Source organism: Treponema primitia (assembly GCF_046533075.1).
Taxonomy (GTDB): domain Bacteria; phylum Spirochaetota; class Spirochaetia; order Treponematales; family Breznakiellaceae; genus Termitinema; species Termitinema primitia_B.
On record NZ_JAJQRB010000087.1, the window covers coordinates 1 to 57671 of the forward strand.

Annotated in this window: 52 protein-coding genes, 4 tRNA genes and 1 riboswitch; of the genes, 34 read left to right on the forward strand and 22 right to left on the reverse strand. The window is 47.3% G+C overall.

Annotated elements, in window-relative coordinates; genetic code table 11:
* The first annotated feature begins 98 nt into the window (after positions 1–98).
* The 15 genes from LQZ19_RS17920 to LQZ19_RS17990 all read left to right on the forward strand — a co-directional run bounded on the left by LQZ19_RS17920 (position 99) and on the right by LQZ19_RS17990 (position 15815).
* Positions 99–401: an FkbM family methyltransferase gene (locus LQZ19_RS17920; RefSeq protein WP_411049062.1), complete on the forward strand. Its 303-nt coding sequence runs from the start codon at positions 99–101 to the stop codon at positions 399–401.
* Complete coding sequence (locus LQZ19_RS17925; protein ID WP_411049063.1) at positions 388–1731, forward strand: glycosyltransferase family 4 protein; 1344 nt, start codon at positions 388–390, stop codon at positions 1729–1731. Before LQZ19_RS17920 ends, LQZ19_RS17925 begins: the two co-directional genes overlap by 14 nt.
* Positions 1704–2618 carry an NAD-dependent epimerase/dehydratase family protein gene (locus tag LQZ19_RS17930; RefSeq protein ID WP_411049064.1) on the forward strand — a complete coding sequence of 305 codons (915 nt, stop codon included), beginning with the start codon at positions 1704–1706 and terminating at the stop codon, positions 2616–2618. The genes LQZ19_RS17925 and LQZ19_RS17930 overlap by 28 nt, the downstream gene beginning before the upstream one ends.
* A complete protein-coding gene (locus LQZ19_RS17935; protein WP_411049065.1) occupies positions 2615–4639 on the forward strand; it encodes a glycosyltransferase in 2025 nt (674 codons plus the stop codon). The genes LQZ19_RS17930 and LQZ19_RS17935 overlap by 4 nt, the downstream gene beginning before the upstream one ends.
* A 4-nt stretch (positions 4640–4643) precedes the next feature.
* Positions 4644–6755 (forward strand): glycosyltransferase, encoded by a 2112-nt coding sequence (locus LQZ19_RS17940; RefSeq protein ID WP_411049066.1) that lies wholly within the window; start codon positions 4644–4646, stop codon positions 6753–6755.
* 2 nt (positions 6756–6757) lie between these two features.
* A complete protein-coding gene (locus LQZ19_RS17945; RefSeq protein WP_411049067.1) occupies positions 6758–8107 on the forward strand; it encodes a glycosyltransferase in 1350 nt (449 codons plus the stop codon).
* Between the two features lie 407 nt (positions 8108–8514).
* Positions 8515–8588 (forward strand) — tRNA-Arg (locus tag LQZ19_RS17950).
* Positions 8589–8704: 116 nt separating this feature from the next.
* Positions 8705–10888, forward strand: coding sequence for a methyl-accepting chemotaxis protein (locus LQZ19_RS17955; protein ID WP_411049068.1), 2184 nt, complete (start codon positions 8705–8707; stop codon positions 10886–10888).
* Between the two features lie 85 nt (positions 10889–10973).
* A riboswitch (TPP riboswitch) is annotated at positions 10974–11101 on the forward strand.
* A gap of 70 nt (positions 11102–11171) precedes the next feature.
* The gene (gene thiD / locus LQZ19_RS17960) at positions 11172–11984 is read left to right on the forward strand and encodes a bifunctional hydroxymethylpyrimidine kinase/phosphomethylpyrimidine kinase (protein ID WP_411049069.1); all 813 of its coding nucleotides are present in this window, start codon (positions 11172–11174) and stop codon (positions 11982–11984) included.
* Between the two features lie 4 nt (positions 11985–11988).
* Complete coding sequence (locus tag LQZ19_RS17965) at positions 11989–13149, forward strand: cytosine permease (RefSeq protein ID WP_411049070.1); 1161 nt, start codon at positions 11989–11991, stop codon at positions 13147–13149.
* Positions 13146–13823, forward strand: a complete 678-nt coding sequence (gene thiE, locus LQZ19_RS17970) for a thiamine phosphate synthase (RefSeq protein WP_411049071.1) — start codon at positions 13146–13148, stop codon at positions 13821–13823. The genes LQZ19_RS17965 and thiE overlap by 4 nt, the downstream gene beginning before the upstream one ends.
* Positions 13820–14476 carry an HAD family hydrolase gene (locus LQZ19_RS17975; RefSeq protein WP_411049072.1) on the forward strand — a complete coding sequence of 219 codons (657 nt, stop codon included), beginning with the start codon at positions 13820–13822 and terminating at the stop codon, positions 14474–14476. The genes thiE and LQZ19_RS17975 overlap by 4 nt, the downstream gene beginning before the upstream one ends.
* A 69-nt stretch (positions 14477–14545) precedes the next feature.
* Positions 14546–14632 (forward strand) — tRNA-Ser (locus LQZ19_RS17980).
* A gap of 176 nt (positions 14633–14808) precedes the next feature.
* Positions 14809–14895, forward strand: a tRNA-Ser gene (locus LQZ19_RS17985).
* A gap of 710 nt (positions 14896–15605) precedes the next feature.
* Positions 15606–15815, forward strand: coding sequence for a hypothetical protein (locus LQZ19_RS17990; protein WP_411049073.1), 210 nt, complete (start codon positions 15606–15608; stop codon positions 15813–15815).
* Positions 15816–15898: 83 nt separating this feature from the next.
* Here LQZ19_RS17990 and LQZ19_RS17995 read toward each other — a convergent pair whose 3' ends face one another.
* Positions 15899–16441 carry an NADH peroxidase gene (locus LQZ19_RS17995; RefSeq protein WP_411049074.1) on the reverse strand — a complete coding sequence of 181 codons (543 nt, stop codon included), beginning with the start codon at positions 16439–16441 and terminating at the stop codon, positions 15899–15901.
* Positions 16442–16476: 35 nt separating this feature from the next.
* Positions 16477–16917, reverse strand: a complete 441-nt coding sequence (locus tag LQZ19_RS18000) for a Fur family transcriptional regulator (RefSeq protein ID WP_411049075.1) — start codon at positions 16915–16917, stop codon at positions 16477–16479.
* A 236-nt stretch (positions 16918–17153) separates the two neighbouring features.
* Between LQZ19_RS18000 and LQZ19_RS18005 the strand changes: the two genes are divergently transcribed.
* From LQZ19_RS18005 to LQZ19_RS18045, 9 genes are all read left to right on the forward strand, one after another.
* Positions 17154–21689, forward strand: a complete 4536-nt coding sequence (locus LQZ19_RS18005) for an acyl-CoA dehydratase activase (protein ID WP_411049076.1) — start codon at positions 17154–17156, stop codon at positions 21687–21689.
* Position 21690: 1 nt separating this feature from the next.
* Complete coding sequence (locus tag LQZ19_RS18010) at positions 21691–22104, forward strand: hypothetical protein (protein WP_411049077.1); 414 nt, start codon at positions 21691–21693, stop codon at positions 22102–22104.
* Positions 22101–23393: a ParA family protein gene (locus tag LQZ19_RS18015; RefSeq protein WP_411049078.1), complete on the forward strand. Its 1293-nt coding sequence runs from the start codon at positions 22101–22103 to the stop codon at positions 23391–23393. Before LQZ19_RS18010 ends, LQZ19_RS18015 begins: the two co-directional genes overlap by 4 nt.
* A complete protein-coding gene (locus LQZ19_RS18020; RefSeq protein ID WP_411049079.1) occupies positions 23386–24813 on the forward strand; it encodes an AAA family ATPase in 1428 nt (475 codons plus the stop codon). The genes LQZ19_RS18015 and LQZ19_RS18020 overlap by 8 nt, the downstream gene beginning before the upstream one ends.
* A 54-nt stretch (positions 24814–24867) precedes the next feature.
* Complete coding sequence (locus LQZ19_RS18025; RefSeq protein ID WP_411049080.1) at positions 24868–25170, forward strand: hypothetical protein; 303 nt, start codon at positions 24868–24870, stop codon at positions 25168–25170.
* A gap of 300 nt (positions 25171–25470) precedes the next feature.
* Positions 25471–25761: a type II toxin-antitoxin system RelB/DinJ family antitoxin gene (locus tag LQZ19_RS18030; RefSeq protein ID WP_411049081.1), complete on the forward strand. Its 291-nt coding sequence runs from the start codon at positions 25471–25473 to the stop codon at positions 25759–25761.
* A complete protein-coding gene (locus LQZ19_RS18035) occupies positions 25754–26020 on the forward strand; it encodes a Txe/YoeB family addiction module toxin (RefSeq protein WP_411049082.1) in 267 nt (88 codons plus the stop codon). The genes LQZ19_RS18030 and LQZ19_RS18035 overlap by 8 nt, the downstream gene beginning before the upstream one ends.
* A gap of 172 nt (positions 26021–26192) precedes the next feature.
* Positions 26193–26375, forward strand: a complete 183-nt coding sequence (locus LQZ19_RS18040) for a hypothetical protein (RefSeq protein WP_411049083.1) — start codon at positions 26193–26195, stop codon at positions 26373–26375.
* Positions 26376–26403: 28 nt separating this feature from the next.
* A complete protein-coding gene (locus LQZ19_RS18045; protein ID WP_411049084.1) occupies positions 26404–27060 on the forward strand; it encodes a DUF4143 domain-containing protein in 657 nt (218 codons plus the stop codon).
* Between the two features lie 27 nt (positions 27061–27087).
* Here the strand turns inward: LQZ19_RS18045 and LQZ19_RS18050 are convergent, their stop codons facing one another.
* Positions 27088–27228, reverse strand: a complete 141-nt coding sequence (locus LQZ19_RS18050) for a hypothetical protein (protein WP_411049085.1) — start codon at positions 27226–27228, stop codon at positions 27088–27090.
* A gap of 157 nt (positions 27229–27385) precedes the next feature.
* On the opposite strand from LQZ19_RS18050, the gene LQZ19_RS18055 reads away from it, so the two are divergent.
* A complete protein-coding gene (locus LQZ19_RS18055; RefSeq protein ID WP_411049086.1) occupies positions 27386–27655 on the forward strand; it encodes a hypothetical protein in 270 nt (89 codons plus the stop codon).
* On the opposite strand, the gene LQZ19_RS18060 is transcribed toward LQZ19_RS18055, so the two are convergent.
* Positions 27621–28493: a TatD family hydrolase gene (locus LQZ19_RS18060; RefSeq protein WP_411049087.1), complete on the reverse strand. Its 873-nt coding sequence runs from the start codon at positions 28491–28493 to the stop codon at positions 27621–27623. The two genes, LQZ19_RS18055 and LQZ19_RS18060, sit on opposite strands and share 35 nt — an antisense overlap.
* Positions 28494–28548: 55 nt before the next feature.
* Here LQZ19_RS18060 and LQZ19_RS18065 point away from each other — a divergent pair.
* A tRNA-Leu gene (locus LQZ19_RS18065) sits at positions 28549–28631 on the forward strand.
* A gap of 31 nt (positions 28632–28662) precedes the next feature.
* Here the strand turns inward: LQZ19_RS18065 and LQZ19_RS18070 are convergent.
* From LQZ19_RS18070 to iolG (LQZ19_RS18115), 10 genes are all read right to left on the reverse strand, one after another.
* Positions 28663–29205, reverse strand: a complete 543-nt coding sequence (locus LQZ19_RS18070; protein ID WP_411049088.1) for a DUF2284 domain-containing protein — start codon at positions 29203–29205, stop codon at positions 28663–28665.
* A gap of 102 nt (positions 29206–29307) precedes the next feature.
* Positions 29308–29940, reverse strand: a complete 633-nt coding sequence (locus LQZ19_RS18075) for a corrinoid protein (protein WP_411049089.1) — start codon at positions 29938–29940, stop codon at positions 29308–29310.
* 46 nt (positions 29941–29986) lie between these two features.
* Positions 29987–30793, reverse strand: coding sequence for a methyltetrahydrofolate cobalamin methyltransferase (locus LQZ19_RS18080; protein ID WP_411049090.1), 807 nt, complete (start codon positions 30791–30793; stop codon positions 29987–29989).
* Between the two features lie 124 nt (positions 30794–30917).
* Positions 30918–32237, reverse strand: coding sequence for a nickel-dependent lactate racemase family protein (locus LQZ19_RS18085; RefSeq protein ID WP_411049091.1), 1320 nt, complete (start codon positions 32235–32237; stop codon positions 30918–30920).
* 55 nt (positions 32238–32292) lie between these two features.
* Positions 32293–33321, reverse strand: coding sequence for a type II glyceraldehyde-3-phosphate dehydrogenase (locus tag LQZ19_RS18090; protein WP_411049092.1), 1029 nt, complete (start codon positions 33319–33321; stop codon positions 32293–32295).
* A gap of 66 nt (positions 33322–33387) precedes the next feature.
* A complete protein-coding gene (locus LQZ19_RS18095) occupies positions 33388–34647 on the reverse strand; it encodes a phosphoglycerate kinase (RefSeq protein ID WP_411049093.1) in 1260 nt (419 codons plus the stop codon).
* Positions 34648–34650: 3 nt separating this feature from the next.
* A complete protein-coding gene (gene iolE, locus LQZ19_RS18100; RefSeq protein WP_411049094.1) occupies positions 34651–35604 on the reverse strand; it encodes a myo-inosose-2 dehydratase in 954 nt (317 codons plus the stop codon).
* A gap of 10 nt (positions 35605–35614) precedes the next feature.
* On the reverse strand, positions 35615–37495 hold the full coding sequence (gene iolD / locus LQZ19_RS18105; RefSeq protein WP_411049095.1) for a 3D-(3,5/4)-trihydroxycyclohexane-1,2-dione acylhydrolase (decyclizing): 1881 nt from the start codon (positions 37493–37495) through the stop codon (positions 35615–35617).
* Between the two features lie 25 nt (positions 37496–37520).
* Positions 37521–38330 (reverse strand): 5-deoxy-glucuronate isomerase, encoded by an 810-nt coding sequence (locus LQZ19_RS18110; protein ID WP_411049096.1) that lies wholly within the window; start codon positions 38328–38330, stop codon positions 37521–37523.
* A 24-nt stretch (positions 38331–38354) separates the two neighbouring features.
* Complete coding sequence (gene iolG / locus LQZ19_RS18115; RefSeq protein ID WP_411049097.1) at positions 38355–39380, reverse strand: inositol 2-dehydrogenase; 1026 nt, start codon at positions 39378–39380, stop codon at positions 38355–38357.
* 380 nt (positions 39381–39760) lie between these two features.
* Between iolG (LQZ19_RS18115) and LQZ19_RS18120 the strand changes: the two genes are divergently transcribed.
* From LQZ19_RS18120 to LQZ19_RS18155, 8 genes are all read left to right on the forward strand, one after another.
* On the forward strand, positions 39761–40711 hold the full coding sequence (locus tag LQZ19_RS18120; RefSeq protein WP_411049098.1) for a substrate-binding domain-containing protein: 951 nt from the start codon (positions 39761–39763) through the stop codon (positions 40709–40711).
* 147 nt (positions 40712–40858) lie between these two features.
* On the forward strand, positions 40859–42400 hold the full coding sequence (locus LQZ19_RS18125; protein WP_411049099.1) for a sugar ABC transporter ATP-binding protein: 1542 nt from the start codon (positions 40859–40861) through the stop codon (positions 42398–42400).
* Entirely contained in the window at positions 42390–43361 is a 972-nt protein-coding gene (locus LQZ19_RS18130; protein ID WP_411049100.1) for an ABC transporter permease, read from the forward strand. Before LQZ19_RS18125 ends, LQZ19_RS18130 begins: the two co-directional genes overlap by 11 nt.
* Positions 43362–43379: 18 nt before the next feature.
* Positions 43380–44246, forward strand: a complete 867-nt coding sequence (locus LQZ19_RS18135; protein WP_411049101.1) for a TIM barrel protein — start codon at positions 43380–43382, stop codon at positions 44244–44246.
* Between the two features lie 22 nt (positions 44247–44268).
* Complete coding sequence (locus tag LQZ19_RS18140; RefSeq protein ID WP_411049102.1) at positions 44269–45264, forward strand: LacI family DNA-binding transcriptional regulator; 996 nt, start codon at positions 44269–44271, stop codon at positions 45262–45264.
* A gap of 233 nt (positions 45265–45497) precedes the next feature.
* Complete coding sequence (iolG, locus tag LQZ19_RS18145) at positions 45498–46511, forward strand: inositol 2-dehydrogenase (RefSeq protein ID WP_411049103.1); 1014 nt, start codon at positions 45498–45500, stop codon at positions 46509–46511.
* Positions 46512–46577: 66 nt separating this feature from the next.
* Entirely contained in the window at positions 46578–47897 is a 1320-nt protein-coding gene (locus LQZ19_RS18150; protein ID WP_411049104.1) for a hypothetical protein, read from the forward strand.
* 69 nt (positions 47898–47966) lie between these two features.
* Entirely contained in the window at positions 47967–48752 is a 786-nt protein-coding gene (locus tag LQZ19_RS18155) for a TIM barrel protein (RefSeq protein ID WP_411049105.1), read from the forward strand.
* A gap of 36 nt (positions 48753–48788) precedes the next feature.
* Here the strand turns inward: LQZ19_RS18155 and LQZ19_RS18160 are convergent, their stop codons facing one another.
* The 8 genes from LQZ19_RS18160 to LQZ19_RS18195 form a co-directional block, all read right to left on the reverse strand.
* A complete protein-coding gene (locus LQZ19_RS18160; RefSeq protein WP_411049106.1) occupies positions 48789–49307 on the reverse strand; it encodes a TSUP family transporter in 519 nt (172 codons plus the stop codon).
* A gap of 281 nt (positions 49308–49588) precedes the next feature.
* Positions 49589–50758, reverse strand: coding sequence for a Gfo/Idh/MocA family protein (locus tag LQZ19_RS18165; RefSeq protein ID WP_411049107.1), 1170 nt, complete (start codon positions 50756–50758; stop codon positions 49589–49591).
* 11 nt (positions 50759–50769) lie between these two features.
* Positions 50770–52035 (reverse strand): uroporphyrinogen decarboxylase family protein, encoded by a 1266-nt coding sequence (locus tag LQZ19_RS18170; RefSeq protein WP_411049108.1) that lies wholly within the window; start codon positions 52033–52035, stop codon positions 50770–50772.
* 61 nt (positions 52036–52096) lie between these two features.
* The gene (locus tag LQZ19_RS18175; protein WP_411049109.1) at positions 52097–52729 is read right to left on the reverse strand and encodes a cobalamin B12-binding domain-containing protein; all 633 of its coding nucleotides are present in this window, start codon (positions 52727–52729) and stop codon (positions 52097–52099) included.
* Between the two features lie 76 nt (positions 52730–52805).
* Complete coding sequence (locus LQZ19_RS18180) at positions 52806–54020, reverse strand: uroporphyrinogen decarboxylase family protein (protein WP_411049110.1); 1215 nt, start codon at positions 54018–54020, stop codon at positions 52806–52808.
* Positions 54021–54090: 70 nt separating this feature from the next.
* On the reverse strand, positions 54091–55053 hold the full coding sequence (locus tag LQZ19_RS18185; RefSeq protein ID WP_411049111.1) for a sugar ABC transporter substrate-binding protein: 963 nt from the start codon (positions 55051–55053) through the stop codon (positions 54091–54093).
* A gap of 58 nt (positions 55054–55111) precedes the next feature.
* Positions 55112–56056 (reverse strand): ABC transporter permease, encoded by a 945-nt coding sequence (locus LQZ19_RS18190; protein WP_411049112.1) that lies wholly within the window; start codon positions 56054–56056, stop codon positions 55112–55114.
* A 30-nt stretch (positions 56057–56086) separates the two neighbouring features.
* Complete coding sequence (locus tag LQZ19_RS18195) at positions 56087–57583, reverse strand: sugar ABC transporter ATP-binding protein (protein WP_411049113.1); 1497 nt, start codon at positions 57581–57583, stop codon at positions 56087–56089.
* Positions 57584–57671 lie beyond the last annotated feature (88 nt).

Here is a 57671-nt window from a genome sequence, read left to right on the forward strand (position 1 = left end):
AATTTGGGGGTTTTTGAAAAAATTTAAAAAAATTCCCCCCAAGGTAATGCTTAAATGGGGCAAAAAAATTTTTCCCCCCCCCCCCCCCCCATACACACATGAAAAAAATATTGCATACTGGCCAAAAGAATGTTGGCTTTATAACTATAGATAGTTTCTTTAAGGACAAACCGGTTACACTATTGAATGCCGATATTGAGGGTATGGAAATGTCTCTATTGATAGGTGCAAAGGAAACCATATTAAGCAACAAGCCGAAATTAGCGTTAAGTATATATCATGGTGCGAATGATATATTTGATTTTATCGAATATATCAGCAATCTTGTTCCTGAGTACAAATTTGCAATACGCAATCACACAATGTTTTTAGGAGATACAGTACTATATGCATTTATCTAAGAAAATATTGCATATAACTCCCCACCTTGGAGGCGGCGTTGGTTCGGTAGTTCTTAACTGGATAGAAAAAGATGTGTTTCAGAATATTCATACCATAATCTCACTGGATAAAAACAAAAATAACGATTGGATAAGAGTAAACGAAAAATGTGAACGTGTTACTATTTATGATGATTGCTATATACGAAGTGATTTTACCAGTTTTTTTGAAAACTGTATTGAACAAAATGATGTTGTTGTTGTTCATTGGTGGAATCATCCGCTGCTTTATACTGTAATGCTAAATTATAAATGGCCGGAGTGTAGGGTAATTGCCTGGAACCATGTAAATAGTTTGATGCCGCCTTACTCTATGCCGGAAAAACTTATTGATTTTGTAGATGCGCTTGTTTTTACTTCACCTGTCTCCTATGAATGTAATGAAGTTAAAAAATGGGATGATGGTAAAAAGGAAAAATTAGATGCTATATGGTCAACGATTGGTGTGGAATCCTTTGAAAATTTAGAAAGGATGCCCCATGATGATTTTATTGTTGGATATACCGGAACAGTGGATTTTGGAAAATTGAATAAAAATTATATAAAAATGTGTGCTGATGTTAATCTTCCAGATGTCAAATTTGTTGTATGTTCCGGTGATTCTCAAGAGCATTTGGTAGAAGAAGCAAAACAATTAGGTGTATTTGAAAGATTTTCATTTGAGGGACGAGTGCCGAGTGTTATACCGTATCTTGCAAGGTATGATGTATTTGGTTATCCGTTGCAACCGCAGCATTTTGCAACCTGTGAACAATCATTGGGTGAGGCAATGATGGCAGGATGCGTTCCGGTGGTGCTGAATAATCCTACTGAAAAATACATTGTTAAGCATAATGAAACCGGTATTATTGTTAATACTCTGAGTGAATATTCCCGTGCGATTGAATACTTGTATTATAACCGTGATGAACTAAAACGTCTTTCTGAGAATGCAAAAAAGTACGCAAAATATCAATATGATATAAAGCGTACCATGCAAAATTGGAACAGCAAGTTTGAACAAGCATTGACTATGAATAAAAGGTACCGTTCGTGGGATAGCGAGAATAAACTATTATCTCCGTCGATGCTATATATTGAATCTCTTGGAGAATACGCACATCCTCTGAAACAGTATCTTTATGCAGTAAGCAAGGATGATAGAGAAGAGGCTGTAAAAGGAATAAAAAAGTTATTTAATACCAATTCTATGTTTTATAGCAATAACAAAGGAAGTGTTCTCCTCTATCTTCAATTTTTTCCTGAAGATACTATATTGCAGGAATGGGCAAATATTTTGAAGGATGGGTAAAAAGTATGCCGAAGACTGTTTTATTAACCGGCGCAACCGGACTCATTGGCAAAGAAGCAATTCAGCCTTTGTTGGAAGCTGATTTTAAAGTATTTGCTATCTCGTCAAAAGATGATATGCCAAAAAATGGAAATGTAACATGGATAAAGGTCGATTTGCTGAATTATGATGATATAAAAAGGGTTTTTAGTTGCATACAGCCGAAGTATCTTTTGCATTTTGCTTGGTTTACTGGAGACGGTTATTTATCTGCAGATATAAATTACCAATTGCTTGACGCAAGTCTTTTTATGCTATCAGAATTTAAAAAGAACTGCGGTAAAAGGGCTGTATTTGCCGGTACTTGTTTTGAATATCAATTCAAGGATACTCCATTAAAAGAGGATGACGAATTAAATCCAACTACTATCTATGCGCGGTGTAAAAATGAGCTTCGAGAAAAAGCCCAAATATTTTCTAACGACCATGATATATCCTTTGGTTGGGGGCGGATATTTTATGTATTTGGGCATAATGAATATAAAAATCGTTTGCTTCCGTCTATTATCAAAGCTTTGAAAAATAATAAATCTATTCTTATTAAGAGTGGGCCTCTGATCCGGGATTATATGTATACAAGGGACATTGCCGAGGCATTTGTAAAGTTTCTTTTAACCGATGTAAGCGGATGTATTAATATATGTAATGGACAAGGGATAAGCATAAAAGAATTTGCGATTAAAGTTGCTGAAAAACTTAAAAAGACAGAATTGCTGGAATTTACTGATAATATTCAGAACCAACCGTCAATTATTATTGGCGATAATAGACGGCTAAATCAAGAGGTTGGTTATAGGCAGTGCTATAACATTGAAAATGCTCTGGAAAATATAATAAAGGAATTATGAGTATGGCGAAAGTATCTTTGATAATACGTTGCAAAAACGAAATTCGTTTTATTGAAAAAACACTAGAATCCGTAATTGATGAAGGCGATGAATTAATAATTTCGGATAGCGAATCAACAGATGGTACCTTAGAAGTGTGTCAAAGATGGGCTGCAAAATACCCTAAAATTAAACTTCTTACATATAAGGGTGATAATGATAATAAAGAACGTATGGATTCCATATTTGCCCAAGTAACCGGGGATTATGTCAGACAATTCGGAGGGCATGATATGGTCTCCAAGGGTAGCACACAAAGTTTGGTTGCATTACTTGAAAAAAATCCTGATGCGGAATATGCATATTCAAAAAATGTTGTAAACTTAAATGCAGATTATTCAGTGCGCGAACATTTTCAAATTAACCTCCCTGATTTAGAAGCAGAATCTCCATTTGTTCGTACAGCCTGCATGATACCTAATTGGGATAATTGTTGGAGTATGTTTTTTGGGTTGTATAGGACAGATGTATTTAAGCTACTATTTGATTACAAGACGTATTCTGTATTTGAATCTTTGCTCATGACAGACGTTGCACAATTTACAGTTATGTCTGCTAGGGGAAGACTACTGGCAGATGAGAAGTCAATAATTTTTATGATGTTTCCGAGACCAATTGAGTCTGTAACGCAGATGAATACGCGCGTATTAGGTATTATTAACCAAAGGCATATTGGATTTACTCATTTACTACTTAACTATAGTATTGAGCAATACGTTTTCGTTTGTGAAATGCAGAAATGGGATAATGCTCCTCAGGCTTTCTCGAAGGATATGATAAATATAATATTTACTAAAATAGCAAATATATATAAGTATACAGGTTTTCCAATTTATATAGAAGAATTACCTTTGATTATCCCAGAAAAACGAAAGCTAACCGAACAGTTCATTGAGCAACTTTCAGAATTCGTTGGAATTAAATATTATGATAAATATACTCCTGATATTTACAAAGATATTGGAGATAATGAATTAGAAAATGCAAGTATTATTCTGCCTATTGTCTTGGATATTTTACCGAATACAAAATCAGTGATTGAGTTTGGGTGCGGAGTAGGAACATGGTTATCAATATTATATAGTATGGGTGTAGATAAAATTAAAGGGGTCGATGGTTCATGGACTAATAACTATCCATTAAAAATATCAAAAGAAAATTTCATTGAAGCTGAAATCGACAAAGGAGTGTTCGTTGATGATAGATATGATATAGCGATATGTTTAGACCTTGCTGAACATTTACCACCCATACCAGGATTACCAAGATTTATATCATCACTCACTCATGCGTCAGATATTATTTTGTTTTCGGCAGCGATTCCCTATCAGAGCGGTGCTAATCATATTAATGAACAGTGGCTGGATTTTTGGGATTGGCATTTTCGCCAACATGGATATATCGCTGTTGACTGTTTGCGGAAAAGACTTTGGCATAATCCTGATGTCTCTTTTTCGCTTAAACAAAACCTTATGCTGTTTGTAAAGATAGATAGGCTTGATATGCTCAGCGTCTCTCCTGAAGATATCTGTCTTAATGTGCCGCCTATGAATTTGGTGCATCCTGAGATTTATCTTAAACGTGTGTCTAAATACAATGGATACTATGGAGCAGTATATTTTGACACTGGAATAGGTTTTAATGAAAAAGAAAAATTTAATATTACATATAGTATTTATCAACACTATGCTTGTCAAGAGATTATATTACCAAAAAATACTCGAGCAGCCAGGTTTGACGCTGTTGAGGGAGTTTACTGTATTATAAGTAATTTAGAAATATCATCAGAAAAAGGATGTTTAAAATATGAGGTTTTAAATGAAAGTTTAATTAATAATGGAGGTATTCTTTTTTTTACAGTCGACCCACAAATATTAATAAATGATGTTCTAGATACTACTCGGATAAAAATAAGCTATAATATTACTGTGTTTGATGATTTTGAACATTTTCAATTGTTAAATAGTTTAAGGAGAATATAAGGGAATGAATATACCGAAAGTATCATTTGTGATTCATTGTTTTAACGAGATTCGTTTTATCGAAAAAACATTGGAGTCAATAATTGACGAAGCAGACGAAATAGTAATATCTGATAATGCATCGACAGATGGTACTTCAGAGGTTTGTAAGAAGTGGGCGGAAAAATATAAAAAAATTAAGTACATATTCTATGAAGGTTATAGCGATACCGAGGAACGTTGGGCATCCATATTCGATCAGGTGAGTGGGGATTATGTTAGATATATCGGCGCACATGATTTAGTGTCGAAAGGTAGTACACAGAGCTTGCTTAATCTTCTTCAAAATGATCCTGATGCTGTAATGGCATACTCAAAAAATGTTGTCCACTTAAATAGTGATTATTTTTGGACTTCTAGTTACAAAATTACTGAATTTGGCAAAGATTTGGAAACAAGCTCCCCATTTGTCCGGGTCCGAAGTATGATTGAGAAAAAACAAAACTGGTGGAGTATGCTATATGGGATATACAGAGCTGAAATATTTAGAGTATTATTTGAATACAATGTACATTCCACATTTAAAAATATAAGGACAGATCATACAATTCTTGCCATTGCTGCTAGTAAAGGTAAAATGTTGGCTGATGACAAATCAATATTTTATTTAATGCACCAGCATCCGCAAGAAACTTATGCGATTACTTTGCAAAGATACGCAAAAATATTTACGCCGACTGAGCTAGCGTGGCCGTTTGCCTATACAAGTGAACAATATAGGCTGGCATGTGATATGCAAAAATGGAAAGATGCGCCACCTGATTTCGCAAAAGATATTATCAATATACTTATGGAAAGGCTATTGTGGATAATAAAAACTACTGGATTTCCGCTAGCCTTGGAGAAATTATCCTCGATTGTTCTGCCGGAAAAAATGGAAATATTTGCTCAGTTTCTCCAGACCTTTTTTGAATATCAAAATAAAGAGGAAAGAAATGAAATATTTAAAACTGAGATTTGTACCGGTCTGAACCCTAAAGAACAGCTTGATTTTAGCAGTGCAAGCATTATTTTACCGTTACTGCTTGAAATAACGTCGGAACTAACATCTGCCATTGATTTCGGCTGCGGGAAAGGTTTATGGCTTTCAGTATTGCGATACCTTGGCGTTGAAAAAGTACATGGTATTGATGACTCATTGGTTAACAAAGACGTCTTAAAAATACCCCAAGACCGCTTTACCGTAGCCAGAATGGACAAGGATGTGTTTGTTGAAGAGAAATACGATCTGGCGCTCTGTCTGAATGTTGCAGAACGTTTGTTGGAGAAGTCTGCAATTATACTGGTAGATTCTTTGGTTAAGGCATCTGATATTGTTTTGTTTTCCGCGGCAGTTCCGTTTCAAATTGACGCTATCGATATCAACCAGAAATGGCTTGATTATTGGAATTTGCTATTCAGGGCAAAAGGGTATGTCGGGGTAGATTGTTTGCGGAAGAAAATCTGGCATAAGCCGGATGTTTCTATGCCATACAAACAAAATATCATGTTGTTTATAAAGAAAGATAAGCTCAATACGCTTAAAGTTCCAAAGGATACTATCTGTGACGAATTCCCCCCAATGAATTTAATACACCCTGATAATTTTCTTGGTTTGTTTAATAGGGGAAATGTCATTGGAACTATATATTTTGATACCGGCAAAGGATTCAACGAAAACGAGGTATTCAGGTTTGGGTTTAATATTAATCAAAAGTATGTTTATCAAGAGGTAGGATTGCCTGCTAAGGTTCAAGCGGTTAGATTCGATCCTGTTGAAGGTTTCCGGTGTATTGTAAGCAATATTGAGATTATGTCCATGCAAGGTCCTGTACAATATGAAGTTCCCAATGGTTTTGTTTATGATAGTAGGGGAAGTATTGTGTTTGACACTACTGATCCGCAAATCCTAATTCGTGATGTTTCGGAAGCTTCCTTGCTTAAAATAAGATACAAAATTGTCGAATTTGACATTTCCAGACATTTTCAATTATCAGACTTCTTAAAAAATAATACTAATAAGGAGATTCGATCCACAGGATATTTGCGGCTAATAAAAAAATTGGCTCGGTCCGTTTTACGGTTAGGGAAACGTTAGCCATGATACAACCGCCACTCTTTTCTGTTTTGATTGCGCAGTATAACAATGGGCAATATCTCCAGGAAAGTATAGATAGCGTGAAGGCGCAGACCTACACCAATTGGGAAATTATTATCGTAGATGATGGATCTTCTGATAATTCAATAGAACTGTATAAACAATACCAAAATGATGACCGTATAAAAATATACTACAACGATAAAAATCATGGCTGCGGATTTACTAAGCGCCGATGCGTAGAGTTTGCGGCGGGAGATGTCTGCGGTTTTCTAGACTCCGATGACGCATTGTTGCCAGATGCACTTGAGGTAATGGTGAAGACGCATAATGAAAACCCCGGAGCAGCTTTGGTGTTCTCCCGTTTTTATGTGTGTGATGATAAATTACAAATACAGGGTGAATTAAGGCGTTTAATTATTGAAAAAGGTAAATCCTATTTTACCAACAGGGATTATGCCCCTGAACATTTTGCTGCTTTTAAAAAAAGTTTTTACGATAAAACGGAAGGTATAAATCCCCAATATTTAATAGGGGTTGATCAGGATTTGTACTTTAAACTGGAAGAAGCTGGATCTGTTTTTGTTTTAGATAAATTAACCTATAAATATAGAACCAATAGAGGTATCTCAGAAAATGTTCGGAGGGCATTATACTGGAATATCATAGTCAGACATGATGTGTGTATGAGGCGAGGATTTAATCCAAAATATTTTTCGCAACAAGATTTTCTTGATTATATTGATGACATAATTGCTGCTTTTCAAAGAGAGGGTGTATTCTATTTCGATACCGGATCAGGTTTTAGTGAAAAAGAAACACAGTTATTTTCCTTTAATTACAATACCAATGGTTTCTTTAAAGAAGTCGTGTTGCCCTTAGGGACAAAAGCCGTCCGATTTGACCCGGTTGAAAACGCCGGCTGTATTATGCGTAATCTGGAGGTATTATCGGTAAACGGACAGGTAAAGTATGAAGCGATAAATGGTTTTGTCTGCGATGATGGGACTATGCTTTTTTCTACAACCGACCCGCAGATACTTATAAGCGATGTTGAAGGATTGCAATGGCTTAAAGTGAGATATGATATAGCCACGTTTACCAGTTTTGAGCATTTCCACTTATTGGATTGCTATAAAGCCACGATTACGGAATTAAACACAGTAACGACGGAATTAAACACAGTAACAACGGAATTAAATAAAGTAACAACGGAATTAAATAAAGTAACGGCGGAACGTGATGCCGCGAAAAAGACTATCCTTGACTTAACAAATTCTACCTCATGGAAGATGACGGAACCGATCCGGGTAACTTTGAACAAGATAAAAAGAATTGTAAGAAGACGATAAGCATCATGAATAATAATCAAATATATCTTTGGCCCCTGCCGATAATTGGGGCAATCGCTACCCTAATACAGCACGGATGTTAAGTATAAGTCAAATTTGACGCGTACAATTTGTCCAAGTTTACCTCATTTAAACCTTCCGTATAAAGCTTAACCCGGTCACGCCGGTCACCCCCTTGTGTCTATTTTCTCTAAAAGTGATAATCCTACATTTATGTAAGAATTCGGCGTGACAATTTTCTATCCCTCCTTTTTGTTATCACTTTAATCACATTATTTCCTATATTTTTTCCTCTTTACACGTTGGGAGCCAATAGGATACAATGCGTTATCCTGCTGATCGGCCAAATTTAGCAGGGGAAGGCGGCTTTTTGGCAGCCTTAGCCATACGATACTGTATGATGAAATGAGGTTGTAGCTCAGCTGGATAGAGCTTCAGATTGCGGATCTGAAGGTCGGAGGTTCGAATCCTCTCAGCCTCAAATGCGAATTTCAAGAAAATAGTTACACACCTTTAAATATTGTTCAAACACAAATAATGGTCTTCTCCTAAAGTTAAAGTGCGGCGCTTATCTGCGCGCGTATGGAGGAGACGTATATGAAAATCAGAATACGCTTAAGCATATTGGTAATAGCGATAATGGTTGCGGTAATTTCTGTTATTTCGATTATCATTCTGAGCCGCGCCTCCGAAATGCAGACCGAAACAGCCATAGAAAGTACAACGAATATGGCTAATATGTATGCCATGGATTTACAGCGGCGTTTTGAAAATTATATGCAAACCGCAATTTTATTGTCCCAGATAATGCAGGGTTACGAATCGGTAGACCTAAGCCAGCGGCGTATCCGCTACAATGGCATCATACGCAGTGTGTTGGCGGAGAACGAAAATTACTTGGGTATTTTTACTATCTGGAAACCCAACGCCCTGGATGGCCGGGACGCAGAATTTGCCAATACTACGGGTACGGATGAGACCGGCCGGTATGTAAGCTGGTACCACCGGGAGTCCGGCGAAGCAATAGTACTAAAGCCCTTTGACACATATAACGAGATTCTGGAAGCCGCAAGCGGGGATATGAGTATCGCCAATCCTGTTTGGCGGGACGCCCGGGGTTCCACCGTCCTGGTGGTGGATGTCATGGCCCCCATAGTATCAACCCGGGGCGAACTGGTGGGGCTCGTGGGAGTGAATATTGATATCAGCGCTATGCAGGACATAGTTTTGGGGATAAAACCTTATGGTACGGGAATAGCAACGGTCTATTCCAATGACGGGACCGTGGCGGCCCACAATATCCCTGCACGGACCGGCCAGCATATGATAGAAACCGATGCTCCTCTTTTCAAAGACTATACCAACCAGGCGCTGGAGTGTATTCGCCAGGGAAAGCCCCTCACCTTCCAGGAACATTCCCCCGCCCTGGATGTTGATCTCCAGATAATCATTGAGCCCTTTACGGTCTCCCAAACCGCCACTCCCTGGTCCGTGATGATAGCCATTCCCATGGATAAGGTACTGGAAGATATACGGGCATTGACCTTTTTTACCATCCTACTATCTCTGACCGCCATGATCGCCACCGGGGTAATAATATTTTTTGTGGTCGGCGGGATAGCAAAACCTATCGTTAATGTGTCCCGTACCCTTAAGGATATCTCCGAAGGAGAAGGAGATTTGACTAAACAGATTGCCATCAAGTCTAAGGATGAGATCGGCGATTTGGCCCGTTACTTTAACATGACCTTGGAAAAAATAAAAGAACTGGTGATCACCATCAAAAAACAGGCGGTGGCCCTCTTCAATATCGGCAACGACCTTTCTGCTAACATGACGGAAACTGCGGCGGCGATTAACCAGATCACCGCTAATATCCAGAGCATCAAAGGCCGGATCATCAACCAATCCGCATCGGTGACTGAAACAAATGCGACCATGGAACAGATCCTCATCAATATTAACAAACTCAACGAACTCATTGAACAACAGTCCGTCAATGTATCCCAGTCGTCTGCCTCCATTGAACAAATGCTCGCCAATATTCAATCAGTTACCCAGACGCTGGTAAAAAACGCCGGCAATGTAAGGGATTTGGCCAACGCTTCGGAGATTGGCCATTCCGGTCTCCAGGAGGTAGCCACGGATATCCAGGAAATCGCCCGGGAATCGGAGGGGCTGCTGGAGATCAACGATGTGATGAAAAATATCGCCAGTCAGACCAACCTTCTTTCCATGAATGCCGCCATTGAGGCCGCCCACGCCGGGGAAGCGGGCATGGGTTTTGCGGTGGTGGCCGATGAAATACGTAAACTTGCCGAATCTTCGGGGGTGCAGTCTAAAACCATTTCCGAGATACTTAAGAAAATAAAGGATGCCATCGACAAGATCACCAAATCCACCGACGGGGTGCTCAATAAGTTTGAAGCCATTGACTCGGGGGTTAAAACCGTCTCGGATCAGGAAGATAATATACGCAGCGCCATGGAAGAACAGAACACCGGGAGCCAGCAGATCCTGGAGGCCATAGGCCAGCTGAATAATATAACCCAGTTGGTCAAAAGCGGTTCCATGGAGATGCTTGAGGGGAGTAAAGAGGTTATTCAGGAGAGCAAAAACCTGGAGATGGTTACCCAGGAGATCACCGATGGGATGAACGAGATGGCTACCGGGGCGGAGGAGATCAATGTGGCGGTAAGCGAGGTGAACAATATCAGCGGCGAAAACAAGGAAAATATAGACATACTGGTCAAGGAGGTTTCCCGGTTTAAGGTTGAATAAAGGAGACACGTTCTCCGATACGTATATTGACATTTTTTTAAATGATACCAATACTAACTTCTATAGTTATACGCAGTTTGTACCGCAAACTGCCGAGGGGTGCTGGATGGGAACCAAGGGTTCCAATTCCGGCTGAGAGGAAGCGGCATAACGCTTTAAACCCTTTAACCTGATCCGGATAATGCCGGCGGAGGGAAGTTTAACGCTTGGGTTTAAACAGACGCCTCCCGGCTTGCCGGCGGGCGTCTTTTTTTTTCCGGTATAGACCGGCGGGGGGGGTATCATGAAAAACGTACTGACCATTGCGGGTTCCGACCCTTCGGGGGGCGCGGGGATACAGGCGGATCTCAAGACCATGTGCGCCCAGGGAGTCTACGGGATGAGCGTCATCACTGCGGTAACCGTGCAAAATACCCAGAGGGTCTACGGGGTACAGGAAATCGATACCTCCATTGTGGCGGGCCAGATTGACGCAATTTTTGATGATATCCGGGTGGATGCCCTCAAGGTTGGGATGGTTTCCAGTGCGGAGATTATCGGGATAATCCGGGAAAAGCTCCTGAACCGGAAAGCTAAAAACATCGTTATAGACCCGGTAATGGTTTCAAAAAGCGGTTATTCCCTGCTGAGGGAAGATGCAGTGGAGGCGGTCCGGGAATTGGCGGCTATTGCCGATGTGGTCACCCCGAATATTCCGGAGGCGGAAATCCTGGCGGGTTTTCCTATCCGTACCGGGGAAGATATGAAGCGGGCGGCGGCGGTCATTGCGGCTGCCGGGGCAAAGCACGTACTTATCAAGGGGGGACACCGCTATGGAACCCGGGCAGAGGATCTGCGCTTTACCGGGGTGGATGGCGCCTGTATCTTCCTCAATGCGGAACGGATCAACACGAAGAACACCCACGGCACCGGCTGTACCCTCTCTTCGGCAATTGCCTGCCGCCTTGCCCTGGGGGATTCGGTGGAAGAGGCGATACGGGCGGCAAAGGACTATATCACCCAGGCTATTGCCGATTCCTATGAGGTGGGGAAAGGACACGGACCCGTGGGCCATCTGGCGGCGTTGTATCGCAGGGCCGGATTGGTAACGGAGTGATGTCATGAAAAAAAGCGCCCTGTTTCTGCTCTGGGTGGGAGCAGCCATCTCCATATCGGAAATTTTCACCGGCGGTCTTTTGGCGCCCCTGGGTCTGGTTAAGGGGCTCGCGGCGATCATTGCAGGCCATCTCATCGGGACAGGGCTGCTTGCTCTGGGGGGCCTGGTTTCCTTTAGCCGCAGGGCTAACGCCATGGAAACCGTGACCTTCTCCCTGGGCCGGGAAGGCGGAAAGCTCGTTGCCCTCTGCAATGTGGTCCAGCTTGCGGGCTGGACTATCATCATGATAGTCCAGGGGGGGAGCGCCATAAAATCCCTTTTCCCGGGTCTGCCCTTTGCCCCCCTCAGCCTTGGTCTGGGGCTCATGGTCCTGCTCTGGGCCCTGGGCTTCGGAAGTCCCGTTCAATGGATAAACAGCATTGTGGTGATCCTGCTCTCGGCGCTCTGTGTGATCCTCCTTTGGGAAACCGCCGGCAAAGCCCAGGGGCCGGTCCTTTCCGCTTCCATGAGTTTTGCCCTGGCCCTGGAACTTTCCATAGCCATGCCCATTTCCTGGCTGCCCCTGGTGGGGGACTACAGCTCCCAAAGCTCCGACAGGGTAGGCGCGGCCCTCATGCCCTTTGCGGGCTACTTCCTGGGGAGCGTCTTCATGTACAGCTTAGGTCTTTTTATCAGGATAAAAACCGGGACGGATTTTTTCGTTATGATTGCCGCAAGCCGCTTTCGGTTTATCGCCTGCGCGGTGATACTCTTCTCAACCCTGACCACCGCCTTTCTGGACCTCTATTCCGCTGCGGTTTCATCACAGCAGTTTGTCAAAACCCGGAATACGCGCTTGCCTATTCTGGCCCTCGGTCTTTTTACCGCCCTGGCCTCTGCGGTATTTCCCGCAGAACGGTATGGCGATTTTCTCACCAATTTTTTAACCCTTATCGGCATGGTCTTTGTCCCGGTCTACGGTATTGTCTTTATCGATTTTTTTGCCAAACGGCGGGAATACCCATCAAAGATTAATTTGCCGGCCCTCATGGCGGCTCTTATCGCCATGGGAGTCTACCGGTTGTGTACTATCCGCAATATCGGTATCCCCAGCCTTGTAAGCCTGGCGGTCCTCTGCGGAATTTATATTCCCATCATACGTATTCAAATAAGGAGAAACCCATGAAAGGAAAAGCGGCGTTACAGGCAGTGGGGGAAAATCGAATGTTAAAACGCGAAGATCTGCTCCTCTACCTCTGCACCGATAGGGGCCTTTCCCTGGGGCGGCCCATCACCGAAACGGTAGAGGCCGCCATTGCGGGAGGAGTAACCATGGTACAGCTCCGGGAAAAGGCCGCCCCCACGGGGGAATTTTATGCGATTGCCCGGGAGGTCCAGGCCGTAACTCGCCGCCGTCATATACCCCTGGTGATCAATGACCGCCTGGATATTGCTCTGGCCATAGGCGCCGAGGGGCTCCACATAGGCCAGTCCGACCTCCCCCTGAGGGAAGCCCGGCGCCTTGCGGGGGATATGTTCATCGGGGTTTCCACTTCCACCCTGGAGGAAGCCCGGCAGGCGCAAGCGGATGGCGCGGATTACCTGGGGGTGGGCGCTGTCTACCCCACGGGCAGCAAGGCCGACGCGGGAGAAGCCATAGGCCTTGCGGGTTTCGCGGAAATCTGCGCCGCGGTACGGATACCTGTGGTCGGCATAGGGGGGATCAATACCGCCAATACCGCTGCGGTCATCCGGGCCGGGGCCGCAGGAATTGCGGTGATCTCCGCCATCCTCTCCCAGCCGGATATAGAGGCCGCGTCCCGGACACTCCGGATGATCATTGACAACGGGGCCAAGTGAAAAAATCACTCTTCGATTATCAAGGGGCGATCTTCGATCTGGACGGTACTCTGACGGATTCCATGCATGTCTGGGATCATCTCTGCAGGGACTGGCTTTTGGCAAAGGGCAAAAAGCCGGAACCGGATTTAGAGGAGCATATTGCTACCATGACCGTGAACCAGAGTGCGGAGTATATGCAGAGCCGATACGGCTTTTCCCTTACCCCTGAAGAAATCATCGCCCAGTGGCAAAGCATGGTCTTAGGTCTCTATGAAACAACGGTTCCCCTTAAAACAGGAACCGCCCAACTGGCCCGGGAACTCAAGGCGGCGGGGCTTAAACTTGCGGTAGCCACCTCCTGTTTCCCCGCAGCCTGCGAGGCCGTTCTCCAACGCCACCGGCTGGAGTCTCTTTTTTCAGCGGTCCTCTACACCGACGATTTTCCCGGGGACAAACACGAGCCCGATATCTGGCGCGCCGCCGCCTATGCTCTTGGCCTTGAAAGCGGCGAATGTGTCGTCTTTGAGGATTCCCTCTACGCCCTACGGGGAATAAAGGCGGCGGGCATGGATTTTGCCGCAGTTTACGACGATACCTGCACTGACTGGGAACATATGAAAACCTGTGCCGACTGGGTTTTTGAAAATCCCGGCAAATTTCACGGCAGGTAAGCGTGAATTCCCGTGCCCAGTACCTCTTGCCAGAATTTATGAGAAAATGCTATACTAATTTTCAATATTGGAGCGGTGTCCGAGTGGCCGAAGGAGATGGTTTCGAAAACCATTGAACCCGCGAGGGTTCCGGGGGTTCGAATCCCCCCTGCTCCGAAGAGGCAGGGGGGATTCGAACCGGAGTCCCCGCCGACCGGAGGGAGGAAAAGGCGGCACGGATGCCGCCGTCAGGGGACGTAGGCGGGGTGTAGGAGCAAACAGGATGTTTGCGACGGAACCCCGAATCCCCCCTGCTCCGGAAGTGCTGCGCGATTGTTACATGTTTCTCGTTTGGAGAGGTGTCCGAGTGGTCGAAGGTGCACGCTTGGAAAGCGTGTGTGCTTGAAAGAGTACCGGGGGTTCAAATCCCCCCCTCTCCGAAATTTTTTTTCCTCCAAACAAAGTGGGGGATTTGAACCGGAGTCCCCGCCGACCGGAGGGAGGAAAAGGCGGCATGGATGCCGCCGTCAGGGGACGTAGGCGGTCGAAAGGAGCGGACAGGAAGTCCGCGACTGGAGACCAAATCCCCCCCTCTCCGAAATTTTTTTTCCTCCAAACAAAGTGGGGGGATTTGAACCGGAGTCCCCGCCGACCGGAGGGAGGAAAAGGGCGCATGGATGCGCCCGACAGGGGACGTAGGGTAGCCGCTGGCGCGGCATCTAGAAGGTCGAAGGGAGCGGACAGGAAGTCCGCGACTGGAGACCAAATCCCCCCCCCCCACAAAGTGGGGGATTTGAACCGAAGTCCCCGCCTCACTAGATGCCGCGCAAGCCCCTTCGAGAGGGCGGAAAAGGGCGCATGGATGCTGCCGCCAGGGGACGTAGGGTAGCCGCTGGCGCGGCATCTAGAAGGTCGAAGGGAGCGGACAGGAAGTCCGCGACCGGAGACCAAATCCCCCCCTCTCCGAAATCTTTTCCCCCCCAAACAAAGTGGAGGTATTCCCTTAAATACTTCTGCGCCTTCGTCTCCTTTGCGGTTAAATTTCTTCAAATTATGGTAGTTTCTCAGCGATTGGAAAGTAACTGCTTTTGCCCGGAGACCAAATCCCCCCAGCATTGAAAAAAATGCTCAAAATAAATTATGATAGGTTATGAGCAAGTACGAGCAGTTATGGAAATATCTTCAAAATGATGGGAGCCTTATATTAAACCTCTCTTTTGCAGAAATCCAAACCATTACCGGATTTGGCATAGACCATTCCTTTTTAACCTATAAAAAAGAAGCCAATCAATTTGGTTATCAGGTTGGTAAAATCTCCATGAAGGAAAAGCATATTACATTTAACAAAGTGGATAAATGATTTTTAAGCTATTAAAGAAAAAACCAGGGCGCGGAACGGGCCTCTCTTCCCACTCCGCGCCCCTATTGTCTCGCCTTAATAGCTTATTTGAAATACCGTTTCAGCAGCCCCACAAAGCCGGCGCCGTGGCGGGCTTCGTCACGGGCCATTTCGTGGACCGTGTCGTGGATGGCGTCGTAGTTCCGTTCCTTGGCGCGTTTGGCAAGGTCGACCTTACCGGCGCAGGCGCCGTGCTCGGCTTCTGCCCGGAGTTCCAGGTTTTTCTTGGTGCTGTCGGTGATGACTTCGCCAAGGAGTTCGGCAAACCGGGAAGCATGATCCGCTTCCTCAAAGGCATAACGTTTGAAGGCTTCCGCAACTTCGGGATAGCCTTCCCGGTCGGCGACCCGGCTCATGGCCAGGTACATGCCCACTTCGGTGCATTCGCCGTTAAAGTTGGCCCTGAGGTCGGTCAGGATGTCCTCTTCGACGCCCTTGGCGACACCAACGGTGTGAACTGCGGCATAGGCGGCGCCTTCTTTCTGCTCGGTGAATTTGGACGCCGGAGCTTTACATTGCGGACAGACATCAGGAGCCTTATCCCCGGTAAAAACGTACCCGCAAACTTGACATACCCATTTCTTCATAACACACTCTCCATTCTCAAAATATATACAACGGCTTAAGCCGTGGTTTTCACTTGCTTATGTGCACACTCGGCGCAAAGGCCGCTGAATACGGTTTTGCGGTAATCAATAACGAACCTATCTTGAGTATGGGACAAATTCTTTAAATTTTCCATAACATCGAAAAATTCAACCGGAAGTTCCGGGGCATCGTAATCTATGACCCGGCCGCAGCATTCACATACAAAATGGGGGTGGGGCGCCACCCTGCCGTCAAACCGTTCCTCTCCGTCAACAACCCCTACGGATATTACCGACCCTTCCCGCAGGAATAGGTTGATGTTCCGGTACACCGTGGCCAGAGAAAGGCCGGGGATATCCGATTTTAGCTGATCGTATACCCACTGGGCGCCGGGATGGGAGGTGGTGGACCGGATGCACTCCAAAATCGCGTCCCTTTTTTTACTATGCTTTCTGTCCGCATTAGCTATTGACATAATCCCTCAATTCAATAATAATTATCATTATCAATATAAATCCTATTTGGAGGAAAAGCAAGTGGTTTTTTATCAATTGCTTCATTTTTTGTAAGGAAGAATGAGGAACGGGCTCTATTGAATCAATTTGATGGGATTGGTAAAATAGATATTCATATTCAAAAACTTCCGGGTATACGAGACTTTGTTTCGTTTCGATTTAATTATACGGCAATTGCCGCACTTAGAGAGGGGTTATGCAGTCATTAGGAATAAATATTGGTTCCACTAGTTTGAAGATGGTGTTGGTAGAGAACGGACAATCCGCCGCTGACGTGCAGGTTGTATGGAGCGCGGCGGTCCCCCATGAGGGTGATTTTGGCGCGGCGGTGCGGCGGCTTTTAAGCGATGGCAAAATACCCCAGGGGATTCCAACCCTGGTTACGGGTAATGAAGGCCGGTTTATGTTTGACGCCGCGGGTACCCTGGAGCCTCTTTGCGTGGAATCGGCGCTTCGGGCTCTCAATTTGACCGCCGACGCCGTGGTCAGTATGGGCGGAGAGGATCTGGTGGTGTATTCCCTCAACAAAGAGGGGAAGATCATCAACAATTTCTCCGGGAATAAGTGCGCCAGCGGTACCGGGGAGTTCCTTAAGCAGCAGCTTGCCCGGATGGACATGAAGCTTGAGGATATCAACAAGGTGTCCGATGAAGCCAAGGTTTACGCCCTGTCGACCCGCTGTTCGGTGTTCATGAAGAGCGACTGTACCCACCGGCTGAATAAGCGGGAGGCGACAAAGGACGATATCGTTCTTTCCCTTTCCGACGTGATGGCGGTTAAGGTTATCGACTTCCTTAAACGGGCGAAGATCCGCTCCGGTCGGGTGGTTCTGGCCGGGGGCATCACCCTGAACCGGCATATCATCCGGTTTATCCGGGAGAAGGCGCCCCATATTGAGTTTATCATCCCCGAGACTGCCTCGGTTTTTGAAGCCCTGGGCGCGGCGGTGCTGGCGCCCAAGTCGGGAAGCCCCCTGCCGGGTATTGAGCAGCTCCTGAAGCCTAACGAGATACGCTTTGGCGCCCTGGGCGCCCTGAAGGATTGGACTAATAAGGTAAAGACCTTCGATAAGCCCGATGGCAAGGTACAGCCGGGCCGGAAGTACATCCTGGGTGTGGATGGCGGTTCTACCACCACCAAGGCCAGCCTGGTGGACGCCGAAACCGACGAGATCGTGGCGAGCCACTACGGGCGGACCCACGGGGACCCGGTTAAGGCCCTGAAGGAATGTCTGGCGATTATCCAGGAGAAGGTTGTCGCGGATACGGGGGATAAGCATGTCGATATTCGGCTGGTGGCTACCACCGGTTCCTCCCGGGAGATCCTGGGGGTATTTCTGGAAACCCCCGGGGTGTACAACGAAATTATCGCCCACGCCGTGGGGACCACCTACTTCGATCCCGAGGTGGAGACCATCTTTGAGATAGGCGGGCAGGACGCCAAGTATGTACTCCTTAAGAACGGAGTGCCCATCGACTACGCAATGAACGAAGCCTGTTCCGCCGGAACCGGCTCCTTCCTGGAGGAATCCGCCTCCGGGGATCTTTCCATACACAGCGCCAAGGATATCGGGCCTATCGCCCTGAACGCCGACGCCCCCCTTAAGTTTGGGGAGCACTGCTCGGCGTTTATCAACTCCGACATACGGAAGGCGGTCCAGCAGGGGGCCACTAAGGAGAATATTACTGCGGGGATCATCGGTTCTATAGTAGCAAACTATCTGAACCGGGTGGTGGGGAACCGTACCATAGGCGGGAAAATTTTCCTCCAGGGCGGGGTGGCCAAAAATGTCGCCGTACCCCTGGCCTTTGCCATGATGCTGGACAAGGAAATCCTGGTACCCCCCTCACCGGAACTGATGGGCTGCTTTGGGGTGGCCCTCCTGGCAAAACGGAAAAACGCCGACGGTCTCCTTGAGGAAAAGCCCGTGATCATCGACGACCTTTTGACCCGGGAAATCGGCTATGAGCGGGTCTTTACCTGTCAGTCCTGTGACAACCGCTGTCCCATACAGGTGCTGTCCGTGGGCGGCGCCGGGGGCCGCAAGTATATGTTCGGCGGCCGCTGTAACAAGTACACCAATATGCGTAAGGCCGTTAAGGACGTGCCGGTCTTTGACTACGTGGAGAAGCGCCAGAAATTGCTCTTTGAAGAATTTGCCGCGCCGGTTTCACCCGCAGCATTGCAGCGCTTAAAGCTTAGTGAAGCGGCGGCCAATAAAGCTGAAGTGTTAAGCGGCGGGTCCGAAGCCCTGAAGACCGCGCAGTTTAGCGCCGCATCCCCGGCGCCGAGCACCGTTACTGCGGCGGACTATAAACGAAACTTTGTGGTAGGGATTCCCCGGGCTTTCAGTGTGCATACCCTGTATCCCCTTTACTCCTGGTTTTTCCACGAGCTGGGTATTCAGACCTTCCTCTCCACCGAGGTGGCCCACGCCGGGGTGGCCCGGGCGGAATCCACCTACTGCTTCCCCGCGGAAATTGCCCACGGGGCGGTACAGGACTGTCTGGACAAGGGAGCGGATTACATACTGCTTCCCCATTTCCGTGACATGCCCAGTTATGAGGAGGGTGTACACGCCAACTTCTGTCCCATCACCCAGAGTCTGCCCTATTATATAGAAAAGGCTTTCCCCGATGTGGATAAAAAGAAGTTCCTCCCCCTGGTGGTGAGTTTTAAGTTTGGGGAGGGCAAGGCCCTGGAACTCTTTAGGGTGATGACGGATTTGCTCGGCATTGACCCGGCGGAAACCAAGGCGGCCTTCGATAAGGCCCTGGAAAAACAGTATGCCTATTTCGCCGCCATGCGGCAGCTTGGAAAAGAAGCGATAGAGGATGCGCGCAAGGCCAATAGGCCGGTGATCGCCATTCTGGGGCGGCCCTACAACGCCTTTACGGCGGAGGCCAATATGGGCATACCACGGAAGTTTACCACCCGGGGCTTTTCCATCGTGCCCTTCGATATTCTACCCTTTGAGGACGAGGATATTTTCCCCAATATGTACTGGTACTACGGTCAGCAGGATGTGAAGTCCGCAGCGTTACTAAAGAAAGAAGACAATATCTATGTTACGTATATCACCAACTTTTCCTGTGCGCCGGATTCCTTTATCCTGCACTACCTTAAATGGTTTATGGGACAGAAACCCTTCCTGGTGCTGGAACTGGATTCCCACTCTGCGGACGCCGGGGTGGATACCCGGGTGGAAGCCTTCCTGGACATCATCGATGGGTACCGGGCTAAAAAGGATGCGGTTGAGGGCGAGCGCTACAGTAACGGCTGGCGCTTTGTGGCGGAGCGGACCACGGGGAAGAACTTCGATCTCCGCATCGACAATGATAAGACCGGGGAGAAGGTGCCCATTGTGGGCAATAAGCGGGTAAAGGTGCTCCTTTCCAGCATGGGGGCTATCTCCACCGAGTACATGAGCGCCGCGGTACGGCATCAGGGGATCAACGCCGTGTCACTGCCGGTGGCTACCAATAAAACTATTCAGTTAGCCCGGGCCCATGCTTCGGGTAAGGAATGTGTGCCCAGCCATCTGGTGTTGGGGGGCGCCCTGCAGTTCTTTTTCAGTGAACAGTACCGCAAGGATGAACTCTACCTCCTCTTTGTGCCCATCACCACCGGCCCCTGCCGGACCGGGCAGTATTACGTTTACTACGAAAATCTCTTCAAGGATCTGCGCCTTGAAAACGTGGTTATCTTCATTCTTTCCGCGGATAATTCCTACGGCGAATTAGGCGGCGCCTTTGTTAAAGAGATGTGGCGGGGCTTTGTCCTGGCGGATTATCTTAAGGACATTCAGACCGCCCTTAAGGCAGTGGCGGTGGAGCCGGAGAAGGCGTTGAAGGAATTTGAAAAATCCTGGCGCAAGGTTATGCACGCGGTGGAATTCAGCCCCGACAATATCTGGAAGGAACTTGAACAGGTTGCCACTGATGTTAAAAAGATACCCCTTAAACGTAAAGTGGTGGATTGCCCCAAAGTCTTAGTGGTGGGCGAAATCTACGTGCGCCGGGACGACTTCGCCGTGGGCGAGCTTACGGACCTGATGAGCGAGCGGGGCATCGTAGTAAAGGTGGCGGGCATTGCCGAGTGGATCCACTACCTGGACTTTGTCCGGGAGTACGCATTAAAGAAACTCATAAAGCTGCGGAAACCCGGGACCCGGCTTTTCTCCAAGCCCTGGCGGGATTTGAAGAAACTGGAAATTGAGGAATGGTGGAAACATTCGATAGAGAAAAAGACCCTTGCCATTCTGGAGCCCACGGGACTCATCCCCAAGACTCCCCACGATATGCACGAGATCATGGAATACACCCAGAAACACTTTGTGAACCTGGAACTCAATTCGGAGATCGCCGTCTCCTCCGGGGCTGCCGCTGCGGCCATGGAACACGGCTACTCGGGGATCGTAAACATCAGCCCCTTCGCCTGTCTTATCGGCCGGGTTATCGAAGGGCTCTTTACCCCCTGGGCCCGTGAACGGAACTACCCCATCCTTTCGGTGGAGGTGGACGGAAACCTCCTGCCCCCGAACATCGTAAACAAGCTCAACATCTTCATGGTTAACGTCCTCCGCTTTAAGGGCAGCAACGACCTTTCCAGCTTAGTGGACAAGGCGGGGAGCCATAACAAACGCTTCGACATCTACAGCGGAACGAACAACGAGCAGGGTACCGGCGGGGTTGGCAAGGCGGAGAAGGAGAAGGAGCTGGTGGGGAAGTAGAATGCAAACAGATTTTTTTAATGCCTTTGAAAGGCATTTTAAAGATGCAGAGTTGCTTTTCAATAATTCCCGATGGGCAAATGCCGGTCAACTTTATGGGTATTCTGCTGAATGTGGTATAAAATGCCTGATGGAAGCTTTTGGGATGAATCTTGATCCAACCGGAGAAAAACCGGAAAATCCCAAGGATCAAGTACATTTACCTCAATTATTAATCCGTTATGAATCCTACAGGAAAGACTATGATGCCGATGAATTCTGCCTTCCCGAACCAAATCCTTTTTCCTCATGGAGTATTACTGATCGGTATGGTAATGAGTCCAATTTTAATGAAATGTATGTTAATCCATACAAAGAAGGGATAGTGGATATTCAAGCCTTGATATATAGGGCTAAGAGAGAAGGACTATTATGATCCTGTTCGGACAGTTGGAAAAAGCAATCGAAAATATTTTGAATCAATATCTACAGTTGATGGGAAGCCTTGATTGGCTGGTAATTAACCGTGATCTTAATGGAAAAATACGGCTAATTACGGATCAGAAAAAAGAAAAGGATTTTGATAATAACCCTGATTTGATTTCTTTGGTAAAAACGATAGCTGATACGATACAGCCTCATGGTTATACTTCTGATAAAATGGTGCTTTTTGAGTCTAAGTTGAAAGATGCGGTTCAAGGCGCTCCCAATTTTAAACTGAAGAATTTTCCAAATGTAACGTTTGTTGATCGTCTTTTATCTGTCAGTGACTGGTCCTTTATTACTCCCGTATCCAAAGGTATCCCGCGCATTGTGTTCTTTTCGATAAAAGGCGGTGTTGGCCGTTCTACCGCATTAGCCGTAACCGCTCGCCATTTGGCGGAAAAAGGCAAAAAAGTAATGGTTATAGATCTGGACCTTGAGTCGCCGGGAATTTCTTCTTCATTGTTGCCACAGGATCAGTGTCCTGAATATGGTATTGCTGATTGGCTTGTAGAAGATTTGGTCGATAATGGAGATGAGATTATTAAAGACATGGTATCCTCAAGCGCCCTGTCACACAATGGTAAAATATGGGTGGCGCCGGCGCACGGCAAGGAGCCGGGAGAATATATCGCTAAACTTGGCCGGGCATGGATGCCAAAGATGCTAAAAGATAAAACCAGGGAGCCGTGGTATAAGCGTTTGAACCGTTTGTTGGATAATCTTGAAAATATCCACAAACCTGATGTTATTCTTATTGATTCCCGTGCGGGTATTGATGAAGTTTCGGGGGCATGTGTAACCTGCCTGGGCGCTAAGAATGTTTTATTATTTGCCATGGATAGTGAGCAGACTTGGGGTGGGTATACGATTCTTTTTGAGCATTGGCGGCGATATGGAGTCGCAGGAGACATTCGCGGACGTTTACAAATGGTAGGCGCTTTAATTCCTGAAACAGGCGCCGATATTTATTTTGATAGCCTTTGTGAGCGGTCCTGGAATTTATTTCTCGAAAGGCTTTATGATATAGTTCCTGCTGGAGAAGCTGAGGACAAGTATTTTACCTATAACAAAGCAGACGACGATGCTCCGCATTTTCCATGTATTATAAGATGGAATCGCGGTTTTTCAACACTTCAGAATTTATATTCACCGGCTCAATTCAATTTTGATGTTGACCAGATAAAGGCTGTATTTGGGTCCCTGCTGTCCACCGTTGAAGGGATGATAACCGATGGTTAATATATCCCAAGTCAGGCAGGCAATTATTACTGCGCTTCCCAAGGAAACATCAAGCTATGGAAACCCTATTAATTCTAAACAATTATATATTCCCCCCGGGCATGAGAATGCGTTACAGCTTAATTGCAATTTAATTGTTGGCGCCAGGGGGGTCGGTAAATCAACGTGGACATCGGCTTTGGCGGAACCGCAGTCAAAATCTATAATAGGCGCAAATATATCAGAACTTGAAAATACTCAAGTCCAAAAAGGATTTGCGGAAACCACTGACAAGGAACTTTATCCTGATATTAAAATATTTAATAATCTTTTGCAAAAACAATTTGAACCTCCTGATATATGGCAGGCTGTTATTGTTCGGTGGTTATCTAAAGTCATTGATTATAAAATCCCCCATAAGGATTGGATTTCAAGTGTTTCCTGGGTTAAAAAAAATGCTGAACAAGTTGTGAATATTATACAGAAGGCAAGCGAACATTTAAGAAGCAATGGAAGAAATGCGCTTATTGTATTTGATGCGCTGGATCGTACCAGTAATAATTGGCAGCAAATGGATGATATTGTCCGTGAACTGCTTAAACAGGTACTGTATTTGAAAACTTTTTCGAATATATCGGCAAAAGTATTTCTGCGGGAAGATCAATTCTCCCGAAATGTAAAGAATTTCCCTGATGCTTCCAAATTATTGGCCAATAGGGCGGAACTCACTTGGCAAATGAACGATCTGCACGGCCTCCTTTGGCAGTATTTTTGCAATGCGCCTGGTGACAGTGGTTTGGTCCTGCGTGGTATTTATAAAGAAGTGGTCGGCGAAGAACCGATTAAACAAGGTGATGTTTGGGTGCTGCATGATGACGTTAAGCGGGAAGGCGCCAGGCAGCGTAAGCTATTTGAAAAACTCGCCGGTGAATGGATGGGAAATAATTCCCGCAGGGGATCAACATATTCCTGGGTTGTAAAGCACCTTGCCGATGGTACAGGGAGCACTTCCCCCCGATCTTTTTTGTTGGCCATTAAGGAAGCTGCAGAAGAGTCCGCGAGAAAGGATTCAATGTATCCACTGCATTATGAAGCAATAAAGCAAGGAGTACAAAAGGCTTCTCTTAACCGTGTTGAAGAAATCGCCGAAGATTATCCATGGATAAGAGAATTATGTGGAAAATTAGAAAATCTTAATGTCCCTATAGAATTTGATAGTATCAAGGCTCGATGGATTGAATACTATCCCAGGGGTCCCGGAAATATAAAGACCGATAGTCTTCCCCCCCAGAACGCCGATGGCGGTTGGATTGGAATAAAGGAAGAACTGGTACGCATTGGTGTGTTTGATACAATGCGGGATGGGCGTATTAATATGCCAGATATATATCGGGTTGGTTTCAGGCTTGGCCGCAAAGGCGGGGTTAAACCGGTAGATTAAGTTGATAGATACGGTTTTTCAAAATGCTGGGACTATAACGTATCCCCGGAGGATATGCTGGCGGTGGTGGAGGGTAAACTTGAAAGCGCCGCCGGATTTGACCAGGATCGTATATTTTTGCGCTGCCTTGGCTGGGCGCCGTGGTACCGGATTATTGCGCTTTGGGGGGTGGATAAAGTCAAAGCGCTTTATACCCCAAAAATTACCCGGGCTCTTTTTCCCCGGGAACTGAGGATTCATTATGATTTTGCCCTCGCAGTTTTACGAAGAGAACCTGTATCCACTTCAGAATGGGGTTCTGAATATCATAAGCAGCTGCAAAACGCATTTTTATCTAACCGGTGGTACCGCCCTTAGCAGAGCCGGAAATTGCCCTGCACGAATCCATCAACTGGCCGGAAATAATCCGCGAAGCCAGGGAAAAGTAAGGGGGCGTTGATACTCCCATAATAGGTGAAATTCTTAGGGGCATACCGCAAAGCGAATTTGACAGCGTTATCTGGACGAAAAAACCTGAATGGGCGGTTTTTTGCACCGATATCGAAAAAATAGTACTGGATATGATGAGTGGGTAGTTGGGCCATATCTTGCATTTGTAAAGAGTTGTGTTGACAATTACGGAATAATTGCGTACAATGTGTTGTAGAAGGTAAGTATATGGCTAATATAAACATACGTGTTGATGACGAGCTGAAAAAGCAGGCCGAAAGTATTTTTTCAGAGTTGGGCTTAAGTATGTCCGCCGCCACAACCGTTTTTTACAAACAGGTGGTTCGCTATGGCGGTATTCCCTTTGAGCTGCGGGTGAATGATCCATTTTACTCCGCCGAAAATCAGGCGCATCTGCAAAAAACTGTTGACAATTATTATTCGGGGAAAAGTAAGCCCATTGTAAAGACCCTGGAAGAATTAGAGGCTATGGCGGCGAACCTTCAGTCCGATGATTAGTCTGTCCTTTTTACCGGAAGCCTGGGAAGATTATATTTTCTGGCAGGGACAGGACAAAAAAACAGTAAATAAAATCAATCGTCTGTTACAGGATATTTCCCGAAACGGTTATTCGGGTATTGGTAAACCGGAGCCGTTAAAAGGAAATATGTCGGGCTGGTGGAGCCGGCGGATAGATGATACGAACCGGCTTGTTTATCGCATTGAGGGTAGTCAGGCGATTATTTCTCAATGCCGGTCTCATTATGGCAAGAAATAAATACATGGCAATACACGAAATTGACCTGCGGGTAAATCCATAGTATACTACAGCAGTTGCAACAGCTTCAAACAAATCTATTCCTGTATTCTTGACAATCCGGAAAATGCACGTTAAAATTCCGGTAAAGTGCACATTGAAAAATGAGGAATTTGCACTTTAAGGAGATTCCGTGGCATTGACCGAAAAAGGGTATAGATCCCGGCTCATTGACCCTAAAATAGCGGATTTACTGGCGGAATTCGGCGCCGTCTCGATTGATGGTCCCAAATGGTGCGGTAAAACCTGGACTGCCCTGAATCATGGCAACAGTGTGTTTTTTCTGAGCGATCCGGCGGGAAATTTCCGGCATTGATGGAATTCGCCGCAACTCATCCAAAGTTATGGCCGTCCTGCGCTCCCTGGCTCGTAATAACGCCACCCTGGTCAGTAATAGAACGCTGCAAAGGGACATTGATACAGATGACTGCGGTTCCCCTTTTGATGACATCAACATTAGTCGTAATACTGTTTCTCTCTATTTGACTTTACTAAAAAACCTTTATGTGCTGGAAGAAATACCCGGATGGGCGCCAGGCCTCCGTTCATCAAAGCGGCTGCGGGTAAGCCCCAAACGTCTTCTGACGGATCCGTCCCTTGCCGCAGCCGCCATTGATGCGACACCGGAGAAACTCAAAAAAGATTTGAACACCCTGGGTTTTCTATTTGAAGGACTATGCCTGAGGGATATTCTGATATATGCGGAATCGGCGGGAGCTTCGGTATACCATTATCGGGATGAGTCAAATCTTGAAGCGGATGTGATTCTGGAACTTGCGGACGGCCAATGGGCTGCTCTGGAAATCAAACTGGGGGCCAATCAAACCGATATGGCCGCAGCAAACCTGTTAAAACTCAATGCCAAAATGATAAAAAACGGTGAACCGACCGCCGCATTTTTAGCGGTTATAAACGGATTGGGCGGATTCTCCTGCCGCAGGGATGATGGGGTTTATGTGGCGCCTATAGATTGCCTTGGGCCGGGTTTTGCCAAGGACTAACAAACCTCCTACCTTATCTGATTCTCTTTACAAAACCTGCCAGGTACAGGAAAACCGGGATAGTTTTTTCCCATCGGTCACTATTTTGATGGTATAGACGTAATTGCCTTGATATTTTGCTTTCCAATTATTGGGTGAAGTTTCCTTTAAATCAATAATATCGCTCATCCGCCGTACTTACCGCCATACGGCTATTCTGCATCGGATTGTAGGAAAGTCAAGACGGTGAATTGCCGAATAAAACTCCATATTCTCATCGAAAAATACAATACGGAATATTTTTTCCCGGTGATACTTAGCTAGCACTAAATAGCGAGGGTAAAAAATGGTAAAGGGATCGTGGATAATTAATGTTGATGCCATGCGGTGTAAAAATTGGATTAACGGTATTGAGGTGGTTTTTCGCCTGGATGAAAAAGGGCGGCCGCTGGGGAAAATCATGCCTCTGCCCAACGGTTTAAGCGAAAGGATTCCCCGGGTACAGGATCGGATGATCTATGTATGCCGTATGTGGCAAAGGGCAACTCTCGTTTTTTACAGGGTTTACTACCGGCAGTTGTTTAGGGAACAGTGGATGGGGGAAAGGCAAGCCTAAAGAGGTTTTCCGCATTTTCTGCGATCCGCTCCCCCAGGGCTTTCTGGCTGATACCCCGCAGTTCCGCTGCCAGGGTATAGTTTTCCGCCACCATCCCGGGGTTCGCCGGTTTGCCGCGATGGGGAACCGGCGCCAGGAAGGGCGAGTCGGTTTCCAGGAGCAGCCGGTCCTGGGGCACGAAGGGCAGGGCTTCCCGCAGATTAGGGGCGTTTTTATAGGTCAGGTTTCCCGCAAAAGAAATATAATACCCCAGGTCCAGAAAGCTCCGGGCTTCATCCTTTCCGTAGGAAAAACAGTGTATCACCCCCCGGACCTCCGGATGCCCGGCCAGGATTGCCGCCGTTTCTCCCGGCGCATCCCGGGAATGGATGATGATGGGCAGCTTTAGCCTGCCTGCCAGATCCAGCAGCATCTCCAGCAGTTCCGCTTCCCCGGCTTTGTCCAACTCCGTTCCCGGCGGCAGTTCCTGGTGATGATCCAGCCCGCATTCACCCACCGCCACTACCAAACCCGGCGGGGCTGCGGCGATATGGGCTTCCAACTGGGACGCCCGTTCCCGGCGGCCGGCGATGTTTTCAGGATCCGGCCAGAGCCCTGCACTGAACCGGACCCGCTCGAACCGGGAAAAGGCGGCGATCCGTCCCGGCAGGTCCTCCGCCTGGGTGCCTATATCGATGATTCCCCCGAAACCAGAGGCAAAAAGCTCGTTTATCCGGGTTTCCGTGCTTGGAAACGTCGGCGGAATTCCCCGTTGGGCGGAAAACCGGGCATCGTATTCATCCAGCATGGAAAGGTGGGCGTGGGTATCAATTAAAATGGGCGTTTCTTGGTTGATCATACTTATTGACCATACCGGATACCCTTGGTACTATGCAATAGTAAGTTGATTTTTTGCCGGGGTGGTGGAATGGTAGACACCGGAGACTTAAAATCTCCTGGGCGCAAGCCCGTACGGGTTCAACTCCCGTTCCCGGCATATTTGTAATTCTTTGTGGACCCATATAAAACTACTCCAGGAGAACACAGCCGGTATAGGTTAAGGTATTGGGTCCGTAATAATAGGGCAGATTATTGTCCTTGCAAACATCGCTGACCACTAAACCAAAGGCTTCCATGGAGGAAACCATCTTTTGGGGGAAACGGCAGGGATTATCCGGCCAAGTACACTTTTCACACCGTTTGCAGCCCCCGGCGCCGAGTATTACACAGCCGGGATAGAGTTTCCGCACTTTATCTGTAAAGTTCTCAAGATGCTTCCTATGTTCCTCGGAGGTTAACTCCATGGACTCATAATCAAAAGAGTCTTCCAAAACACCGGTGGTTTGCAAGAGAACACCCCGTTTAAATTTATGCATGGTCGAATCACATTCGGCAAGGGTCCCGCAGGCGGGTGGACAGGCCCAGTTTGCATCATAGGCCTTGCATTTATTCGCCGCACAGGCATCGCGTACCTCCTCGCGCACCCGTATGACATCCACATCCAGCAAACCGGCATGGGTAAATCCGCAATCCAAAGCTAAGTCTTTAATCCCTTCAATCGTTTCCGCCATACACGCCTCACTCTAAAACGTAAAAAAAGAGCCACGAATTAACACGGATGAGGATTTCATTTTTTCGTGATCCGTGACCCTCTTAACTTGGACTAAGCGAAATTAGCTGGCCAGTTTTTTCGCAAGCACCGCAGCGCTGGCGGCATCGGTGGTGTACCCATCGGCGCCGACCTGCTTGGCAAAGTCTTCGGTGATCGGTGCGCCGCCTACGATGAGCTTAAAGCCCGCCAAACCGCTGGCCTTAATCGCCGCGGCGGTTTCCTTCATAGAAGGCATGGTGGTGGTCAGGAGGCAGGACAGGGCCACAACCTTGGTATCCGGATTGGTTTTGATGGCGCTTACAAAGGTGTCGGTAGCCACATCAACCCCCAGATCGATCACCTCAAACCCGGCGCTTTCGATCATCAGAGCTACCAGGTTCTTGCCGATGTCGTGCAGATCCCCGTGTACGGTACCGATGATGCATTTCCCCAGGCGGGTGGTGTCCCCCGCCGCCAACTTCGGTTTTAATACCTCTACGCCCTTCTTCATAGTCCGGGCAGCAACCAGCATTTCGGGAACGAAGATTTCCGATTTCTGGAATTTCTCCCCAACGTTACCCATGGCTTTAATCATCCCCTCGTTGAGGATTTTTATCGGTTCAATCCCTTCTCCCAGAGCTTCCGTTACCAACCCTTCAATAAGCTTTGACTTTCCTGTTTCAACCGCCTGAGCTATTTCATCAATTTTAGACATACCGTAACTCCTCTTTACAATCTATATATATCCGCATCTGCGAATATTACTGTTTAACCTCTCCAAAGAGACCATTCCGGAAGGCGCCGATATACTCCATACACAGTTCATCCTGGCCGAGCAGGGCTTCCGCCGCATAGATCAGACCCATCATATCCTTGTTCAGGGGGTCGATGATAGCGCTGTCCATGCCGGCGTTCATTGCCAGGATGATAAAGGCCCGGTTGATGAACTTCCGCATGGGCAGATTAAAAGAAATATTACTTGCCCCGCCGGTCAGGTGAATCGTGGGGTACTGCGCCTTAACCTTTTGCATCGTTTCGGTAACCTTGGCGATGCCGTCTTCGGAGGTACAGATCATTTCGATGAGCGGATCGATGTGCAGCCGGTTGGGAGACAACTTGTACTGCTCCGCCTTTTTCATCAGATTACCGAAAACCCGCAGCCGATCCGCCGCCGACTTGGGTATCCCCGTATCGTCGCTTAACAGGCACACGCATTCCCACTTACTGTCCGCAATGAGCGGGAATATGGTATCCACCTTATCCCCTTCCATGGACACCGAATTGATCAAGCCCGGCTTTTTACACAGGGGAATCGCCTGGGCAATGATCTTTGCACTGGGGCTATCAATGGAGATTGGGACATCGGTTACGGACTGTACCAGATCGAAAAGCCACTTAAGGGTATCAAGCTCCTCGGTTTCCGGTACCGAAGCGCATACGTCGATGAAGCTTGCCCCGGCATCCGCCTGTTTTTTCGCCAGATCGCGGATATGGGCTTCGTTCTTTTCCGCAATTGCCTTTGCCATTGACGGAATTGAACCATTGATCTTTTCACCTATTAAAATCATTACATTCTCTCCTTATATTTAATTTATCCTAATTGTCATATAATTTTCACATATATGCTATTCATACCAAGGATTTTCTTGTAAGAGCAAAAGTACTTTTGTGCAATGAAAGAAGACATAAGCCTCAGTCCTTTGATTCCGGCACGGTAACACAGCCGTCGGGTAGTATAAGTATTTTTGGGACAGCGATACCTTGAGATTGGGCCTTTCCCAGAGCCTCATCCAGGGCCGCTTGGGGAGAAGCGGCGCTCTCGATGAACATACTCTTTAGCCGTTCTGCGGGAAGTTCCGTCACAGCTTTTATCGTAGCCCGATCGGATACGGCGGCCATCTTGGCGGCCTTATGGTACCCCAGCTTGTATCCCTCGCGGATACGCCGGAGAGCATCCGCCGGACTGGAAGCGGAGGCCAGCAGTTTGGCGTAGGCCTCATCCCCAATGCCGTCCCTGCAACTGGAAACCAGGATCAGGGTTCCCCCATCCTTCAGCGCTACTGCGCCATTATCAATAGCCTTCTGGGATTGGTAGAGGTCGATGTCCATGGGAAATTTTGCCACCGATACTACGATATCCGCTTTTGCGGGAACGATCACGCAAAAGATCTTCCGGGCAATTTCAACGGCGGCGTAAAAAGAAGCCATCAGATCCCCGGTTGTAGCGGCGGCTACCCGTTGCTCCTTATCAAGAATAGTCATGAGGGAGAATACCGGCGCTTTGATCAGAGGCAGGGCGTCCATCATATCCTCGTGGACCGGGTTCCCCTCCAGGGCCAGGGAATGGGCTGCGCCGGAGAGGGCCTGTTTGTGGTTCGCCTGGATGGTCTTATAAGCGGCAATCCCCGGGAGAAATGCCTTGCGGCCTCCGGTAAAGCCCGCGAAGTAATGGGGTTCTACGCTGCCGGTGGCGATTATTCGGTCCGCTTCAAAGAGCCGTTTGTTGAGCAGTATTGGTGTGCCATTCCTGGTGGTTCCCAAATCCACCATATCGTCATCCTTCCGGGCATCGTGGTGAACGCAACGGTTCCGCAGTTTATCGTAGAACACCCCCAGGATTTGCCGGTACTCATCTTCCGTGGGTCCCCGGTGTGCCCCGGTGGCCACGATGAAGGTTAAATTTTCTATTTGGATACCGGTTTTCTCAAAGACCGGCAGGAGGTCCTTGAGGATTATCTCTGTGGGGGTTGGCCGGGTAGCGTCGTTGATAATAATGAGAACCCGTGTGCCGCCGCGGAGAAAATCTTCAAGACCCTGCCCCTGTTCCGCATTAGCCTGGGGACCATCCTTAGTAAAACTATTTGGTCCATAGGGTTTTTTTAAGGCTTCCCCCAGAATTTGTTCCATAGTTCCGGCGGCCTTGAATTCATTCGGTTCCGCCACAACCAGGAGGTTTTCGTCGGGAAATTCCAGGGGGAAGGTTTTTTTTAGATAGGGGATTTCGATTTTCATAAGGTCCTCTGACCGGAAGGAATGGGGCTATACCCCACGCCTTCCGGATTTGTCATCATTTTTTCCACTTCCCTAAGCCAAGGTATTTGTTGGTTTCAGCAGTACCTGTGGCCGAATCGTTCTGCATTCTCATACTGGCACGGATACCGTCCATGGTTTCCGGAATGGTTACCGATTCCTGGGGGATGTTGATGGCGTACATGATATTGTCACCGCTTTCAACGATACTGTCTTCCCACAGGCCGATCTCGTACATATCACCCCGGGGGTTCCCAAGGTCACGGGCATAACGGAAGAATGAGGCATTTCCCAGGAAACCGTCGTCAATGTTCACCACCCGGATACGGTTGTGGGTCTTAAAAGCTTCCAGGGCCTGTTCTTTAGTAATCTTACCTTTCTTTGCGTGGGCAACCACCGTAATGATGTGGCCGTGGGTAACCGGAGTATGGACCAGAATGCCCGTCGCATCGATATGGGGCATGATGGTCATCAGGTCCAGAGCCTGGTGGGAGGGAGCCTTGTCCATCTGCAGGGCGTTGGTTAAGCCGCGATGATAGTCTCCGGGATCAGCCACACGGCGGATGATGGTGATCGCCACCCGGTCGATACCGTATTTACGGTCCAGACAGTCCACCGATCGGATGAGCCCCGTGGTATTACAACTGGTCAGCTTCAGGTAATTTACCCCAAGCCCTTTTTCGTAGTTAGCGTAACCGTGGAAAAACACATCCGCCACGGAGTTTTTCTCGCCGCCCTGGAAGATAGCTTTAACTCCGGCCTTGGCGTAGAGTTCCTTGTTTTTGGCCCCCACACCGCCGGGGGAGGAATCCAGCATGATATCAACCTTACCGATCAGATCCTGGAAGCTGCCCTTGTAGGGGATTCCCGCGGCGTCAAACTTGGATTTGTCCGCCCCATCGACCAGGTACAGGTCATAGGTCATACCCTTTTCACAGAGGGCCTTAATGGAAAGGGTGGGGGCTAAATCTGCGATGCCCACCAGTTCCATGTCCTTCTGCAGCGCCACGCCGTCCGCTAAACGCTGCCCGATTACTCCGTATCCCGCCACTCCGACTTTTACCATTTTCTTTCTCCTCTTATAGTTTTTTAAGCAATTAATGAATATCCCCGCCTTCCTTCAAAGGCGGAATTATTTTACCTTTTCTTTCAGCTTTGAACCATGCCGCAGCGCTTTTACCACCGGTAATTCTTCCCCGGTTAAGAAGCGGATCAACGCACCCCCGCCGGTACAGATGTAATCAATATCCCCGGTTTTACCGTATTTTTTTGTCGCAGTAATACTATCGCCGCCTCCAATAACCGTATAGGCTGGGGTATCACCCAGTGCGTCCCATACCAGACGAGTCCCCAGCTCGGTGGCGGTTTCTTCAAAAACCCCCATGGGTCCGTTGACAAAAACGGTCTTGGCTTCCCTGATGGCCTCCTGATATTTTTTTGCGGTCGCTTCGCCAATATCCAGGATGAGTACCCCTGCGGGGATTTTTCCCAGCTCGTATTCCACCCGTTTCCCGTCCTTCACAGCGGCAAAGTCCGAGGGGGTTACAATCTTGTTCCGGTATTTTGCAAGCAGCTCCTTTGCGGTGTCCACTAAATTATCGTAGCCCTCTTTTTTGATGAAAGCCCTGGCCGGTTCCCCGATGTCTTTACCATCCGCCCAGAGGATTACTTCTCCTACCAGACCGCCGGTTAAAACTTTGTCCGCCGCTCCGCCCCCCAGGACGGCGCTCATCATCAGAAAAGCGTCGTTAATTTTGGCGCCCCCCAGGACAAATACGCTGGGTCGCTTTGGTTTTTCCATGAGACCGGAGATGACGCAGAATTCCTCTTCAAACAGGCGGCCCATGGCGCTGGGCAGGAGTTCTTCAAACCCGCATAGGCTGGGCTGGTCCCGGTGGGCTGCGGCAAAAGCATCGCAGACATAGAGGTCCCCCAAGGGAGCCAATTTTCGCACTAACAGTGTTTTTGCCTGTTCCTCATGGGAGAGGAGCAGTTTGGTTTCAAAGAGGGTCTGTTCCTCCGATACAAAACGGACATTATCCAGCAGGAGGATTTCCCCCGCATTGAGAGCCTTAATTGCCTCCCGGGCTGCGGGGCCGCAGACATCATCGATGAACTTTACTTCCTTACCAAGGAATTTGGACAGTACCTTTGCATGGGGCTCGGTGGTGTAAAAGTTTTTATACTCAATATCACTTCCCTGATGGGCCAGGAGCACCAGCTTGGCGCCCTTCTCGCTCAATTCTTTCAGGGTAGGGATACAGGCTTCTATCCTGGTGGTATCCTTTAGGGTTCCCGTGACCCGATTCACCGGCTGATTAATATCGATACGGCAGAGAACCGTTTTATCCTTTACGTCAAAATCATCCAGGGTGTTTATTCCGAATCTCATTGATTAAACTCCACCGGTTTTTTTGATATAGGCCCGGGCTTTAATAGCGTACTCCAGAGGGTTAGCCTTGGCGGGGTCCTGTTCGGCTTCCACCACCCACCACCCTTTGTACTTTGCTTTTTTTAGGGTGTTGAAGATGGGCTTAAAGTCTATGCTTCCGTCGCCGGGCACCGTAAAGACTCCGGACTTAACCGCATGGAGGAAGGACCATTTTTTCGCAATCGCTGTTTCCCGAATGGCCGGACGCATATCCTTAAGGTGTACATGGCCAATCCGCTTTATCCATTTTTTCAATACCGCCATATGATCCTCCCCGGAGAAAACCAGATGTCCCGTATCGTAGAGGAGACTCAGTAATTTAGGATCGGTGTTTTCCATAAGCCGGTCAATTTCAGCGGCGGTCTGCACACCGGTCCCCATATGATGATGGAAGGTCAGCTTCATTTTCTTTTCTGCCGCCCGTTTACCCAGCTTGTTCAGTCCCTCGGTGAGCCGCTTCCATTCATCGCCGGTAAAAACCGGTTTGTTGTCGAAGATAGGCTCTTCCTTGCCCTGAATGGAGTGACCCTGTTCAGAAGCCCCTATAACCCGGGCCCCCACGGCATAAAGAAAATCCCGGTGCTTGATGAATTCCGCTTCCACTTCTTCGTAGGGCTTCGTGGTCAGGAAAGAACTGAACCATGCGTTACAAATGGTGAGTCCCCGCAGTTTTAGTTTTTGGTTGAGAATGTCCGGATCCTTGGGGTACTTGTTACCCACTTCACTCCCGGTAAATCCTGCCAAAGCCATTTCGCTGACGCACTGCTCAAAGGGAATATCCCCCCCCAGTTCGGGAAGGTCGTCATTGGTCCAGCCGATGGGGGCAATGGCCAGTTTGATAGTAGGCTTCGGTGTTGTCCTTATCGTTTTAGGATCGGCCTTTGCTTTCGTCTTAGCCGCTGTTTTTACTGTCGCCATAATACTGCTCCTAGAATTTTCTTGCCTTAGATACTTCTGCGGCCATATCCTTCGCTGCCTTTTCAACTTCAGGGTTGGTAGAAACCTGGGCGGTACCGACCCGCCACCAGGACTCATACCCGTGGGTCATGGTCTTAGCGCTGGTCTTAACATCGATAACCACCGATTTTTTGGACGCCAAAGCTTCTTTTACCGCCTTTTCCAGTTCCGCAGCTGTTCTGGCCCGCAGTCCCAGTGCGCCCCAACTTTCGCCGTTTTTGGCGTAGTCCACCTGCACGGAACTTCCTTCCAGAAGTCCGCTCGTCTCATTCCGTGTTTTCCATTCGTTCCCAAAATGGGCTATCCCCTGGCTATGCTGCAGGTTGTCTATACAGTGGAAGCCGGCGTTGTCCAGCACCACCACGATTATTTTTTTGCCCTCCTGAACAGCGGTTAGTAACTCTGTGTGGAGCATGGTATAGGCGCCGTCCCCAACCAGGGCGACCACTTCCTTTCCCGGGAAGGCGATTTTTACCCCCAGGGCGGCGGCGACTTCGTAGCCCATGCAGGAGAAGCCGTATTCCATGTGGTAGGTATCCTTTACCCGGGCGCGCCAGACCCGCTGCATATCCGAGGGGATGGACCCCGAACCGGACACGACGATGACATCCTTGGGGAGGAGCCGGTCGTTCAGTTCCCCTAATACCCTTGCCTGGGAAAGCAGGGGCGAACCGTCCGGAGCGGGATTGGCGTCTTCGCTGTAGAGCCGGTCAACCTCGGCCTTCCATTCGGCGCGGACTTCACTAATCCTGTCGCCCCAGCTTGATTTGTACCCGGGCGCTGCCTTGGTTAAGGCGTCCAGGGTAAGTTTTGCATCGGCAATGATAGGCTCGCCGTTCATCTTATAGGCGTCAAAGGGGGCAATGTTGACTCCGAGTATTTTCGCATCAGGGTTTTGGAAAAGCCATTTAGAGCAGGTGGTAAAGTCTCCCAACCGGGTTCCCACTGCAATGATCAGGTCCGCTTCCCGGGCTATCCGGTTTGCCGAAAGGGCGCCGGTGTTGCCGATCCCCGAAAGGTTGTAGGGGTTGTCCCAGAGGATGGTTCCTTTTCCCGCCTGGGTTTCCCCGAAGGGGATGTGGTAGGTCTCGCAGAATTTTTCCAGTTCCTTTCCCGCGTCGGAGAAGCGTACCCCGCCGCCGCAGATCACCAGGGGTTTTTTTGCGGCCTTCAGCATCGCTGCGGCCCTATCGATCTGGCCCTTGGTGGGTATGCGCCGTTCTATATGGTGGACCCGCTTGGCGAGGAATTCCTCGGGGTAATCGTAGGCTTCACCCTGCACGTCCTGGGGCAAGGAAACGGTTACCGCCCCGGTTTCCGCAGGGTCCGTGAGGACCCGGAAGGCGTTGATCATGGCGGTCATAAGCTGTTCCGGCCGCTGTACCCGGTCCCAGTAACGGCTTACCGCGCGGAAGGCATCGCTGGCGGTACTGGTATAATCGCTGGGGGTTTCAACCTGCTGGAGCACCGGATCGGGCTGGCGGCAGGCAAAGGCATCCCCCGGCAGAAACAGTACCGGTATGCGGTTCACCGTGGCGGTTCCTGCAGCGGGCACCATGTTCAGAGCGCCCGGGCCTATGGAACTGCACACCGCCATCATTTGCCGGCGGTTTTTTTGTTTGGCAAAGCCCATGGCTGCGTGACCCGCACCCTGTTCGTTTTTTGCCTGATAGAATTTTAGTTTGTTATCCTTTGAGGCCAGGGCTTCACCAAGGCCTACCACCACCCCGTGGCCGAATATACCGAACACACCGGCAACGAATTTAATTTCCTCACCGTCCGCTTCGATGTACTGGTTGTCCAGAAATCGCAGCAGCGCCTGTGCCATGGTAAGGCGTATCGTTTTCCCCATTCTATTCTCTCCTTACTACTTGTATTTATTTTTTCGGCTGCCAGATTTTGTCTTCCGGCCCCTGGACCCATTTGTGTTCTTCTATAAATATGGGCGTCTTGGTTGCAGGCCCGTAATGGGCGCCATCAATGTGACGTATCACCCAGAGATACCACATGGCATAACCCGGAGCGGTAACCTGGGGATGAACCTCCCCTTCCCGTATCAGGATGGTGTCTTTGTCCTTAATGATATAAGGCGTATCCCCGATTGCGGTAAGGCCGAATCCATTGCTGGGGAGGAAGCGGTAATGATAAATCTCCGGCTGGGGATGATGATGAGGCGGATAGCTGGACCACTTGCCCGGCACGCCGATAACTTCGCCGATGACCAGGTTGGACTCTGGCCGGTTGGTGTCGTCAAAGACGGTACGCACCACCCGTGTGGAGGTTTCCCGCATGGCGCCTTCTCCCCGGAATTCACTCTGGCATTCCTCAGGGGTGTAGAGCTTCGCCTTGATGGGCCGGGGGTTGTCCGTGGCGGTGTAGTAAAACTCCGCCCCCTCTTTCCCCGCAGTAATGGTAACTTCGTTTTTCGCCGGAACCGAAAGGCACCAGGGTGCATAATCGAAAAGGTTGGGCCTGGAGATTTCTTTTTCCCCGCCCTCCCAGGTTATTTTTGCGCTTCCCCGGGAGAGCAGCCAAACCCGTTCGTCCGTGGGGGAATTGCTCTTATAGGTATCCCCCGGGAGGAGGTTTATCACTCCAAAATCCATGAGCATATCTGCGGTCGCCCCGCTTCGGGGTGATAGGGGAGTGTAGCCCCGGTTAAATGGCGGTTTGTGCGGTATTTGCATCCTGTGCCTTCCTTATAAATACTATTATTGTGCCTTGATTTCTTCTATAGAAACAGGGCGTTTTTCCTTAACCGATTTAAACGCCGCCAGAGCAGCGTACATATTCGCCAGTCCGTCTTCGCCGGTTACGGCAATAGGTTTGTTGTTCTGTATGGAGTCGGTAAAGGAGATCATCTCGTCTACAAAGGCCTGCTTGTACCGTTCCAGGAAAAAGTAGAGCGGTTTTTCTGTGGACACGCTGGTTTCGTTGGACAGTTTTACCGTATTCGGCAGGTCGTTTTCGGCCTGGGCTGAACCCTTGGAACCAAAAACTTCCACCCGTTGGTCATACCCGTAGGCGGCCTTGCGGGAATTGTCGATAACCCCGATGACGCCGTTGGCGAATTTCAGGGTAACGATGGCGGTGTCCACGTCCCCGGCCTTACCGATTTCCGGATCAACCAGGACGGCGCCGGCGGCGTACACTTCGGTGATCTCGCTTCCTGCCTGGAACCGGGCCATATCGAAGTCGTGGATCATCATGTCCATGAATATTCCCCCGGAGACCTTTACATAAGCAATGGGCGGCGGCGCGGGGTCCCGGGATGTGATCTTAACCAGCTGGACATCGCCGATTGCGCCATCCTGGGTGTATTTCCGGATACGGGCAAAGTTGTGGTCGAACCGGCGGTTAAACCCGATCTGGAGCTTAACCCCCGCCTTTTTGGCCGCATCCAGGGCTGCCTTTACCTTGGTTACGGTCAAATCTATGGGTTTTTCGCAGAAGATATGCTTCCCCGCCTGGGCAGCGGCGATGGTAAGGTCCGCGTGGGTATCCGTGGAACTACACACGATAACCGCCTTTATTTCAGGGTCCTTCAATAAAACTGCGGGATCTTTTGAAATAATTCTGACTCCAAGTCCCTTTGCCAGCGCTTCCTGTTCCGCCGTCAGCATGATGTCCGCCAGCCCCTCCAGTTTTGCCTGGGGGATAAAACGGGCAATGTTGTCAATGTGGATTTTGCCAATCCGCCCGGCGCCGATAATTCCTATCTTTAATCTCTCTGCCACAATATTGCTCCTTGCTTTAGATAACCCTATTAGGTAGTATATGAAAACGTTATTATTATAATATATTCAAATTTAAAACTTGTAAAGCCGTTTTTTCATAATATTAACGCATATTAAATAAACAATTATCGATAAAAAGGTGTATTTTCCCATTTCTTTTTGTAAATTTTTAAGAAAATCGTATTTTTCTAAGAACCGGCGGCGGCTTTTTTATTGATTAAATCGTTGTTTTATAACAAATTATGATAATAAATCAAAGATATATAAGACTCAACGATTTTTGTTGACAGATCGAAATAATGATGTGATACTCATTTATGAAAACGTTATTAATCTTATGTTCTATTTTAGGACATGGAAATAAATCTTGAGGAGTTTTTATGAAAAAATCACTATGTGTTTTTATGGTTGTTCTGATGGTGGTGTCGGGGCTGTTCCTGGCGGGGTGTCAGAAAAAAGAGGCGGCGGGACCGCAGAAAATCTCCATCGCCTTTGCCCGCAGTGAGTCAAACGATACTTGGCTCTCCTACCTGCACGATGCGTTTGCCGCAGAATTCGCGAGTAAGCCGGAGTACGAGATCATCTGGTCAGACGGTCAGAACGATGTTACCCGTCAACAGGACAATGTTAACGCGGCAATCGCCCAGGGTGTAAAGGCGATAGTTGTAGTCCCGGTTGACACCAGCGCGGCCGCTCCCATGATCCGGGCGGCGCAGGAAGCGAAAATCCCCATTATCTTTGTGAATCGTAACCCCTTTGTTGGTTCAACTCCCCCTGCAGGTGTGTACTACTGCGGCTCGGATTCGGTCGTGGCGGGGCGGCAGCAGATGGAATACCTCGGCGAGCAAATGGGCGGTTCCGGTGAAATCGCCATCCTCATGGGGCAGCTCAACCAAGAGGCGGCCCAGGACAGGACCCGGGGTGTTAAACAAATTATCACGGAGAAATATCCGAATATCAAGGTCGTAGGCGAACAGACCGGTAACTGGATGCGGAACGAAGGGGTCAATGTCACCGAAAACTGGCTTACGGCGTATCCCAACCTGAAAGCTATTGCTTCCAATAACGACGAAATGGCCATGGGCGCCCTCGTTGCCATCGCAAGCACCGGCCGGACGGGTATTCTGGTAGGCGGTACGGACGGGAACCCCGATGCGGTTCAGGCTGTTAAGGACGGCAAGATGGCGTGTTCGGTATTACAGAACGCGAAAGGCCAGGGAGCCGGGGCCGCCGACTTTGCGATCAGGGCGCTTAAGGGTGAAAAACTAGACCCCGTCAAGTGGGTACCCTACGAATTGATTACCCCCAAAAACGTGAACGATTACCTTTAAATTCAGATTTCTTTTTAGGGGCGGCGGCAAATACCTACAGTGTTTGCCGCCGTCTTTTCCACAGTAAACGAGGCGGTTTTAAAATACGATGGTCCGAAAGGGTCATGATTTTGTGACTGCCGCCTATGAAACTACAGGGGCGGGAGTATGGCGGATAGTGAATATATCCTTGAAATGAAAAACATTGTTAAAACCTTTCCGGGCGTCCAGGCTCTTCGCGGAGTTGATCTGAAGGTGCGTCCCGGGGAGATTCATGCCCTTTTAGGCGAGAATGGAGCGGGTAAGTCAACGCTTATGAAGTGCATCATCGGTATCCATTCACCTACAAGCGGGCAGATCATCTTTGACGGGAAGGAACTGGGACATTACAGCCCCGCAGAGGCTCTGAAAATGGGAATCTCCATGATTCACCAGGAACTGAACCCTGTTCTGCACCGGCCCATCATGGAAAATCTCTGGCTGGGGCGGGAGCCGCGAAACAAGATTGGCCTTATTGACCACAAAAAAATGGCGGAAATGACCAGCGAGGTTCTGGAAGAGATATACATGATGGAAGATCCCAGAACCCTGATGTCGGAATTGACCATTGCCAAAATGCAGATGTGCGAAATAGGCAAGGCCATTTCGTATAATTCAAAATTGATCCTTATGGATGAGCCGACTTCAGCCTTGACAAACCGGGAAGTCGACCAGCTTTTTGTTATCATGCGGAAGCTCAAGGAAAAGGGCGCCAGCATGATCTATATCTCCCACAAGCTTGATGAAATATACAAGATAGCGGATATTATCAGCGTTTATCGCGATGGCGAATATATAGGGACCGGGACGCCGGATGAGTTGAAAGTAGACAAGCTTATCAACATGATGGTGGGCCGGGATGTAAAGGACCAGTTCCCCAAAGAAGTGTGTCCCATAGGAGAAGTTAAACTTGAGGTTAAAAACCTTTCGCATAAAAAATATTTTAAGGACGTTTCGTTCACCGTGCGCAGGGGCGAAATACTCGGTGTTGCGGGTCTTATCGGCGCAGGCCGCAGTGAGGTAATAGAAACTATTTTTGGTGTGCGCCAGAAAAGCGGAGGGCAAATCCTTGTGGACGGCAGGGAGGTCAATATCCGCAGGGTCGATGACGCGAAGAAGGCCGGCATGGCCTTTATCACCGAGGACCGGCGGAATTCGGGCATTTTCCCGATGCTGGATATTCAGCTTAACATGGTCATAGGCAGCATTCCCCAGTTTTTGAGCAAGGCCGGTTTTTTGAGTGAAAAACGTATGCGCGTTAAATGCGATGAATATGTGCAGAAGGTGCAGATAAAAACACCCGGGCTTGGGCAGCTTATTCAGAACCTTTCGGGTGGGAACCAGCAGAAGGTGCTTGTAGCCCGATGGCTCATGACCAACCCGGACATTCTTCTGTTTGACGAACCGACCCGGGGCATTGATGTGCTTACCAAATCCGAGATACACAGGCTTATTACCCGTCTTGCGGGGGAGGGGAAATCCATTATCATGGTTTCTTCCGAACTGCCGGAAGTGATGGGCATGAGCGACCGCATCATGATCATGCACCAGGGAAAAGTTACCGGCATCATAAACAACAGGCCGGATTTGACCCAGGAGGAATTGATGGCCTATGCCACTAATACCATAGAAGATTATCAGAAACAGCAAGGAGTCCAAAATGACCATTAATGTTAAACGCATAACCCAGAAATACGGCATACTCTTAATTCTGATTGTGATGAGCATTGTATTTGCCATCATGTCCCCGGCCTTTATAAGCATTCCCAACATCCTGAACATTTTGAATCAAACCGCCATCTGGGGTATCATGGCCCTGGGTATGACCTTTGTCATTATCGCAAAGGGCATCGATCTTTCGGTTGGTTCCGTGCTTGCCTTCTCCGGCCTTGTCGCTGCGAGCCTCGCGCAGGTACCCGCGCAGATGAGGCTGTACCAGAATCTGCCGCAGCTGCCGCTTATCATTCCGATACTGGCGGGGCTTTTTATCGGGACACTTTGCGGGGCGGTGAACGGGGCGCTTATCGCCTTTACAAAAATCCCGGCCTTTATCGCTACCCTGGGGATGATGACCGTGGTGCGCGGTTTCGCCCTTATCTATTCAAATGCGCGGCCGGTGAGTAACCTGGTCCCCGCAATGAACGCCATAGGCAGCAGGGTGTTTGGTATTCCCGTTCCGATTCTGATTTACCTCCTGATGTTTATCGTGAGTTACATTCTGTTAAATAAAACGCGGTTTGGCAAAAACACATTCGCAATCGGGGGTAATATTACTGCGGCGGAAGTGTCCGGCGTAAACGTGCCGAAAAGCCTGGTGCTGATCTACGCCTACTGCGGCCTCCTGGCCGGGATCGCGGCCATCGTCTTTGCCGGGCGCGTGGGCAGTGTCCATCCCGGCGCGGCGGACGGCTACGAATTGACGGCCATTGCCGCCACCACCATAGGCGGCACCTCCCATTCGGGCGGTATCGGCACCATAGGCGGTGCGTTAATCGGCGCCCTGGTATTATCAGTTATGCGTAACGGTATGACACTCCTTGGGTTCTCTCCCTACAGCCAGAAGATACTGGAAGGTGTCATCATTGTAGGTGCGGTTGTTATTGATATGCGCAAGAACGCACGGAAAGGTTAATACATTTAAGGAGTTTTTATGCTGACAAGAAAACGTGTTGCTTTAAACCGGATCATTTCACCGTCCCAGGGCTTTGTGGAATTTATTAAATTTACCGCCGGACTGAGACTTTCCCAGGTAGAGCTTCGTAACGATCTGCCGGGAAAATCAAAGATAGGAGATATTATTGACGGACTGAAACCCGCAGAGGCGCTGAAGATAAGCCGGGAGGAAGGGGTTAAGATCATTACGATCAATGCCTTGCAGAAATTCAATCTGCCTGCCAAGCGGGAGACCTGCCTTGCGGAGCTGGAACAGCTTCTGGAACTCTGTGCGGCTATTGAATGTCCGGCCCTGGTGTTGTGCCCCAATAACGAGAAAAGTGATAAACGAACTCCGAAGCAGAAGTACCTGGATACGGTAGATGCCTTGGGGGACTATGGCCCCCTGTTTATTAAATATGGTATAATCGGCTATGTGGAAGCCCTTGGCTTTGGGATTTCTTCCCTAACATCCCTGCCGCCTATTGTCGGCGCCATTAAGGCGTCGGGCTATGGCTGTTACCGGGTATTGTTGGATACCTTCCACCATTACATCGGTCCGGATGATAAGAGCATATTCGGTATGGACGGTCTTGGCGCTTCCTATGAGCTGCCCTACACCGGCTTAGTACATATTTCCGGTGTTGAAGATGATATTCCGGCGGAAAAATTCCTGGATGGTAATCGTGTTCTGGTAGGCCCCAAGGATAAAATGGGTAATAAAGAATTGATACAAAGACTGGATACTCTGGGATATCAGGGTGTCTTCTCCTATGAGCCCTTTGGCCCGGCGGTACAGAAACTGTCGCCGATACAATTAGCAACGGCGCTGGAGGCTAGCTTTAAGTACCTGGGGGTTAAATAGGAAGCAAAGAGGGGTAAAAGGGATGATTAACATTAAGGATATTGCCAAACAAGTTGGGGTATCCGTTTCTACGGTATCACGGGTGGCGAACGGAAAAAAATACGTTACCCAAAAAAAACGTGAGCAGATCCTCAAACTCATTGAAGAAACCGGGTATGTACCCAACAAGGCTGCCAGAAATATGGTTCTGCAGCGAAGCTTTACGGTGGGTATTGTGATCCCCTATATTTTTAATATGTTTCAAAGGCAGCTTTTTTCAATAATAGAGCGGCATTTGGAATCATTTGGGTACCATACGCTGTTTTTCTTTGTAAAGTTTGACGATATTAGTGAAAAAGACTGTTTGGATCGGCTAAAGTCTGAAAAGCTGGACGGGGTTATCCTGATCCAGGAGATCAGAAACCCGGGTTTTTATGAATCCCTTAACCGGTTGCAGCTTCCCGTGGTTGTTTCGACCTTTAGTTTCCCCGATATCCCTTCCATACTTGTCGATGAGGAACAGGCCTCTATTGCGGCGGTAAACCACCTTATCGGTCTGGGGCATCGCAAGATCAATATGATATGCGCCAGCGGTTTTACCTTTGGTAAATTGCGGATGGGAGGGTATTATAAGGCTCTGGAAATGGCGGGAATTGAACAGGACGAAAGCCGGGTACTCTTTGCGCCCTACTATACTGCAGAATCCGGTATGTACACCATGCGGGAACTGCTGCTCCGGAACCGGGATTTTACCGCAATTTATGCCGCCACCGATGAATTAGCCCTCGGGGTTATACGGATTTTGAAAGACGAAGGTCTGCGGGTTCCGGAGGATATTTCGGTGGTGGGTTTCGATGACATTGAAATATCGGATTATTTGATCCCCCGGCTAACCACCATACGCCAGCCGCTGGAAGAAATCGGCGGACAGACCGCACTGATCCTGCACCGGGCAATAACCGGGAATCCTGCCTTTAAACAAGAACTGGTCCTTCCCTACAAGCTGATAATCCGGGAATCTACGGCACGAAAAAACTGAGAACACTTTCATAAAAAGATGGATTCTCGAAGAATTCATCTAGAACCCCAAATATTTTCACAAAACACAGAAAAAGCTTGACAGTTCAAAAAAACAAAACTATTATTATGGTAACGTTTGCATATGTAGATAAATCCTGAATACAAAATGAGACTGTTGGTGAGGTTCCATGGACCGGTGGGTGAAAATAGTGCTGGAAAATCGATCCTGAAATAAACATGAAGGAGTTTCCTATGGATAAGGTCCGTATTGGTTCTGTTGGACTTGGACGCTTGGGCTTGCAGCACGCGGAAAATATCGCGGGAAGGATTCAGAACGCTGAACTTATAGCGATCTGTGATGTGGATAAACCAAAAGTGGAGGAGACTGCTCGGCGGCTTGGGGTTAAACACCAGTTTACTTCCTTTGACGATCTTGTCGCCTGTAAAGATGTGGACGCCATAGCGGTGGTTTCTCCTTCCGCTCTGCATACCGGGCAAATTGCGGCGGCCATGAAAGCCGGGAAACATGTATTCTCGGAGAAACCCCTTGGGGTTACCGTGGCGGAATGTAAGGAAGCGGAGAAGGCGGTAGAAGCCCACCCCGATTTGGTATTTATGCTGGGCTTTATGCGCCGCTTCGATGAGTCCTATAAATATGCCCATGACAAGGTTGTTGCCGGGGAAATCGGTAAGCCTGTGCTGTTCCGTTCCTACAGCCAGGATCCGGAAAAATTTATCCAGGGTTCTATCGCCTTTGCACCCCATTCGGGCGGTGAGTTTCTCGACATGTCGGTCCATGATATCGACCTGGCAAGGTGGTTCACTGGTTCAGAACCGGAGACGGTGTATGCAATCGGCGGCTGTTATGCCCATCCAGAATTTGCCGCTTATAAAGACGGGGACAATGTATCCTGTCTGATGAAATTCAAAAACGATTGCATGATATTCCTCTTTGCAGGCCGTACCGCCCCCCACGGCTATAACGTGGAAACTGAGATAATCGGAACCAAGGGAATCCTCCGGATCGCTTCAATACCCCAGAAAAATCTGGTAGAAGTCCTCGATAGTCACGGAGTCAGGCGAGAGTGCAGCGAGAATTTTCTGGAACGGTTTGCTACCGCCTATGTTAATGAGGTACAGGAATTTGTCAATTGTATTGTTGAAAAGCGCAAACCCTCAGTTACGGTGTATGATGGAACCAAGGTTTCGGAAATTGCCTATACTTGTAAGGCGGCTTTTGAGAGCGGGGAGCTGCTTAAGTTTTAAGGCAAAAGCAACCGACATGATTTATCTGTTTGAGAGGAAATTAATATAACCCTGTTGGAGGAACATATGAAACAGCTTTTTCAAATCGGTGGCTATGTATCAGGGGTTATGGCATTTTTAAGTAAAAAGGCTGAAAAGCTCACCTTCAGCATCTCTAAGGAAGATCGGGGTATTTTACGTGAGCTGGCCAAGAAGTATGCTGAATTGGCGGCTGATCCGGTCAACAACGAACGGATTAGCCGTATGCGGGAGGTGAATGATCTCAAACCGGTTCGCCCGCCGGTTTGGGTGGACGAGCTGCCTTGGCATGAGCTGGATATTGACAACCAGCTTGTCCTGCATTGCCAATCGGAGGAAGCGAAGATACTGGAAGAATATTTCCGGCAGACCCTTTTTCGCTGGAAATATTTCCAGGCTGATATGGTTGTAGAGGACACGCTCTATTTAATAAAGGCTTATTCTAGCACCGGCATCGGCATTGGGGTTACAGAAAATGTGCTGCCAATCGACGCAGAGAACAAAATTGTTTCCCACCAATACATCGATCAGCTGGATACCGAAGCAAAGGTTGAAGCCCTAAAAAAGCCAGTGGTTAAAGCTCATCCGGAAATTGATGCCAGAAACCTCGCAGTCTTATCGGAATTATTTGACGGTATTATTTCAGTAAAGCTGCGGGGACACTATGTTGACTACAGCCCTTGGGAACACATGGCGGAATTTCGCGGCGTGAACCAGTGCCTGGAAGATATCATGGACAGACCGGAATTCATACACCGGACTATGGAAAAATTTGCTGAAATCGGTCATACCTTTTGTGATCAGTTTGAAGCAGCCGGACTTTTAGACTTTAACATCCAGCAGTTACACTGTACCCCAGCTTATACCAGTGGTCTCCCCGCGAAAGATTATGTCGGCGGCCCAGTCCGTTTTAAGGACACATGGATCAGGACCAGGGCGCAGATGTTCGTTTTAGTTTCTCCGGCTATGCGGGACGAATTTGACCTGCACTACATCCGTCCTTTCTTGGACAAAGGCGGACTGGTCTATTACGGATGTTGCGAGCCGCTCGATAAATCAATGCCCTACCTAAAAAAAATACCCAATATGCGGAAAATAGGCGCTACCCCATGGGTAAACCTCAAGGAGCTTGCAGAGCAGACCAGTGGCGACTATGTCTTTGCGCGGAAACCAAACCCAGCTTCAGTGGCCATAAACCTGGATGAAGAGGCGTTAAAAAAAGAAATCCGCGAAACAGTTGAATTGTGTCTGGCATATAAATGTCCCTATGAATTTGTCTTAAAAGACGTAAGCACCGTGGGAAGAAAACCTGAAAATCTTATTAATTGGGTAAAAACTACGAATTCTGTAATTGATAATTATTATTAATAAATTTGAGCCGGAAAGATATCAGGACCAAGAACTTTGGGGAAATTGGAAAAAAGGAAATAAGTATATATGAAATTTGCAAAATGCGCTTGTATTGAACCGATGTATTCCGAACTGCCATTTTTAGATCGTCTTGGGGCGGCAAAAAAAGACGGATTTGAATTTGTAGAATTCTGGAGTTGGACCGATAAGAATCTGGATGCCATTAAGAAAGCAGCCCTTGATGTGGGGGTAAAAATAAGCGGTTTTAATGGAGATGCCGATTATTCCTTGATTGATCCACTTCATAAAAAAAAATATCTTGATTTTTTAAAAATATCCGTAGATGCTGCCTTAAAAATTGGCGCCCTAAGCGTTACCATTCATTCAAACGCCCTGGGTGACGGGGGGATAGTGGTAAATCATTACACAGAACTTTCCGATACAGTAAAGAAATGCTCCATGTTTGATACCCTTTATGACTGCGCCAGGCTTGCTGAAGAGAGTGGTATAACGATGAACCTGGAGCCTCTCAATATAATCACAGATCATACTGGAAATTATCTAATCCATACGAGTGAGGCGGCTGAAATGACGCGGTTAATAGGGTCGTCAAAATTGAAAATTCTCTATGATGTGTATCATATGCAGCTTAATGAGGGCAACCTCTGCGGAAACATTTCCGCTCATATTGATCAAATCGGTCATATTCATGTTGCCGATGTTCCCGGCCGGCATGAACCCGGTACGGGGGAAATAAATTACCATCAGGTATTTAGATGCCTAGAAAACTCAGGCTATACTGGCTGTATTGGCTATGAACTTTTTCCGAAAAATTCAACAGCCGATGCTGTTAAAGCAATAAAAAGTTATTAAAATGATTTTAATATGGTCAGGTATCTTGTTTGTCTGTTACAGTTTCCATATTAGGGCTTTTAGTAAAATACTGACGCCTCCTAGCATGAATATGGTTATAATAATACGCCGTATGGTAAGTTCGCTAAGTTTTTTATCTATCCTTAATCCCAGGAAAAATCCGCCAACCATACCAGGAAGAGCAATCAATGTCAGTAAAAGTATCTGTTTGGTAAAAATGCCCATGAGAATATAAACAATGATTCTGACCATGTTTTCTATAAAAAAGATAAAGCCAATATTTCCTCGAAATGATGAACGATCAACGGATGTCCGTTCAATGTAAGCGACAAAAAATAAATTAATGCCATAGAGACCTGCCGTAACTCCGGAGAAAAATGATACAAAAGTCATGGCAATCTTATTTTGATTTACTGGGTTCGATCTGTTCCGGGTAATCATCTCAGCCCCAATCCCCAGGATCAAAGCCCCCAAACCAGCCTTAAGTATCCAAGAGCTGGCGTATTTTAATAATAGAGTTCCTGGAAAGAGTCCGCAGAGTATACAGATGAGCATGAACAGAGCTTTTTTAATGAGAATTGTTTCCGATTTTTCCAGGCCATATAGGCGTTGATTGGGGTTCCCAAGAGCAGATTCATGGGAGAGATAACCTTGTTTTCGGTGAACATGGAAAGCACAGGGCTGGATATAAGGGGATCACCGAAACCAGCAAGTCCTTTAATAAAAAAGCAAGTGAATTCAGTAAAAAAAATAATGATACCAGTTGAACAGTTAATTCCATCAATATCTTTCCCTATTAGCTAATAATTTAATTATCCGAAAATCTCTACCTTGTATTAGTAATCCACCCAGATCGATCCGGCATCTGCAGATTTTACACAGGTATTTACAAACTGTATCCCCCGGGCACCGGCGTTTACATCGGGGTACCAGTAGTTCTTGAGAAATTCGTAATCCTTCCGGGCTGCGGCATCTATGGCGACTGCATAACGACGGTATAAATTAGACCAGGATTCAAAGAGTCCTTCCGGATGGCCGCCTGCAATACGATCTTCTTCCACCGCTTCAGGATACAGATACTTTGATCCCCGGTCCAGAATCCGCTGAGGTTCGCCTTCGATTTCATATCTGAGCTGATTGGGATGTTCATCCCACCATTCGATGCTTGCCTTTTCGCCGACTATGCGTATCTTCTGACCGTGCCCTGAACCGCTATTCACTGCTGATACCCAGAGCATCCCTGCGGCGCCGCCCTTGTATTGCAGCAATACATAGGCGTTATCCTCCAATTGCCTAGTTTCAACAAAACTCTGTTTGACACAGAGCAGCTTTTCTATTTCCAGCTGAGGTACGATTGTTTCACTGAGAAATAAGGTATGGGTTCCTACATCGGCTATTATAAAACTTGGACCTGAGACCGCTGGGTCCATCCTCCATTTCACAAAATTGTTGGAGGCCTCCGCTGACCCAGTATTAAAGGAACCGTAGGCAAACTGCATATTAACTAGACGGATTTTTCCGAGATCCCCCGAGGCCACCATTTTTCTGGCCTGTTGGATCATCTGAAACCCGGAGTACCCATAGGTAACTCCATAAATTAATTTCTTTTCCCTTGTTAACGCTGCAAGTTCCTCTGCCTCTTCGGTTTTAAAACAAAGAGGCTTTTCGCAGATCACATGGAGTCCCGCTTCAAGAGCTGCCTTTGAAATTTCATAATGGGTATTGTTCGGAGTTGCTATGGTTATCGCTTCAATTCCATCGCTTCTTTTCGATTCTTCCGCAAACATGGTTTTATAATCAGGATAACAACGTTGGGGATCAACCCCAATGGAGACGCCGAAATCCCTGCATTTTTTGATGTCCCTGGTAAAGACGCCTGCACTCAGATTAAAACTGCAATCCCGTAACGCAGATGAACGGTGGATATAACCGATAAAACTATCCTTCCCACCTCCTATCATAGCCCACCGGATAGGATGATTGATAATACTTTCTCCATTGATCATATATTGGCTCCTTAAATTTTTACTTTCCCCCCGTTAAATTCCTTAACCGCCTCCACCATGGCAACAATATTGGGGATAGGCGTATTTGCCTGAATATTGTGGATGGTATTAAAAACATAGCCACCGCCCTTTGAGAATATCCTCAGCCGTTCCAGTACTTCCTTGCGCACATCCTCTGGGGTTCCAAAGGGCAGGGTCTTTTGAGTATTTACACCGCCGCCCCAGAAGACCATGTCTTTGCCATAGGTATCTTTTAGCCTTTGGGGATCCATTCCTTCCGCTGAGCACTGGACCGGGTTAAGCGCATCAATGCCTGCTTCTATCATATATTTAATAATGGGGAAAATACCGCCGCAACAATGTTTGATGACCTTCCATTCGGTATTACTGTGTATCCAGTCGGTAACTTTTTTATAGTGGGGTACATACATGGTTTTAAAGGTTTCGGGATTAATGAGAGGTCCCCGTTGGCTGCCAAAATCTGTACCGCAGATATAGACGACATCCAGATCATTGCCAAAAACGGCATAGTATTTTTTAAAACTCTCAATTGCCCGTTCGGTTTCAATTTCAAATACCTCATTTACATAATCAGGGTAGAGGAGGGGCGCGGTGTACCATTCGGTAATATCCCGTATGCCCTTTGGATGTTTAACATTTGGTCCCGGAATATTATTGGCGTCCCCAAAGCCAAAATAGCCGGGGCTCACCTGGATTGCCCTACTGCCCTTGCGGTAAACGGACATTCTTTTTTTATGAAATTCCAGCATTTCATCGGATACCACGGGAAAATCCTCCACCTGGTCTAAAGGGTTAGCGTTGTCTTCATCGAAAGGCGGGGAACGCTGCAGGTTATCAAAATAGAACCCCCCTGCCGGGATATACCCGCTGGGTTCCACGCCGGTATCTCCAAAGGGATAAATGAAGGCGCCGCCCTTGGCATCATCCTTTAAGGCGCAAGCCCCGGGGATCAGTACCTTTTCGCCCAGATAGGTCCATTCCCGCCAATCCTGGTTTATGTTTCCGAAGGTATCGCCGTAGGGGTCCAGTTCCTGTACATCGCAGCCCATGATATCCATGAGATCCGGTTCCATGATCCCGACCATGGTGGACATGTCCTTTATTTTAATAGGTGTGTCCGCTAGGCCATAGTATTCACGCAGCCGTTTCATGGTGATGGCGTTAATATTTGAGCAACAGAAGTTACCGAAATCCACAGGGACCTGATCCGCCTCTTTGTGGGCAAATGCCGCTTTTACCCTTTCTCTGGAAGTCATAGGTTCTCTCCTTATTATTACAATTTGGATGAATTAGTATGAAAACGTTACCATAACCATATCATACGAGCAATTTTTTTGCAACCACCGCTGCACTTGCCGCATCCGCTGAGAATCCATCGGCGCCCATATCCTTGGCTATTGCTTCTGTAATGGGCGCCCCGCCAACAATAACCTTAAATCCCGGCAGCCCGCTCTTTTTTAAGGCTACGGTCGTTTCTTTCAGGGCCGGCATGGTCGTAGTCAAGAGACATGACAGGGCTACTATTTTAGTATCAGGATTGTCCTTAATAGCATTTATAAAGGAATCTATCGCTACGTCAACTCCTAAATCTATTACTTCAAATCCCGTACTCTCGATCATCAGGGCCACCAGATTTTTCCCGATGTCGTGAAGGTCCCCGTGTACGGTACCAATTATACATTTTCCCAGAGTGGTAACCTCTCCCCCAGCTAGTTTTGGCTTTAATACTTCCACGCCCTTTTTCATAGCCCTGGCTGCCACCAACATTTCCGGTACAAATATTTCAGACCGCTGGAATTTTTCACCCACCGTCGCCATGGCGTCAACCATACCTTCGTTCAAAATCCGGAGAGGGTCCAAGCCCTCTGCAAGGGCCGCTTCTACCAGCCTGCCGACATCATTTGACTTTCCGGATTCAACCGCCTTTGCTATTTCTTCAATTTTAGACATTATACTACTCCTTTTAAGGTAAAATTATCAGGATACCAATCCTGGATTTTCAATTTTTGCTGCATTACGATTCGTCTTATTTTGCATTTTCTCCCCGGTATTGACGCATTATCTCCCCAAGCTTCTTGAGATAGTATTGATAGTGCTTTAGCGGTGTGGACGGGGCAGGCTGATGGTCTACGCCGGTCATATAGCCGCCTTGTTTTATAACCGGAAGCAGCCTTTCAAATTCTGCGTCTATCGCTTCAGGCCCCTTTACTATTTCAAGTTTGTTAAACCCGCCTATAAATTTAACATCCGGGAATTTTTTACGAACCGCAACAAGGTCAACCCCCGCATTAACATCAACCGGGAGAAAACCGTCAACGCCCGCACGTCTGAAATTGGGAATTAATAAAGTAAAATCGCCATCCGTATCAACGAAGACATTTTTTACCCCCTGTTCTTTCAGGAAAGGAATAATTTCTTTATAACAGGGTGCAACAAATTCATCAAAACAGTCACCGGATATCATCGGTCCTGTTTTCCCGCTCAAGTCCTCTTCAAAAAATAGTACCGTGGGTGTAATAATCTTAAGGATTTTTCCCATCTGTTCGCGGTATATGTCAAGCTGGAGACGGTTGATGTCCTTTATAACTTCAGGATAGTCATAAAAAGCATAGAGATGCGGTTCTACACCGAACAGATCCCGGGGAGCCCAGAAGAAGCCGGTTAAACGGAAGCGAATTGAAAAATCGCCCTTTGCGCAGCCCTCACGATAGGGACCATAGATACGCTCCATTGCCTCATCGGTACAATATTTATGATAAGTCTCAAGGATATGTGCCTTGTGTTGTTCCCAGGTTTTTTCGTCACTTACGATGGATTTTTCCAGGGTAAATAAATCCCTGCCCCTATAATACTTTCGTATACAGCCGTCTATGTCCAGTTTTGTAAAGTATTCCGGAGTTTCCTCCAATATCTTTTCTTCATAACTGAGGAAGGGTATGCGAAATGCCATCCGTTTAACCGGATCTAAACCGAATTGCTGTTCAATCCGGAAAACGGGATCGGTGACCATGGCGGAATAGTAATGATCAACAAATTCTACCGGCCGATCTTTAGAGATATACCCGACTTCCGTTGGTACCGTTGGTACCCGCAATTTTTGATTAAAATCTGTTTTAAGCCCCTCTTTCTCCCAGTTGGCAACCGTAAAATCCCAGGGTTCAAAGGTTTCTTCAACAGCGCCGCGATCAAGGCCGATATTTGAAAATGAAAGGGTCTTGTCTTCACGTTCGGAAAAATTCATTATGTTCACTCCTGTTTGCTTCAATAATCGTTTTTATGACCATCAAATGATTATTGAGTACAAAATTATGTTATTTGCTTAACTCAGCTTTGAGATTCAAATAATAATCTACATTGTTTAAATTAACGACGATGTTTTCCATCATGTAGTATTTATCAACACCTTCGCCTTTGAAGGCTTTTTGCGCTACATCAACAGCGGAAGAACCAATAACCGGACCATTTTGCCAAATGGTAGCATTCATCCGGCCTTCTTTTATCGCATATAACGCATCAGAAACAGAATCGCGGCCGCTGATATAGATTCCCTTTATCCCCGCATCTTCACATGCCTTCAACGCGCCCAAGGCCAGGGCATCGCTCTGCCCCAGAATAGCGTCAAAATTATTATGCTTCTGCAGCCATGTTTCGGTGACCTTCAGCGCCTCCTCAATAACCCAGTTTCCGGACTGTTCTTCCAGTACCGTAACACCGGGATATTTCGCCAGTATTTCATAATAGCCGTCCGAAATTATGATTTGTCCCGTTGAACCCATTACTCCATTTACCAAACCGATATTTCCCGTTTGGCCGATTGCATCAATACATGCCTGCATCTGTACCTTAGCTGCAGCATTATGATCCGCGCCGACAAAAGCAACCGCAAGATTCTGATCGGCGATTTCCTGAATGATTGTTACTACCGGTATTTTTGCGCTATTAGCTTCTTTAATTGCCGGTATCGCTCCATCTACCGAACAGGGTTCAATGATTAGGGCGTCGTATCCCTGGGTAATACAGGTTTCAATCTGGGCAATCTGTACACCTTGATCATACTTTGCGTCAAACAGGGTAACCTCAATCCCCAGTTCTTTACCGCGTTTAACTGCGCCATTTCCTACACTCATGGTAAATTCGTTTGTATTATTTGCAATAAATATTGCAAATTTCAATGTTTCTGATTTCTTTTTTGAGCATCCGGTGAGCATCGTTAAGAACAATATGCAAACGATAAAGCATAGACCCGCTAAACCCCTTCCTTTCTGACTTTTCATCGTATTAATCCTCCTGAATAAAATATCATTCAAATGTTAAAACAGTAAAAGCAAACGGTCAGTTCTGCCTTCCCTTACTTTTAACATCAATGAGAACCGCGATTATGATGATTGTTCCCTTTACAACCTGTTTCCAGTTCGGGTCAACCCCAAAAATAGTAAGGCCGTTTTCTATTACCGCCATAAAGAGCGCACCAATGAGTACTCCGTACCATTTTCCAACTCCGCCGGACATGCTGACACCGCCAATAACAACTCCGGTTACGGCGTCCATCTCATAGGAAACCCCCATAGTAGGCGCCCCCTGGTTTGTCCGTGATGCCATCAAAATTCCTCCAACACCCGCAAGCGCACCTGCCAGGGTATACACCGCAACAAGGGTTGACTTAACATTTATCCCTGCCACCATAGCAGCTTCTTTGTTTCCTCCAATGCTGTAAGTGTGTCGTCCAAAAATGGTGTTGTTCATGACAAACCCTATGGCAACAACAATAAGAATCAGATAAAATGAAAGGTATGGAATTGAAAACAGCGTTCCTGTTGATATTGCCTGGAACTCCGGGGACAGTTTTATAACCGGGATGCCTTTACTAAATATCAATGCAAGCCCCCGGGCAATACTCATTGTACCAAGAGTTATAATGAATGGCGGAAGATCACCATAGGCTACCCCTATGCCGTTCAGCAGGCCAATGAGACAACCTGCAGCCAGAGCAGCCAGAACAGGAACTATCAGGGGAAACTGCTCCGGATGCCCGCATAAGGCGGCGCAGACTCCTGCAAAACCCACTACGGACCCCATAGATAGATCGATGCCGCCGCTGATGATAACCACCATCATCCCAATGGCAAGAATGCCGTTTACTGAAGCCTGTTTAACAACATTCAAGAGATTTCGTGGAAGGCGGAAAACCGGCGATGCTATAGAAAGTATTACTACCACAAAGAAAAAAATGATAATCAGTCCATATTCTTTCATCCATTTTCTGTATTTGATATTCATAAACGACACTCCTTCTCCGACAACCAAAGGTTATTCCTTAACTAATTTTATTGCCAGTTTCATAATATTAGCCTGGGAAAATTCATTCCGTAAAAGTTCACCGGTAACATACCCCGCAGACATGACAATGATCCGATCACTTAATCCCATTACTTCCGGCATTTCTGAGGAAATCACGATGACTGACTTTCCCTGTTTTACAAATTCGCCAATAAGAAGGTAAATATCCCGTTTTGTTCCGATATCAATACCCCGCGTCGGTTCATCAAAGATAATAATGTCCGATTCGGTCAAAAGCCATTTGGCTAAAACAACCTTTTGCTGATTTCCCCCGCTTAAATATTTTACCAACATGGAGGAACCGGAGGTTTTTACATCAAGAATTTTAATGTACTCTTCCGCACTTTGTTTTTCATGTTTTTTGTTTATTATGCCCTTATTTATAAATCTTCGCAGGGCCACCATGGATATATTTTCATATACCGTTCCCGACAGATTGAGTCCGCTGCGCTTGCGATCCTCCGTAATAAGGGCGATTTTATTCCGTATAGCATCCGCCGGTTTCCTGATCTGTACAAGCTTGCCCCGGATAAAAATTTCGCCTTCGGTTTTTTTATGGATACCAAATATGGTTTCCACAAGTTCACTCCGTCCGGCGCCGACAAGGCCGGTAATGCCAAGTATTTCACCCCTGCGAAGTGAAAAATTGACATTATGGAATTTTTGTTTGAGGGTAAAGTTTTTTATTTCCAAAAGAGTATCGCCAATCTGAACATCGGCCTTGGGGAAAACGTCCTTGATATCCCTGCCAACCATCATTTTAATCAGTTCTTCTCCGGTAACATTTGATACTTCCTCGGTTCCCACAAAAGTACCGTCCCGTAATACCGTTACTCTGTCACAAATTTTAAATATTTCCACAAGCTTATGAGAAATATATATGATGGAAACACCGCTTTCTTTCAATTTTTTAATTTGTTCAAAGAGTACTGCTACTTCACGATCCGTAACTGCGGAAGTTGGTTCATCCATAATAACAATTTTTGCGTTTACCGAGATTGCCTTAATTATTTCTATCAGTTGACATTGGGCAACACTGAGATCGCGCATATACGCATTAACCGGGATATCAATACTGAGATTATCCAGTAATTTTTTAGATTCCTGCTTCATTGCGCGTTTATCTACCAGGCCGATTTTTGTTTTAAGCTCTCTTCCAAGATAAATATTTTCAAAAACCTGCATATCCAGAACCGGATTAAGTTCCTGATGTATCATTACAATGCCATTAAACATAGCTTCTTTTGGGTTACGATTGATAATTTCAGACCCATTCATGCTGATAGTGCCGGAATCTGCCGTATGAATGCCCATGAGGATCTTCATAAGCGTTGATTTTCCGGCGCCGTTTTCTCCCATCAATGCGTGAACTTCATGGTGGTTTACATTAAAACTAACATCCTTTAGTACCTTCACGCCCAAAAAACTTTTTGAAATATGATCCAAACTCATTAAGCAATTTGTCATATATCCCCCATGACTCTATTTAAGCAGTATAGGGGTAGTTTTGAATTTTCTGTCATGACAAAAAAAATTATTTTTAGCACAAATTAAC

What these genes read in the sequence shown, in the direction of transcription:
- LQZ19_RS18160 (WP_411049106.1), bottom strand. Translation starts at nt 49,307, where the DNA reads ATGCTCATCTGTATACTCTGCGGACTCTTTCCAGGAACTCTATTATTA.
- LQZ19_RS18090 (WP_411049092.1), bottom strand. Translation starts at nt 33,321, where the DNA reads ATGGTAAAAGTCGGAGTGGCGGGATACGGAGTAATCGGGCAGCGTTTA.
- iolG (WP_411049103.1), top strand. Translation starts at nt 45,498, where the DNA reads ATGGATAAGGTCCGTATTGGTTCTGTTGGACTTGGACGCTTGGGCTTG.
- LQZ19_RS18035 (WP_411049082.1), top strand. Translation starts at nt 25,754, where the DNA reads ATGATTAGTCTGTCCTTTTTACCGGAAGCCTGGGAAGATTATATTTTC.
- LQZ19_RS17935 (WP_411049065.1), top strand. Translation starts at nt 2,615, where the DNA reads ATGAGTATGGCGAAAGTATCTTTGATAATACGTTGCAAAAACGAAATT.
- LQZ19_RS17995 (WP_411049074.1), bottom strand. Translation starts at nt 16,441, where the DNA reads ATGAAGAAATGGGTATGTCAAGTTTGCGGGTACGTTTTTACCGGGGAT.
- LQZ19_RS17930 (WP_411049064.1), top strand. Translation starts at nt 1,704, where the DNA reads ATGGGCAAATATTTTGAAGGATGGGTAAAAAGTATGCCGAAGACTGTT.
- LQZ19_RS18030 (WP_411049081.1), top strand. Translation starts at nt 25,471, where the DNA reads ATGGCTAATATAAACATACGTGTTGATGACGAGCTGAAAAAGCAGGCC.
- thiE (WP_411049071.1), top strand. Translation starts at nt 13,146, where the DNA reads ATGAAAGGAAAAGCGGCGTTACAGGCAGTGGGGGAAAATCGAATGTTA.
- LQZ19_RS18095 (WP_411049093.1), bottom strand. Translation starts at nt 34,647, where the DNA reads ATGAGATTCGGAATAAACACCCTGGATGATTTTGACGTAAAGGATAAA.
- LQZ19_RS18185 (WP_411049111.1), bottom strand. Translation starts at nt 55,053, where the DNA reads ATGAAAAGTCAGAAAGGAAGGGGTTTAGCGGGTCTATGCTTTATCGTT.
- LQZ19_RS18180 (WP_411049110.1), bottom strand. Translation starts at nt 54,020, where the DNA reads ATGAATTTTTCCGAACGTGAAGACAAGACCCTTTCATTTTCAAATATC.
- LQZ19_RS18170 (WP_411049108.1), bottom strand. Translation starts at nt 52,035, where the DNA reads ATGACTTCCAGAGAAAGGGTAAAAGCGGCATTTGCCCACAAAGAGGCG.
- LQZ19_RS18060 (WP_411049087.1), bottom strand. Translation starts at nt 28,493, where the DNA reads ATGATCAACCAAGAAACGCCCATTTTAATTGATACCCACGCCCACCTT.
- LQZ19_RS18175 (WP_411049109.1), bottom strand. Translation starts at nt 52,729, where the DNA reads ATGTCTAAAATTGAAGAAATAGCAAAGGCGGTTGAATCCGGAAAGTCA.
- iolD (WP_411049095.1), bottom strand. Translation starts at nt 37,495, where the DNA reads ATGGGGAAAACGATACGCCTTACCATGGCACAGGCGCTGCTGCGATTT.
- LQZ19_RS18155 (WP_411049105.1), top strand. Translation starts at nt 47,967, where the DNA reads ATGAAATTTGCAAAATGCGCTTGTATTGAACCGATGTATTCCGAACTG.
- LQZ19_RS18125 (WP_411049099.1), top strand. Translation starts at nt 40,859, where the DNA reads ATGGCGGATAGTGAATATATCCTTGAAATGAAAAACATTGTTAAAACC.
- LQZ19_RS18075 (WP_411049089.1), bottom strand. Translation starts at nt 29,940, where the DNA reads ATGTCTAAAATTGATGAAATAGCTCAGGCGGTTGAAACAGGAAAGTCA.
- LQZ19_RS17920 (WP_411049062.1), top strand. Translation starts at nt 99, where the DNA reads ATGAAAAAAATATTGCATACTGGCCAAAAGAATGTTGGCTTTATAACT.
- LQZ19_RS18135 (WP_411049101.1), top strand. Translation starts at nt 43,380, where the DNA reads ATGCTGACAAGAAAACGTGTTGCTTTAAACCGGATCATTTCACCGTCC.
- iolE (WP_411049094.1), bottom strand. Translation starts at nt 35,604, where the DNA reads ATGGCGACAGTAAAAACAGCGGCTAAGACGAAAGCAAAGGCCGATCCT.
- LQZ19_RS18005 (WP_411049076.1), top strand. Translation starts at nt 17,154, where the DNA reads ATGCAGTCATTAGGAATAAATATTGGTTCCACTAGTTTGAAGATGGTG.
- LQZ19_RS18015 (WP_411049078.1), top strand. Translation starts at nt 22,101, where the DNA reads ATGATCCTGTTCGGACAGTTGGAAAAAGCAATCGAAAATATTTTGAAT.
- LQZ19_RS18085 (WP_411049091.1), bottom strand. Translation starts at nt 32,237, where the DNA reads ATGAAAATCGAAATCCCCTATCTAAAAAAAACCTTCCCCCTGGAATTT.
- LQZ19_RS18050 (WP_411049085.1), bottom strand. Translation starts at nt 27,228, where the DNA reads ATGAGCGATATTATTGATTTAAAGGAAACTTCACCCAATAATTGGAAA.
- LQZ19_RS17925 (WP_411049063.1), top strand. Translation starts at nt 388, where the DNA reads ATGCATTTATCTAAGAAAATATTGCATATAACTCCCCACCTTGGAGGC.
- LQZ19_RS18130 (WP_411049100.1), top strand. Translation starts at nt 42,390, where the DNA reads ATGACCATTAATGTTAAACGCATAACCCAGAAATACGGCATACTCTTA.
- LQZ19_RS17940 (WP_411049066.1), top strand. Translation starts at nt 4,644, where the DNA reads ATGAATATACCGAAAGTATCATTTGTGATTCATTGTTTTAACGAGATT.
- LQZ19_RS17955 (WP_411049068.1), top strand. Translation starts at nt 8,705, where the DNA reads ATGAAAATCAGAATACGCTTAAGCATATTGGTAATAGCGATAATGGTT.
- LQZ19_RS18195 (WP_411049113.1), bottom strand. Translation starts at nt 57,583, where the DNA reads ATGACAAATTGCTTAATGAGTTTGGATCATATTTCAAAAAGTTTTTTG.
- LQZ19_RS17945 (WP_411049067.1), top strand. Translation starts at nt 6,758, where the DNA reads ATGATACAACCGCCACTCTTTTCTGTTTTGATTGCGCAGTATAACAAT.
- LQZ19_RS18080 (WP_411049090.1), bottom strand. Translation starts at nt 30,793, where the DNA reads ATGATTTTAATAGGTGAAAAGATCAATGGTTCAATTCCGTCAATGGCA.
- LQZ19_RS18190 (WP_411049112.1), bottom strand. Translation starts at nt 56,056, where the DNA reads ATGAATATCAAATACAGAAAATGGATGAAAGAATATGGACTGATTATC.
- LQZ19_RS18020 (WP_411049079.1), top strand. Translation starts at nt 23,386, where the DNA reads ATGGTTAATATATCCCAAGTCAGGCAGGCAATTATTACTGCGCTTCCC.
- LQZ19_RS18120 (WP_411049098.1), top strand. Translation starts at nt 39,761, where the DNA reads ATGAAAAAATCACTATGTGTTTTTATGGTTGTTCTGATGGTGGTGTCG.
- LQZ19_RS18165 (WP_411049107.1), bottom strand. Translation starts at nt 50,758, where the DNA reads ATGATCAATGGAGAAAGTATTATCAATCATCCTATCCGGTGGGCTATG.
- LQZ19_RS17965 (WP_411049070.1), top strand. Translation starts at nt 11,989, where the DNA reads ATGAAAAAAAGCGCCCTGTTTCTGCTCTGGGTGGGAGCAGCCATCTCC.
- LQZ19_RS18110 (WP_411049096.1), bottom strand. Translation starts at nt 38,330, where the DNA reads ATGCAAATACCGCACAAACCGCCATTTAACCGGGGCTACACTCCCCTA.
- LQZ19_RS18140 (WP_411049102.1), top strand. Translation starts at nt 44,269, where the DNA reads ATGATTAACATTAAGGATATTGCCAAACAAGTTGGGGTATCCGTTTCT.
- LQZ19_RS17990 (WP_411049073.1), top strand. Translation starts at nt 15,606, where the DNA reads ATGAGCAAGTACGAGCAGTTATGGAAATATCTTCAAAATGATGGGAGC.
- LQZ19_RS18070 (WP_411049088.1), bottom strand. Translation starts at nt 29,205, where the DNA reads ATGGCGGAAACGATTGAAGGGATTAAAGACTTAGCTTTGGATTGCGGA.
- LQZ19_RS18025 (WP_411049080.1), top strand. Translation starts at nt 24,868, where the DNA reads ATGCTGGCGGTGGTGGAGGGTAAACTTGAAAGCGCCGCCGGATTTGAC.
- LQZ19_RS18000 (WP_411049075.1), bottom strand. Translation starts at nt 16,917, where the DNA reads ATGTCAATAGCTAATGCGGACAGAAAGCATAGTAAAAAAAGGGACGCG.
- LQZ19_RS18010 (WP_411049077.1), top strand. Translation starts at nt 21,691, where the DNA reads ATGCAAACAGATTTTTTTAATGCCTTTGAAAGGCATTTTAAAGATGCA.
- LQZ19_RS18045 (WP_411049084.1), top strand. Translation starts at nt 26,404, where the DNA reads ATGGCCGTCCTGCGCTCCCTGGCTCGTAATAACGCCACCCTGGTCAGT.
- LQZ19_RS18055 (WP_411049086.1), top strand. Translation starts at nt 27,386, where the DNA reads ATGGTAAAGGGATCGTGGATAATTAATGTTGATGCCATGCGGTGTAAA.
- LQZ19_RS18150 (WP_411049104.1), top strand. Translation starts at nt 46,578, where the DNA reads ATGAAACAGCTTTTTCAAATCGGTGGCTATGTATCAGGGGTTATGGCA.
- thiD (WP_411049069.1), top strand. Translation starts at nt 11,172, where the DNA reads ATGAAAAACGTACTGACCATTGCGGGTTCCGACCCTTCGGGGGGCGCG.